This window comes from Microvirga sp. CF3016 (assembly GCF_036314085.1).
In the GTDB taxonomy this organism is placed as follows: domain Bacteria; phylum Pseudomonadota; class Alphaproteobacteria; order Rhizobiales; family Beijerinckiaceae; genus Microvirga.
The window spans coordinates 1-57,671 of the sequence record NZ_JAYGGM010000014.1 but is presented as its reverse complement, the minus strand read 5'-3'; the positions used below and the strand labels follow the sequence as shown (position 1 = coordinate 57,671).

Genomic DNA, 57,671 nt, shown 5'->3' with positions numbered 1-57,671 from the left:
TGGATTGTTAGGCCTTGTCCTGCTCGGTTTGGCTGATGATGCGGTCCATCATCGCAACCGCCTCGATTGGGCACTGGCCCGCGGCGGCCTCGGCCGACAACACCACCGCATCGGCCCCGTCATAGATCGCCGTTGCCACATCGGAAGCCTCGGCCCGGGTTGGCGTCGAGGCACCGACCATCGAGTCGCGCATCTAGGTTGCGATGATTACGGGCTTCACCGCCAGACGGCACAGGCGGATCAGTTCCTTCTGACGCCAGGCACCTCCTCCGGCTTGGCATGGCGTTGTCGGCGCATGGTTCGTTTGACCTTCCTGGCGGATCCGTCAGAGGAGGCCGATGGAGATGGCGGGCACGAGAGCGATCGCCACGAGCCCGAGGACGAGCGCACCCAGATAGAACCAGACCGTCTTCATCGCCGCGTCGGGATCGACCTTGCCGATCGAGCAGGCGATGTAGTGGCCGATGCCCACGGGAGGCGCGAACAATCCGATGTTCATGGCGACCACCACGACCATCGCGTAGTGAACGCTGTGAATGCCCAAATCCTTCGCGATGGGGAACATCAGCGGAGCCAGCAGCACGATCGCCGGTAGACCCTCGAGCAGGCAGCCGAGCAGGAGGAAGGTCACGATCGTGACCACCATAAATACGATCCAGCCTCCAGGAAGGCCTTTCATCACTTCTGCGAGATACATGGCGAAGCCGGTCTGCGTCAGCGCCCATGCGGCGGCCGAGGCCGTACCGAGGATGAGCAGGATCGCGCCTGTCATGGCCGCGGTCTCAATCAGCATGCGGTACATGTCGCGGATCCTGATGCCGCCGTAGAGCAGCATGCCGGCGATTCCTGCATACAGCACCGCGATCGTCGAGACCTCCGTGGCCGTCGCAACGCCTTCGGTCACCGCGCCACGCACGAGGAAGGGCAGGACGAGAGCGGGCGCCGCGAACACCAGTGCCTTGCCGATGAGCTTCATCGGCGCGCGGCGGACGCCTTCGAGGTTTTCGGACCGGGCCTTCCAGCGCGCCGCGACCGCCAGGATGACCAGCAGGAACAGCGCTACGATGAAGCCGCTGGCAAAAAGGGCCGCAATGGAGATGCCGGCAACGGACCCGATCACAATCAGGACGATGCTGGGAGGAACGGTGTCCGCCATGATGGCGCCCGTACCCAGAAGCGCTACCATCTCCTCCGGCTTGTTGCCGCGCCGCTTCATTTCGGGAAACAGCGCCGGGGCGACGGTCGCCATGTCCGACACCTTCGAGCCCGAGATGCCCGAGACCAGGTAGAGCGAGCCAAGCATCACGTAGGACATGCCGGCGCGCACGTGGCCCAGCATCGAGCCGAGGAAGTCGACGATGGCCTTGCCCATGCCGGTTGCGTCGAGGATGCATCCCAGGAGAACGAAGACCGGCACCGAGAGCAGGATCAAGCTCGACATGCCCTCGTCCATGCGTCCGACGATCACGGTCAGCGGCAGTTTCGTCGAGAAGAGCAGGAAGGCGAGCGCACCCGAGCCGAAGCAGAAGCCGATCGGTACCCCGATTGCAAGGCAGATGGCGATCACGCCCACCAGCAGCACGAGGATGTTTGCCTTGCCGAGCTGGGCGAAGACAGGCGTCATCAGCCATAGAACGAGCACGGCGGCGGCGACAGCGCCAATGCTGATCACCATGTCCCTGACGCTCGTCTCGCGCAGGAACTTCGCCACGAGCGCAATCAGCATCAGGACGATGCCAAGCGGGATGCCGGCAATGCGCCAGGCCATGGAAATCTCGAGGCCCGGCGAGACGATGTCGCCCTCGAAGTAGGTGTGCTCGATAGCGGAGGGCAGGAGGGCGCCGAGGAATGCTGCCATGATCACGAGGCCGACCGCCTCCAGAACCTGCCTCGCCCGCGGCCGCACGGCATTCACGAGAATGGCCAGCCGCATGTGCTCATTGCGGTCGATGGCGATCACGGAGCCGAACATCACGATCCAGAGGAACATGAAGGAGGCGATTTCGTCCGCGGCCGTGATCGGGGAACCGAGCGCGTAGCGCCAGAACACGCTGGCCAGCACAAGGCCGATCAACCCGACGATGAGGGCCGCCGAGATCGCTTCGATCGGGCGCATGAGGATGCCGAGGCTCGAGCGATGCGATACGCCGGGCTCGTCCACGCCGGCCGCCGAGGTCGGTGCATGCGAGTCAAGGGTGGTGACGTTGGGGGTGAGGGCATCGACCATAGGCTGCTCCCTTCGTGCCGAAGCGCGTTTCGCCGGGACCGCAGCCCGGGTTGGGGGCTGCGGTTCGATTACTGTGTTGGTTGGGCCTGATCCTGGTCGAACGTTTGCCCGAACCCAAGCATCGGGTGCCGATTGATCAGGCCAGCTTACCGGAGGATTCCTCAAGCAGGCTCCACGCCTCTTCACCGAACTTCCCACGCCACTCCTTGTAGAAGCCAGCCTCGGAGAGCCTGTTGCGGAACGGGGCAGGATCAACGTCGTTGAACACCATCCCGGCAGCGGCCAGATCCTTGCGCAGGCTGATGTTCTGCTGCGCGACGTCCTCGCGCTGGGCCAGGCAGGCGTTGTTGAGGATCTTTGCGACCGTCTCCTGCAAGTTCGGCGGCACCTGGCTCCACGCGCGGCGGTTGATCAGGAACCACCAGCCGTCCCACATGTGGTTGGTGACCGAGGCGTACTTCTGCACTTCGTTGAGCTTCGCGGCCGCGATGATCGCGGGAGGGTTCTCCTGGCCGTCGACGACCTTGGTCTGGAGCGCGGTATAGACCTCCGCGAAGTTCATCCCGGTCGGCGCCGCTCCGAGCGCCTTGAACAGGGACAGCCATAGCGCGCTCACGGGCACGCGGATCTTCATGCCGCGCAGGTCGTCCGGCTGCGTGATCGGCTTGGCGCTGTTCGTGATCATCCGGAAGCCGTTGTCCCAGACCTTGTCGAGCACCATGATCCCGCTTTTGGTGACCTGTCCACGGAGGTTTGCGCCGAGCTTTCCATCGAGCGCGCTCCACACGGCCGGGTAGTCCTTGAAGGCGAAGCCGACACCGGAGATCGCCGCTGCCGGGACGAGGGTCGACAGCACGTTCACGCCGGAGTTCAGGAAGCACTCCAGCGCACCGGAGCGAAGCTGGGACAGCATGTCCGAGTCGGCGCCGAGCTGGTTGTTGGGGAACAACTGAAACTCGAACTGTCCGTTCGTCTCGGTCTTCACCTGCTCGGCGGCTTTGCTGAGGTGGACGTTGAGCGGATGGGAAGCCGGTACGTTGGTGCCGATCTTGAAGGTGTATTCGGCGGCGTGGGCGTAGCGGATCGGCAGCGCCGCGGTGATGGCGGTGCCACCGACGAGGGCAGCGAAGCTGCGGCGCGTGATGCTCTTGGACATGGTTTCCTCCTGGTTTTGCCTGTGGGCTTTGGTTATCGGGTCTGATCAGCTTGAGGGTGCGGCCTTGTCGCCGCGGAACATCAGGCCGGCGGCGCGGAAGCCTCCGTCGACGTTCAGGGTGTGGCCGTGGATGTACCGGCTCTCATCGGAGCTGAGGAAGACGGCCGCGTCGGCGATCTCCTCGGGCGTTCCGTAGCGCGTCATGGGGATCAGGTAGTTGTAGGCGGCGCGCGTCGCCTGGTCGTGCGCGAACTTCGCCATCTCGGTCTCGATGGCACCGGGCGCGATGTTGTTGACGTTGATGCCGAACTCGGCAAGCTCCACGGCCATGACCTTGGTCAGGAGCTCGAGGCCCGCCTTCGCTGATCCGTACGCGGCGCGGCCGTGGCCGCCGCGCTGGCCGGAGAGCGAGGCGATGTTGATGATCTTGCCGCTTCGGTGCTTGACCATCTCGCGGGCACAGGCCTGCGCCACGAAAAAGGCACCGGTCAGGTTGATCGAGATCGTCCGGTTCCATTCCTCGGGCGTGATGTCGAGGAATGGAGTGTTCCCGCCGATACCGGCATTGTTCACGAGGATGTCGACCCGCCCGTAACGGTCGACGATGGCCTGAACCATTCCGCGGACCAAGGCCTCGTCGGCGACGTTCACCGCGAGGGCAAGTCCGTCGGAGGCGCCGAGAGCATCCAAGGCCTGCCGTGCGCCCTGCTCGTTGATGTCGGCGATGACCGGTATCGCGCCTTCCGCGACGAAGGCCTTGGCGATGGCAAGGCCGATGCCGCGCGCTCCGCCCGTCACCAGCGCGATCTTTCCCTGTAGTCTCATTTGTCCTCCTCCCGGGCGGTGCCCGTCATTCAAGTTCGTTGCGATGCCCCGTCGCGTACGGCGCAGAAGAAATCGTCCCCGCCGACCTGACCGCCCTTGAGTGCGATCTCCAACCCGTCCCGGGTGGGATCGGTGGAGTGGGCGCGGCACAGGGGGGAGCCTGGTGCCATGGGGGCGACGGCGGTGAGCGCGTCGATCCCCAGCATCGAGGCCGCGTGGCTCGAGGTGTCGCCACCGGAGATGACCGCCCGCCGCAGCTTGGCTTCGCGGACCACCGTGTCGAGGATGCGGCCGAGGCCGGAGCCGATCCGGTCGTTCACGATCTCGGCCGAGACGCCGGCGGTCGCCACCGCCTGCCGTAGGGCGGCCACGGCCGGGTCGTCCGGGCCGGCCGCGGTAAAGACCAACGGGTTGCTGCCTTCCGAGAGCGCACGCAGGGCGTCCCGGGACGCGTGCACGATCTCCTTCTCCCACGCAGGCTCGTCTACGGCCTTGGTGGCGTCGATGCGGATGCCGCTGAAACCGTGGATGATTGAATAGGCGATCTGGCTCGCCGTGACCGGTGAGACCGAGCCCGACACGCAGGCGATGCGGTCAACGCTTCCGACTGGCGACGCGGGCTTCCTATCCGGCAGCAACCCTGAGGCATGCCAATAGGCCGCCAGGGCAGCCTCGAGGCCCTGCGAGCCGACAGTAAAGACCTGTGCGGCACCGCGCTCCCAGACGAGGCGGCCCGCCTCGATCAATGTCTCCTCATCGAGCACATCCAGGGATACGACCCTCGCGCCGGAGGCGAGAGCATCGGCGAGGCGTGCATCGGCTTGCCCGCGCTTCATGGCAACGAAGTCGACGAGACCGACGGGCTTGTCTGTCTGCTTCGCGAGGTGACGGCCGAGGTCGGACTCGTCCATCGGCGTGACCGGGTGCTTGGACATCGTCGGGTGCCGGTCGAGCCGGTATCCCTTGCCCTGCGCCAGCGCGAACAGGTGCCCGAAGCTCTGGAAGCGGCCCATCCCCGGATCGCCTACGACCATCGGGATCCAGCCGTCGAACAATCCGGCCGCAATGTCGATGGCCCGCCCGATCGAGCCGATGTGGGGGGCGGAATCAAAGGTCGAGCAAACCTTGTAGTGCACGACCGGCGTGCCGAGCGAGTGCAGCAGCGTGAAGACTGGCGGCAGGTTCCGGTCCATCCAGTCGGGATCGCGCGAGCGCGCCACGCCGGCAACGCCGATGCCGCGGTAGGTGCCAAACGCCCGCAGGCGCTCCGAGGTCGGCGGAGCGAGGAACAGCACGGTATCCAGTCCGGCGAAGGCGAGCGCCTCCATCGCCGCCGAGGATCCGGTGTAATCGTCGCCGTAGAACGCCACGAGGGGGCCTTCCGGTAAAGGGCGATGCGGGCTCATGCAGCCATCTCCAGGGCACGGCCGAGCTCGGGATGCGTCCGTGCATGCTCCTCGAGCGGGATACCGGCGATCGTCGCATCCCATGCCTCGCGCAGGGCCCTCACGCCGGCCGCGGGGCCGTCCGGATGGGCCATGATGCCGCCGCCGGCCGTCACGATCAGGTCGGTGGAGTTCAGGCCCGCGTAGGTCCCGGGAACCTGCCGCGCCGACTGGCCGGAGGAGAACACCGGCATCACTGTGCACGGTTTGTCGTCGAACATCGGCGTCAGGCAGGCCTGTGCCGATGCGATCACGCTGTCATCGTCCTCGGAGAACTTGTTTTGCAGCCCGTTCACGTGCATGTGGTCCGCGCCGGCCAGCCGCCATAGCTTTTGCCAGGCGACATAGGACCAGCCGAGCAACGGATGTCGCGAGAGATAGCCCCAGCCGTTGCGGTGCGCGTGGATCGGCAATTCCGAGAACCGGCCGAGCTCGATCATGCCGGCAAGCCCGACCGAGTTGAGGCTTGCCATGATGCATGTGCCGCCGAGATCCCGGACAAGGTCGTGGCGGCGGCGCATCTGGTCGATCTCGCCGGTAAGATTGAAGGCATACATCGCCTTCTTGCCGGTCCGGTCCGCATGATCGTTGATGACGCGCATCACGGCTCGCACACGCTCATCGAACGGGCAGTTGGGGCCATCCGATTGCAGTTCGTCGTCCTTGATGAAGTCGATCCCGGCCTCACAGAGATCCTTGACCATGGCAGCCGTTGCCTCGGCGTCGAGACCCACGCTCGGCTTGATGATGGTGCCGATCAGGGGGCGGCCGTGAACGTCCGCCAGCCGGCGTGTGCCCTCGACCCCGAAGCGGGGACCGGCATAGGCTGCGCCGAAAGCGGCCGGCAGGCGGATGTCGAGCAGGCGCAGGCCGCTGACATCCTTCAGCTCGAACAGGTTGCCGGCCACGGTCGCGACAAGGTTCGGCAGGGAAGGGCCGATCGTCGCCAAGGGCCATGACAGGGTGATGAGCGCCCGAGTGATGCGCTCGCCGGACTTCGGCGGGTGTGCCGACGGGAGGGAGCGCTGCGCGACTGGCTCGTCAAGGACGACGAGCCGGGTCACCCGGGCGGCCGACCGCTCCTTGAGTTCGGGCGTTTCACCGGGAACCGTCACGAAGGTACCGCTCGACTGCTCGCCGGCGATGATCTCGGCCGCACGTTCGGGGGCGATCGGGGTCTCGAGGAGGTAGTCGGCTTCGAAGCGATCAATCAGCATGGTCGTTCCTGACGAAAAAGGGGTGAGGTGCGGGACATCGGTCGGGCTTCAGGCCGCGCGGCAACTGAGCCCGCCATCGACCGGGAGGCTGACGCCCGTGATGTAGGCGGCATCGTCCGAGGCCAGGAACAGGGCCGCCTTGGCGATATCCCAGGCCGTGCCCATCTTGCCGGTCGGGCAGGCGGCATCGCGGGCCGCCACCATGGCATCGGCATCAGGGTATTGCCCGGAAATCTGCTGGAAGATCAGTGGCGTGTTCATCAGGCCCGGCATGATCGCGTTCACGCGGATGCCGTCCCTGGCGTATTGCAGGGCCAGTCCCATGGTGAAGTTGTTCACTGCCGCCTTGGCGGCGTAGTAGGCGGTATAGGGATAGCCCGTGTACCGGATCGCGGCGATCGACGAGACGTTGACGATCGCGCCGGATTTCCGCTCCAGCATGTGCGGCAGCACGTGCTTGCAGGTGATGAAGCAGCTCTTGACGTTGAGGTCGAAAGTCCGCTGCCATGCGGCCTCGTCGAGCTCGATCGGGCCGCCCATCGTGGCGTAGCCGACATTGTTGTGGAGCACGTCGATGCGGCCATGCTCATGCACGGCGTTGGAAACGAGATCGGAAACGGCAGCCGAGTCGGTGACGTCACAGGCATAGGCCGAGGCGCGGCCGCCCTTGCGGGTGATGATGCCTGCCGTTTCCTCGGCGGCAGCCTCGTCGATGTCGACGCAGATGACGTGCGCGCCGTTGGAAGCGAACAGGGCGGCCGTAGCCTTGCCGTTGCCCCAGCCGGGCCCGACGGATCCGGCTCCGAAGACAATGGCAACCTTGTCCTTCAACCGTTCCGTCATGGCGTAACTCCCGGTTTGATAAGGTCGATTTTTCTTGATTGGGACTGACCCTAGATGCCGCGCCTGGTCTGCGACATTGCAAATCGACGCAGTATGGTGTGAGATTTCCTGACACCAAGGGATTGCCGAGACCCGTGCCATGCCACTGCCCCGCCTGCCCTTGAATGCCCTTCGCGCCTTTGAGACGACAGTTCGGTTGGGCAGCATGTCGGCCGCAGCAGCCGAACTCGGCGTCACCCATGGTGCCGTCAGCCGGCACATCCGGGAGCTGGAGGCCCAGTTCGGCCTACCGCTCCTGCTTCGGCTGCCGAAATCCGTTGCGCCGACGCCGGCGGGTTCCCAGCTTGCCGTCAACCTGGCACAGGCCTTCGAACTCATGCATCAAGGCGTGGCGCGCCTTGCCCCGGGGCCGCTGACCCTGTCGTGCTCCGCAACCATCGCGATGAACTGGCTCATTCCCCGGCTGCGGACGTTCAAGCGCGACAATCCCACGATCGAGGTCCGCCTCAACATCAACTACGGCGTGGTGGATTTCGTCCGGGAAGAGGTGAGCCTGGCGATCCGCTTAAGCACGTATCACGCACCGGAGGACGTGATCGTCAGGCCGCTGCTGCGCGAGGACGTGGGCCCTATCTGCCACCCCGACTACGCGGATCGGCTGGAACTGCACGAACCAGCAGATCTCACGCGGGCACGCATCCTGGGCACGGCGACGCGCACCGACGCCTGGTCCGAGTGGCTGACCGTGATCGGCCGATCGGACCTGAACCTCCGGGTGCACGAGACGTACGACCACCACTATCTGCTGATCCAAGCTGCCTCATACGGTCTGGGCATTGCGATGGCACCGCGCATCCTAGTGGCAGACCAGATCGAGCGAGGTCATTTGGTTGCTCCTCTTGGGTTCGTCCCGGGACCCCACGAGCTGCATCTTTGGATCGCACCGCATGTCCGCGCGCGTGAGGATGTACGGCACCTCTCAAGATGGATTCAGGATGAGATGGCGCGTCACGCGACCGCTGGGACCGGAGCCACTCTCGATACGGCAGTCGCACAAGGAGTAAGGACAGGTTCGGACGCTTGAACTAAATCGGGAAGCAGGCCAGGTTGATGCCCTGCTATGTTAATGTCGGCTAGTGGCACATCCCGGAAGTAGAGCGTACGTCCGCATTTGAGCGGAAGAACGGACATTCATGAAGGGCAGGGGATCGTCGCCGCCTGACCCACTCCGGACCTACCGCATTCGGTAGTCACACTGGAGCAACGGTCGGTACAAGCTCGCGCGCTCAGAAGCGGGCGCTGAGGCCGAGCACGGGCCCATGCTGGAGCATGTCGAACTCGTAGCGCTGCCGGCCTTCACCCTGGACATAGTCGACGTACAGCGCCCGATAGCCGATCACGCCCGAGAAGGTGATGCCCTGATACGTGCCGAACTCGAACCCGTAGGCGCCGATGGCCTGCCAGGAGAAGTCGCTGCCGACGCCGAACCCGCCTATGTCTCCGCGGAGGAGGAGTTCGTGTCCCGGCGCTACGGTGTAGCGCAGCCGTGCACCGATGACGGGATCGAGCCAGTCGACGGAGCCGGAGCGGGCAAACGCCCGGGAGCCCGCCACCTCAAGATCTCCGACCTGGACCGCGGCTGTGACGTCGAGCGAGAGGTCCGCCTCCTGATGCCAGTAGCGGGCTCCGGCGAGCACATCAAAGGCGACCGGCCCGAAGCGGGTGACCTCATAGGCGGCGCCGACTTCGGCAATGACCATCTCGATGTTGAGGCCGAGGGAGGTACTGAGGGTCCCCGACATCCCAGGGGCAAGCGCACGGCTGCGGACGTCATCACCCTCAAACCCGATCTTGGTCCAGGCCACGTTGCCCAACAGGGCGAACGGGCCGTTGCGGGCTTCGAAGTCGCCCATCAGGGCCACCAGCGTGTCGCTGTTCTCGACGATGTCAATGAAGCTTGCATCCACCTTCACAGAGCGTCCGCGCACCGTCTGTGTGCCGTCGAGCGCGGTGAGCCAGCCATAGGGCGTGAAGCGGTAAGTCCAGGATGGTGGGGTCGGCAGCGCCTCGACGATGGGAAGTGGGGCTGCCGGTACGTCGGCCGCAACTGCCGCACCGCCTGTTCCGGCGAGAATTCCGAACGACAGGATGGCGTGGCGGGGCAAGCACCGCAACCGCATATCCGTCAGCATGGTTTGACCAATCCTTTTCATCCGGACCTCCCCGCGATCCCCTTTCGGGCATCTGAACATACCCGTCTCCAGAATGCCACCACTCACCCGCAACGGCAGGACCGTCATGGGCGTCGACGCCTGCCGATCCTTACTGCGCGGCCGGGAAGACGATCTTCCAATCCCGTTTCATGTCGACGACGAGCCAGTGATCCACCGCCGCAGCATCGAGCGCCTTGTCGAGTTTGCCCATATGCGACTGGCGGTCGTAGGCGTATTCCCGCTCCGCATCGGTGTGATGCACCACGACGCCGAGCCTGCGCTTGCCCGCCTCGGTCGTCCATTGCAGCATCTCAAGGTCACCGTCCGAGTTACCGAAGGCCGCGATGGGCCGGCGGCCGATCCCCTGGTTGATACCGACCGGCTTGCCAGGACCGTCATCGACGAAGTCGACTCGAGGCAAGCGGAAAAGGATCGGTTTTCCGTCGCGGCGCTCGAATTTAGTCACGATGCGGGAGCCGACGACCTGTTCGGGCGGAATGCCGTAGCGCTGCTCGGCAAAGGACCGGATGAACTCGGCTCCCCCGCCAGACGCGATGTAGGTCTTGAACCCGTTGGCGCGCATGTAGGCCAAGACTTCGAGCATAGGCTGATACACGAGCTCGTCATAGCGGCGGCCGAAGCGGGGGTGTCTGGCGGTCGAGAGCCACTCCGTGACCGTTTGCCGGAACTCCTCCGGCGTCATGCCAGCATGGGTCGCAGCGACAATCTCGACGGCTCCCTTCTCGCCGGCTGCCGCGAGGGCCGCCATGTCGCCTTCGAGCACTGCCTTGAAGGGCTGCGTGTCCTTCCATTCCGGATGCTGAGGCTCCAGCGCCTTGACCCGGTCGAGCGCATAGGCGAACTGCACGTACATCGGCTGTTCGATCCACAGCGTGCCGTCATTGTCGAACGTGGCAACCCGCTCCGGTGGCGGAACGAAGTCGGGGGAGCCTTCCCGGGTCACGTCCGTGACGAAGGCGACGATCGCCTGTTTCGTCGGGCCGTCGTTCCACGACGGTAGTGGGTCGGTTTGGGCGACGGCCATCGGGATCCCAGTTGCGACCAGGGCCATGATGCCAAGCCAGGACAGGCGAATTCGCATGTGCGCCTCCCGTTCCAGTAGTCATTCAATGCGCTGACGCGAGTGCTGCGTCAGGAGTCGTCAGACCCGTCCTTGCACCGGTAGCCGATGAAGCATTGCGGATTGTTGGAGCTAGGCACCCACGCCGGCTCAGGGAACTGGTCGACCGTGCATTCCGTCCCGCTCCTGACGAAGCGCGCGTAGGTCGAGGGTCCGGTATCAAGGACGACGGCGCCATCCCTCATGACGAGTTGGCGGTTGGCCGCGCACGTGCGCTGGGACGTCGGTGGCCCGACCTGTGCAGTCGCAGCCGTCGCAACCAAAGTAACAGCAAGTGCTAATAGCAGGGTTCTCATCATCGTTTCCTCCCCGGTTTTCGAAGTGAATACCCCTTCAGCAGTCCGCGCAGATACCCTTCTCGACCTCGCGCTCGATCCGCCTGTTTTGCTGCTCCAACTGCCGGGTGGCCGTCGCGTCGTCCATCGAGAACTCGTTCTTCGGCGATGTCGCTGCGTCCCGCTCCAGCGTCCTTTCAGAGGGGATGATGATTTCGCGAGTGCGCGGAGCAGACTTGGAATCCTGATTCTGAGCTTGTCCTGGCATGATGGTCGCCAGACACGAGAGGGCGGCGAGAATAATGACACGTTGCATGGTCAATCCTCCTGCTTGCGAATGGCCCATCCTGTCGCAGGCGAACGGCACGGGAGCGTCGAGCCGAACCAGCCCCCAACAGATCTTCCTCCGCTCGGGTCGTAGTGCGGGGAGGACCATGTGGAGCACAGTCCTCCCCGGTCAGGTCAGTTTCCGGTGGGCATCGGTATGTTGACGCCTTCCTTCGCGAGCACCTCACGCACCGTCTGGAGCCGCTCGTAATCCGAGAGCGTGATCGGGCCGGTGTAGCCGTAGCTCTGCACCTTCCGCGGCGGATACTCGACGTAGGTCTTCATCACCTTCTTGAGTTCCTCCTCCATGACCACGCCCATCCAGGTGCGTTCGGTGAAGTTGTTCATGAAGATGTCGTAGCGCTCCTGCGGATCCTGCCAGAGGTCGAAGACCTGCGGGACCGTGGCGACGTACTTGCTCGCTCCTTTCCAACCGAGGTTGGTGTCGACCGCGAGGCCGCCGGTGGAGGCGCCGTCGTCGCCGCGCAGATTGAACAGGAACTTGTAGTTGTTGGTGCGGATCGCGCCGGGCGACAGCTCATTCTCCGTGAAATAGAACCACGACTTCCGGTCGGACTTGCCGGTCCCGAACAGCACCGGGGACATATCATGGCTGTCGAAGATGATCGGCTGGTTCTCTCGATCCCTCTCGGGCAGTTTCGTGCCTGCGACGGACGCGAACGTCGCCATCAGGTCGAGGCCGCCGAGGAGGTCGTGGTTCTTGGCGTTGGGCGCAATCTTGCCAGGCCACCACGCCATTGCCGGCACGCGGTTGCCGCCCTCGCGCAAGGTGCCCTTGGTGCCGCGTAATGGAGTGTAGCCGGCATCGGGATACACGTCCTGCCACGCCCCGTTATCCGTGGTGTAGAAGACGAGCGTGTTGTTGCCGCCGACCTGCCGGATCTTGTCCATGATACGCCCGATACGCGCGTCAAGCTCGACGACCGAATCGGCGTACTTGCTCTTGGACAGCGACTTGTGGACGTATTCCGGAGCCGGCATGTTGGGCTGGTGCACCTTCATGAAGTTGATGCTCATGAAGAACGGCTCGCGCGCCTGCGCCGCACGGTCGAGATAGTTGATCGAAGCCTTCTCGACGTACTCGTCGAAGAACGGGATCCCGATGACGCCCTTGTCGGGCGTGTTGACGTACTGGCCGTTGACCTTGAATTCCTCCCGTACCGGCTGACCGGCATTGCCCGACAACGCTCCCTTGGTCACCCGCTGGAACATCTCCCGCAGCTCCGTAGGCATGTCAGGGAACCAGGTGGGATCGGCATAGGTGTAGGCATTGAGGTGATAGAGGCCGGCATATTTCATCTCATCATAGCCCTGGGCGTTGGGCAGCGCGTAATCGGCCTCGCCCAGGTGCCACTTGCCGGTGAAGAAGGTCCGGTACCCTGCCTGCTTGAGCACCGAGCCCAGAGTCCACTCGGCCGCCGGCAGGCCGCCGCCCTGGCCTTGGAAGGCCACGGTTGTCATGCCGCTGCGGTTCGGGATCCGCCCGGTCTGCATCGCCGCCCTGCCTGGGGTGCAACTCGGCTGGGCATAGAAAGAGAAGAAGGTCATGCCTTCGTTGGCGAGGCGGTCGATGTTGGGCGTCGGCATGCCGCGTCCCTGGCCGCCGCCATACGGGCCGAGGTCGCCGTAGCCCGTGTCGTCCGAGACGATCAGCACGATGTTGGGTTTCTGCTGCGGAGCTTGCGCGAACGTCGGGACGGCCATCGACGCGCTGATCAGGGCTGTGGCCCCGAACAGGGCGGTTTTGGCGCGCATGCGCCGGACGCGGAATCTACTGTCGGTGTTCTGTGGGGACGCACGATCTCTGGTCATGAGGAACTCCTCTCCCTGATGATGCAGCGGAAGCCGACATGGCTGGTCGAGGTGTCGACCGGCTGCGGGTGGCGCGCTGCCGGTCGGTAGCGGCGGCAGTAATTGGGCGCGCACAGGTGCGAGCCGCCCTTCAGGACCCGGCGCGGTATCCGCGTTTCCGGCTGGCACGGGTCATAGCTCTGGTCCTCGCGGCCGCCGCGCGGGTTCTCGGGGATGCAGCAGGCTTTCGGTGCATCGGCAGGGTGCTTCGGCACGTAGAAGTCGGTGGTCCATTCCCAGACGTTGCCGATCATGTCGTAGAGGCCGTAGCCGTTCTGCGGGAAGGCGGTGACGGGCGAGGTGCGCTCGAAGCCGTCCTGCGCCAGGTTCTGGAACGGGAAGGCGCCCTGCCAGGTGTTCGCCATCTGGCGCCCCTCCGGCGCAAGCTCGTCACCCCAGGCGAACTCGGCCCCGTCGAGGCCGCCGCGGGCCGCAACCTCCCACTCGGCCTCGGTCGGCAGGTCCTTGCCGGCCCAATGGGCGTACGCCAGCGCATCGGCGAAGGTCACGTGCACGACGGGGTGGTTGTCGAGTCCGTGGATATTGCTCTTCGGGCCGTGGGGATGGCGCCAGTCGGCGCCCTTGAGCAGGACCCACCACTGACCCCAGTTCCGGAGATCGACCGGATGATCCGGTGGCGTGAAGACGAGCGAACCCGCATACAGCATGTGGGGCAGGGCGCCGGGATAGTCCTTGGGATCGGGCCGCCGTTCGGCGAAGGTGACATGTCCGGTGGCACGGACGAAGTCGCGGAACTGGCGGTTGGTGACCGGCGTCCGGTCGATCCGGAACCCGTCGACGGTGACCCGGTGGACGGGTGCTTCCTCGGGATAGTGACGATCCGAGCCCAAGCGGAACGTGCCGCCGGGGACGAAGATCATGTCGGCGTACGAAGGGTTCGCGAACCCGTGGGCGTGATCATGCTGGAGTGTGGCCGGCGACATGGGCGTTGCTCCCGTCTGGGCAAGCCGCAGTATCGCCCAGCGCCTGGTCATCGGGCTATCAGGGTCCATCCTGAAATCGTTGGAGGCAGACCCTGATTTGTGCCTGCCGCCGGCCATGGGGCCAGAACCCCGCCTGAATGGAGCCGGGCTGGCCAATCCGCGGGTTCGTGCCGAAGTCGGGTCGACAGCGACCCGTTTCAGGGTTTAACCTGCATTACTGGACGAGGGCCCCGTCGCGACCCCGGCCCCGTTGCGTTGCCGTTGCGGCCGGAGACCGCCGTCATGAGCAATGGCACCGTCCCGGTGATTGCGCGATCCTTCTCGGGCATGCCGCTCCGGCTGCGGGGCCGCGTCGCCCTGACCTTCATGATGATAACCGTCGCGGCGTGCCTCGTGGCCGCGGCCCTGTTGCTCTCCCGCGCGGCCGAGGAGCGGCACGCGATCGAGCACCGTGCTCAGGAGGCTGCCAAGGCGCTCTCCTTCGGGTTCGATCAGGAGGTCGCCGCAGTCAATTACCTCCTCAAGGGACTGTCCAAGTCCCCGGCGCTCCTCTCGGGCGATACCAAGGCCTTCTATGACCAGCTCAAGGCCACCCCCGTTCCGGAAGGCTCCTGGTTGGTCCTGAACGACCTCGAGCGGCAGGTCGCCAACACCTTGCGCCCGTTCGGATCACCGTTGCCACGGCACGTCGACTTCCCGAACCACCAGGAGCAGCTCGACCGGATCCGGGATCGCAGGTGGTCGGTGTCCGGCCGGATGCTGGCTCCGTTGAAGGGCCGCATCATCGTGGCGCTCAGCCTCCGGCTCGACAAACCGGACGGCCGTATGAATGGACATCTGTCGATCACTCTGACGGAGGCGCGACTGGGTGCGATCCTCGATGACCAGACACTTCCGGCCGGCTGGATGAAGGGACTCTACGACCGCAAGTTCCAGCCGATCGTCGCCGACAGGGATAGTCACAAAGGCTCCGACCTCCCGGTTCCCGCCGCCCTGGCCATCCGCCTCGCCGATGCGGATCCGAACAGCACGATCACGGGAACCGTCGAGGCCGTCGATGACCGTGGGATCCCGGTCGTCGTCACCTTCCGGCGTTCGGGTACAACGAACTGGACCAGTGTGGTCACGGTGCCGCAGGCCGAGCTCAATGCACCCGTCACGGCTGCCCTGTGGCGGATGGCCGGACCGGCGGCTCTTCTCCTGGCCGCCGGAGGGGTTGCCGCGTGGTTCACGGCCCGTCAGGTCGAGGAGCCGCTCCGGACGCTGTCCGATCAGGTCACCGGCGCGAGGAAGCAGGTCAACGAATTGTCAGGCCAGTTGCTCGCGCTCCAGGAGGAGGAGCGGCAACGCATCGCCCGCGAGCTGCACGACTCGACGGCGCAGCACCTCGTGGCCGCGAGCCTCGGGCTGTCAGGCCTCGGGGCGCAAGTCCTTCCGCCGGGCCGCAAGGCCCTGGCGGAGATCGAGGGCCTGCTCACCGAGGCGCTTCGGGAACTGCGCATCTTCACCTATCTGCTGCATCCGCCGAACCTGGCGAAGGACGGCCTCCAGGCCACGCTGCGGGATTTTGCGGAAGGCTTCGCCGGGCGGACGGGGCTCGTCGCGCGGATCCGGATTCCCGAAGAGGTCGATAACCTGCCGCCGGCCCTCCAGCGCGCGATCCTGCGGGTGGTGCAGGAGGCCTTAACCAACGTGCACCGGCACGCCGATGCCTCGCATGTGTCGGTCAAGGCTCGGATCATGCCCGGACGGCTGGTGGTCCACATCCGCGACAACGGGCATGGGATGACAGGACGTGCCCGGCCAGACGGACCAATCCGGCTCGGCGTCGGCGTCGCGGGCATGCGGGCCCGCCTGGAGCACTTCGGCGGCGACCTGCGCATTCGGACGGGCCGGAGCGGCACCGCCATCGTCGCAATGGTCCCGGTGCCCGGTGCCGACCGGGCACCGGGACCTGCCGGGCGCCTGCGGATGCCGTGGCCATCGGGCCGAGCCAAGGCAGACGGCAAGGCCCTCTCCTGAAGATTCAGGGTCTGCCTCCTCCAGTTTCAGGGTTTTACGCGGGTGGGGCAGACTGCGGAAAGGTGTATCCTGTCTTGGGACTCGGGCTAACCGGACCAGCCACAGGCACCGGGTCGCCGGAGGAAGTCTTGCCATGACGCGCATCCTGATCGCCGACGATCACGACGTGGTTCGTTCCGGCGTTCGGACGATCCTGGAAGGGCACGAAGGCTGGGAGGTGGTCGGTGAGGCGAGGGACGGGAAGGAGGCCATTGATCGGGCCCTGGCCACTCGGCCCGATGTCGTGGTCCTCGACTATGCACTGCCGCTGGTGAACGGGGTGGAGGCGGCTCGGCAGATCAGGACCCGCGTTCCTAGTGTCGAGATTCTCATATTCACCATGCACGATACAGACAGCCTAGTGCGCGATGTCCTTGAGGCGGGCGCACGAGGCTTCCTGCTCAAGTCCGACGCCAAGCAGTTCCTGATCTCGGCGGTAGAGAGCTTGGCGGCCCACAGGCCCTTCTTCACCGGCAAAGTGTCCGAGGCCCTGCTTGAGTCCTACCTGTCGAAGGGGTCTGTGGACGACGCAGCGCTCAGCTCCCGCGAGAAGGCCGTCGTGCAATTGATTGCCGAAGGCAAGACCAACAAGCAGATCGCCGACATCCTCAGTATCAGCACCAAGACCGTCGAGACCCATCGCGCCCTGGCACTGCGCAAGCTCAATCTCGACACGACCGCGGCGCTGATCCGCTACGCGATCCGGAATGGACTTGTGGAGGCATAAGTATGGGAGAGGAGATCCCCGAGCATCACCTTCGGCGTCGCCGCTCAGGGACGAACGATCGGCGGAGTCTTTGGATCCGGCCAAGCATCTGGCGGCGGAGGTCGGGACCGCTTGTCAGAGCACACTATCCTTAAGTGGGCACTCGCTTAGCCGATTTGGGCAGTATGACTGGATGGGGTTTGTTGCATCGCGTTCAATTCAACTGACGGGGAGAACGACGTGAATAGGAACGCAATCGCACTGTCATTGAGCCTTCTGTTAGGCCCAGCCCTCGCGCAAGGAGCAATCGCTCAGGGCACAGCGCCGGCCATCACTGAGGCGGAGGCGCACGCCATCGGCGTCGATGCCTACATCTACTTCTACCCGCTGATCTCGATGGACATCACGCGCAAGCAATCCACGAACATCGAACCCGGGAAAGAGTTCGCCAAAGGCCCGATGAACACGTTCGTGAATGTCCCGTCGTTTCCCCCTGCCGATCTGAAGATCGTTGTGCGGGTCAACTTCGATACGCTCTATTCCGTCGCGTGGCTCGATCTGACCAAGGAGCCGCTGGTCGTCTCCGCGCCGGACACCAGCGGACGCTACTACCTCCTGCCAATGCTCGACATGTGGACGGATGTGTTTGCATCTCCCGGATGGCGCACGACCGGAACCCATGCGGGCAATTTTCTGATCACGCCGCCCGGTTGGAGCGGGACCATCCCCGCTGAGATGACGCGCATCAGCGCGCCAACCCCTTATGTCTGGGTGATTGGCCGCACGAAGACGGATGGGCCGCCGGACTATGACGCGGTTCACAAGATCCAGGCCGGCTACAAGGTCACGATGCTGTCCGACTGGGGCAAGACGCCGAGGCCGGTCGAGGTGAAGATCGATCCGAGCATCGACATGAAGACAGCACCGAAGGTTCAGGCCGACAGCATGTCGGCGGGCCAATACTTCGCCTACGCGGCCGAGTTGCTGAAGCTTCATCCACCGCATCTCACCGATGAGCCGATCCTCGCGCAGATGAAGCGCATCGGCATCGTGCCGGGCCAGAGCTTCGATATCGAGAAGGTCCCGCCGGCCGTGAAGAAGGGCCTCGAAGGTGCGCCGGAAGCCGGGCAGAAACTCATGGAGTGGAAGCTCCCGACGCTCGCGCGTGTCGCGAACCATTGGTCGATGAACACTGATACGATGGGCGTCTATGGGAACTACTATCTCAAGCGCGCCATCGTTACGCAGCAGGGCCTCGGTGCGAACCTGCCCGAGGATGCGGTCTACCCGCTCAATCTCGGTGACGAAGCCGGCAGGCCGCTCGATGGCGCCAACAAATACACGTTGCACTTCGAGAAGGGCGCGACGCCGCCAGTGAACGCCTTCTGGTCGGTCACGCTCTATGATCCGGACGGTTTCCAGGTGGCAAACAGCCTCGACCGCTTTGCGGTCAGCAGTTGGATGCCATTCAAGTACAATCCGGACGGATCGCTCGATCTTTATTTCCAGAACGAGAGCCCAGGCAAGGACAAGGAGGCCAACTGGCTGCCGTCGCCGAAAGGCGGTTTCAACTTGACGATGCGGCTCTATAGCCCTAAGTCCGAGGTTCTCGCTGGCAGATGGAACCCGCCGCCGGTGACCAAAGTGCAGGGGCTTCCAACCCTGGTTGCGCAATGAGTCTTCAAGCAGAGCGCCGGCGCGTTCTCGGCGTCGGCGCTTCGACTGACTGACTCCATCACAGTTGCGAATGTCCGCTCCTGGCACTTCTCGGACATTGCGCATGGGTCAGCTTAAGGGCGTAAAGCAGACGTCCAAAAGGGCGGGGACTTTTCTCCCTTTTGACCCAGAAATCATTCAACGACGATCAAAGGTATCAGGAGATGTCATTTCTGCATGACATCTCCTTGTCGTCTCACCATCGTCGATGGCCTACAGCGGAGCGCGTGTATATGGGATTAAAAAGCCCCCGGTCGACCCGGGGGCTTGAAGCGTGCGGATTGTGGCGTTCGGTCAGGTCTGAAATGATCCCTCCAGCCAAGCGCGGATCGCCGCGCTCTCGTAGCAGCTGGCATGGATCTTGCCGGGATCGAAGCATGGTGCGATGCCGGCCTTGTGCAGCGACGGCTTCAGCGTCCGCATCGCCCAGCCATGCTCGCGCGCCACAGCACTCAGCGAGACGTAGCGCGCGGCGAACGCTTCGACGTCGGATTTCAGCACCACGGTCTGGGTGTTCCGCTTAACCGGATTGATCGCCTGCATGGTGCGCAGGTGCCCTCCGGCGGTCAGGGCCTTCACCACCCGGGTGGTGGTGCCCAGCGCCTTCTCAGCCTCGCGCAGGGATAGGCCGCCGTGGTCGGGCCGGCGCAGGAGGCGCTTGATCTCGTCGGGATCGACGCGCAGGGACAGATATCCCGGCACCTGCGGATCCCGCCCGACCCGGGCCAGCCCGCCCTCTAGGATCAGCCCGACGATTTCCATCGCCGAGCAGTTCGCCCGTTTTGCTGCCTGCGGAACCGACACGAGATCGGCGCCGGCTCCGTCGGTCGCGTGCGCCATGAGCCGACCGAGGAAGGCGTCGAGATCCTGGCGCGCGAAGGCATGGTCCTTGATCGTTCCGGTCCCGCCGAGGATGAAGGGGCGGATGAACCCGGCCTCGAACAGCAGTCGCTCATGCGGCCGCGGCGCGTTCAGGTAAGCGCCCGCCTGTTGCAGCGGCAAGGAGCCCGCGACGTGCTCCAGGAACGGGCGGGCCTTCTCGGCGTCGAACAGTACCCGCTCGTCGCTGAGTTCCGCGTCGAGGTCAGCGATGCGGCCCGTCGCATGCAGCAGCTTCCGGAGGCGCTTGGGATGAACCCCGTATTCGGTCGCGGCGGAATGCACCGAGTGAACCCGGCGCGTGACCTCCTGCCCGAGGACGAGTTCGCCTGGGCCGACCGGCATGGTCTCGGCCACGTGGTTCCGGACGATGTCGCGCACAGGATCGAGGGCCCTGAGGCCCGATGTCGTCAGATGGATCGGCTGACCGTTCACAACGATCCGGCAGACATAGATAAGGTCTTCGGTCACTGAGACCGTGGCACCCGAAAAGATGACAAGTCCGGATCGCTCCAGAGGTTTTATGATGTCGAGTTCCTCCGGTCCTCAAACTGTCGCCTGCTATGCCGGGTGACCCTCGCAGGTGGTGCCCTCTGTCGGCTTGCAAAAGATGAGGCTATCCTTCCGCCGGAGTGGGTTGGCAAGGTTGCTCACGTGCGGGTACTGGTCACAGGCGGCGCGATGGAGTTGAAGGCCTTGGCTGAGCGCCAACCCCGCTGGGCATCCTATGGCGGCGATCCGCTGATAAGCATGAGTCGGTGAGATGAAACTTCTTCTGGTGGGCTCAACGGGCCTCGTAGGCCGACACGTGCTCGACCTCGCGCTTGCTGACGAACGTATCGATGCCGTGATCGCTCCGGTCCGCCATGATGTGACCAGCCACTCGAAGCTCCTCGCGCCGATAGTCGATTTCGAGCATCTGCCGAACGACGAAGATTGGTGGCGGGTCGACGGTGTAATCTGCACGTTGGGAACTACGATGCGAGCTGCTGGATCGCAGGAGGCATTTCGCAGGGTCGATCATGACTACGTGCTCGCCTTTGCCAGGATCGCTCGGCAGCACGGTGCTTCAACCTTCGCCCTGAACTCCGCAATGGGTGCGAACCCGTCTTCACGCTTCTTCTATAACAGGGTGAAGGGTGAGTTGGAGCGCGATCTCGCGACTCTCGACTTTCAGTCCCTGACGTTTGTGCGGCCGGGGCTAATTGGCGGCAAGCGAGACGAAACGCGCACAGCCGAAAGGATAGCCGCGATCGTCTTGGGTGCTCTTCATCCAATCCTTCCGCGACACTTACGCATCAACCCTTCCGAGCGGATTGCTCAGGCTCTGATCGACGCAGCCATTGCGGCGCGTCCAGGAGCACACATCGTGGGCTCTGCCGAACTGACGTGAGGCCCATCACCTTGAGCACGGTTGAGATAGGAAGGTCTATTATGACACTCTTGGACCAATGAGTTGGTCAGCTTCCGTTGGTAAAAGCCGACGTTCATTCAGAGTTCGGAACGTGAAAGTTTGACCCCAAGCGGACTCTAGGCTGCCAGATGGTGTAGCCCATCTTTAGAGATGCAGAATTTCACCGGCCAAGTGAACACGATCTTGAAATTTTTGCTCATCGTGCTCGTCTACATGATCCTCCGCCTGCTCGAGGTCGACGGAGCAGCGAGGAAGATCAAGTCTCATTCATCGCGACCCTGCTCGCCATGGTCCAGTTCGAGAGCTGGCAGGCTGTCCAGGCTGTTCTCGCCTACCTGAACGAGATCGAGTTCGTCTTCGGGAGCTACAACGACCGCCGCCTCTCGGGCAGTGTCCTGGCCATGTCACCCTTCATCGTCCTGTTCTCAATGTTCCTTTGAACATTCCTGCGAGGCCTGCCAGGAACCGTCATGGGTGCTCCGACTGCGGTCACCCTCCTCACGCTCTGTGCCATGGGAACGTCGAGCCGCTAGCTAGCGCTTCTGCTCGGACGGCCGGACCAGCCGGGTTCTGTCGCGGACCGTTATCGCCGCGATCGGCTCAGTCCCGATAGCTCGAAAGCCTCACCTCAATCCGCTCCGGCGTCGCGAGGAGCAAGTTCCCGCCGCTGACCGCAAGGGTGTGGACGAGAAACGACACGCAGCCGTCCTCCACTGGTCCCATGACGGGCGAGGGGGCGGACACGATCCGGATGCCGCCGCACTGTCCGATCCAGTCGGTATGCCGGTGGCCGTGGAATACGACCAAGCGCCCGGCCAGTAGCCGGAGCTGCCGCACGAACCAAGACCCATTGACGAGTGCCGTCCCGATGCGCTCGGAAAACGCCTGCGTCGGAGTGGGATACTCCACGAGATGGTGATGGAGCGCGACGATCCAGCCGGCGCGCGGGAACTGCCTCACGGCAGCCATGAGGCCCCGCACTTGCAGGGCAGATATCATGCCCAGTGCGTTCGTAAAGGAGAAATGCGCTTCGGCATTCGAATTGAGGAGCACGACGCCAAGGCCGTCGTCCGTCGCCGGCGGGACGATCATTGGGAAAGCTTCGTCCCAGATCCGGGCCAGTCGTAGCGATTGGCGCAGCCCTCCCGTATCGGCAAAGGCTTCGATACCGTCGCGGTAGGGAGCCAGTCTTTCCGTGAGAGTGGGGCCGAAGCCTCCCGTGTTCGAGTCGAAGCAAAGAACCTTGTCGCCGTGCAAGGCCTCGATGGCGGAGAGGGTGCGCAGTTGACGAAGGCGCTTGCCGGGACTCGTCGGCAGCTCGAGCCGGGCCGGATTGGCGCGGTCGACGACGTTCACGTCATGGTTGCCGGGAAGGACCAACATGCGTTCGGCCAGACATGGGTGTGCCGCGGCGGCATCAAGGAATTCGGCCCACTCCGCCGAGCGGCCGGCATCCGTCATGTCGCCGGTGACAAGGACGAGGTCCAACGGCTGCTCCAGGTGGAGAGCCTTGAGCCGATCGAGGACGTCGTGCAGGCTCCCGTTGCCCTGAGGTCCGGTTCGGCCGCTCTCGATCCGGAAGCCGTAACGCTCCCCGACGGCATGGAGATCGGAAAGGTGTGCGACGCGCCAAGTCCGGGAATCGGATGGCATATCGGCAAAGGTCATGAGATCGGCCGGCCGCCCCAGGGCGCCATCCGCGAAGGCCCACACGAGGGCAGCGCCCATGACGTAGCATCCGATGATGACGACGGCATTCGCGAGTGCAGGGAGCATCAGTCCTTGCGGCGCCAGGATGTCTCCTGCCTCACCGATCCATCGCGTGGCGGGCCATGCGAGCCGGACCAACCAGAATGACAGGGCGCTCACCAGGATGCCGCCACCGGCGGCGGCCGCGGCGTAGAGGTGCGCCCGCCGTCGTGGCCCGGCGCCCGGGATCAGCCGCCCGGCCAGGTGCCTGAGCCCCTCCCGGAACAGGGCATAGACCGGCTGCACGGCCATCGCATTCAGGGACCAGAAGCCTTGCTCCGCCCCACGCAGCAGTGGCCTGCCGCCGACCCAGGCGAGGGCGATCAGGCCGATCGTGATCAGAAGCGACGAGATCCCTGCGAACCCTGCCGTGAACTTCTCCGATATCCTGGCGCCCCATCCCAGCAGAACGAGAGGTGCAAGTCCCAGCAGGACGGCAGGAAGACCGATGAGCATGCCCCAGGCCACAACGATTTTTGGAAGGCTGATCTCCGTCAGCAGGCGTCCGCCGATGGCAAGGAGGGATCGGCTTTTGGTGCTGGCGATATCATCCTCGGCATCCCCATGGCGAGGATCGATCAGCGGGGAGAGCCTGGGATGCGGCCCGGATGTCGGGTCGGATCCATGGTGGTCCTCAGTCGCTTTACGGGATCCGATGATCATGACGATTGCTCACGTCGGATGTTGCTGCCGAGGCCTGCCGACCTGCGAGCGTCGACGCGGAGGGCCAGGAGGCATCAGTGGAGGACCTGCGGCAGGGCGGCCCGAATGCGCTGCGGGAAATCCGGTGCGCCATCGGCCGCCTGCGCAGCCTCGTTGATGAGCGAGCGCTGCCGCAGTTCCTCGAACGGCAACGTCGAGTTCACTCGGCCGGAATGGTAGAGGTAGCCATCGAACAGCCCGTTGAGGAGGTGCCGGATATCGAACCGGCCCTGCCGCCCCGCGGCGTTGGCGTAGCGAATGATGTTGAGCGTGCAGTTGTTGCTCAGCAGATGGTACCATTCCGGGTGATCGGCCAGCCCGTTGATGCGCTCCAGGTAGACCAGCAGGAGCCGACGCGCATCCTCGGCCGAGGTATTGAGACGGTACAGATACACGGTCTCGCGGCGGTGATTGGCGCGTACCCCGACCAGGTCACGCTCGTTGCCCACCACGTAGATCAGCTCAAACTGCTTGAACATCGAGGCGAGGGGATCGAAGCCCTCGCCGACCTCCGGCCGCGTCTCGATGGAGATGCTCAGTGGCGGCGCGTTGTCGAAGATGAAGCTCAGAAAGGTATGCCCGACCAATCCCTCGCTCCAGTACGATACATAGGCATCAAGGCCTGTCAGGTGGGACAGCAGGATCTCGCGCTCCTCGTAGCGCACCGTGAAGTCATTCCGGCTGCGGTAATCGAAGTCGCGCACGCCTGTGAGGCGCACGCGGTCACCGTCGATGAAGGCTCGCGGCATGACTGCGGCTTCCGGTCGCCAAGGACGATCATGTGAGGGAGGAATGGCGATCCACCACACAACAACACCGAGGAACAGCGCGATCACGACTGCGGGCATGTGCCGTATGTGCGACAGCCAGACGCCCCAGATGGCAAAGGCCACGAAAGCGGTCGCCAGGGCCGTGCGGAGCCCGGCCCATGGCAGGTTCGAGTAGTGGATGGCCAGCGCGCCCCACGCGATGAGCACCGTCCAGAAAAGGAAGCGCAGTCCCGCCATCAAGACGCGGCGCAACGCGGCCAGAAATGCTCGGTCGGATCTCGGCAGGGGTTCCATGCTGTTACCTTCCGCTAATCCTCGGATTAGCCCAGGATGCGCTATCCGAGACGAGCCGTCACTTGGCCAGCGCATTCTTGTGGATCCTGCCGTCCTTCATGATGATGAGGAAGTTCCGGTCCGGATCCGCGACGAGGTCGAGGTTCTCCAGCGGGTTGCCGTCGACCAGCAGAAGGTCCGCCAACGCTCCCTGTTCGACGATGCCGAGCTTGCCGGGATAGGGATTGCGCAGTCCGGACAGTTGCAGCAATTCGGCATTCGTCGACGTCGCCATGACCAACGTCTCGGCCGGCGTGTACCAGCGGGTGAGGGCGGCGAGCATGGCGCCCTGCCGCTTCGCCAGAGCCTCGGAGAACAGGATGTCCGTGCCGAACGCAGTCCTGATTCCGTATTTCTTCGCCAGGGCATAGACCACGTCGGTTCCGGTGACCACCTGTCCCATCTTGGCCTGTTCCGCCGGCCCGAGCCCGCTGGCAGCCGACATGTCGAGGAAGGGCTGCGTGCTCAGCCAGACTCCCTTCTCGGCCATCAGCCGGGCCGTGGCGTCATCTATCAGATGAGCGTGCTCGATGCACTTCACGCCGGCCGCGATCGAGCGCTGGATGGATGCAGGCGTGTAGGCATGGGTGCAGACGTAGGTGCCCCAGTTCTCGGCCGCCTCGACGGCGGCGCGCAACTCGACCTCGGTGAAGGTCGAGACATCGAGCGGGGAGAACGGAGAGGCCACGCCGCCCCCTGCCGTGAGCTTGATCTGCGATGCGCCCTGCATGAGCTGCTCGCGCGCCCGCAGGCGCACCTCGTCAGGGCTGTCGGCGATCATGCTTCCGCCAAGCTGCTCGACGCGCGTGAGCATGCCGCCGATGGTCCTCGGCAGATCGGAGAGCTGGCGAAAGTCGCCGTGGCCGCTGGTGATCGTGATGACGGCGCCGGACGGATAGATGCGCGGTCCCGGGAGGAGCCCTTGGTCGATGGCGCGCTTGAGGCTGAAGGACGGTCCGCCCATGTCCCGGATGGTGGTGAACCCGCGCATCAGCGTGGCCGTGGCCTCAACTCCTGCTAGGAGGGTGGAATAGCCGATGTCGCTGGACAGAAGCGCTGCGGGAGTCGGCCGCACCATCATCGCATGCCAATGCATATCGATTAGGCCGGGCATCAACACACGGCCACCCCCGGAGAGAACCCGGACATCGGTTTCCGCCGCAACGTTGATCGGATCGGCCGAGATGCGCTCGACGATATGTCCCCTCACTAGGACATGGGAAGGAGCCGACAACGTTGGGGTCCGGCCATCGAAGATCCTGACATTTTCGAAGAGCGTTGCGGTGTTGCCGGATTGGGAAGTCGGCTGGGGCTGCGCCACCGCTGTCGCAAACCATCCGATGGTCAGGATGCCAGCCATCATGAGCAACCGGGCGGAGGTGTGCTTCAAGTCCTTGGCAGTAGTCTTTCCCGACATTGCGATCCATCCTTACTGTTGGACTCTCCTGCGGTTCGGGGGGCATGCTCCCGAACCGTTCGTGACTTCTGCGGGCCGTTTCGTGCGGGGTTCATGGCTTGCCGCAGCCACGCCGCCGTTGACCCGGCAGGCTTCATCCCGGAAAGGCGGCTCTTTCGAACCTGCGGGCCAGGAGGCGGGCCAGGAACCCCAATCCGGCACAGGCTGTCGCTCCGATAAATTCCGTGCGGATAGAGATCGGAAGCGTCACAAGACCGGCGAACGCCAGGGTCGCGAGGGCGGCCATCAGGGCAGCAACGCCAAGCAGAATCCAGCCTAGCCCATGGAGAATGGAGGCCGAGATGCTGGGACCGAACCGCATGGCATTCTCCTCGTGTCCGGCTGCCCGCGGCATGGCCCCGACGATGATCCGAGGCGGGAACCTCGAACCCGTCCCGGACGCCTGCGCGAACACCGAGGTGGCGCTCTTGCATTCGATCCGCTCACAGGACAGTTTTGAAGCTTCACCCCAGACGGCTGATCTGGCTATTGGGGAAAACCCTGAGCAGAGGCGGGGGAACACCGGAGGCGGCAGAGCGCGAACACCGGAACCGGGCCAATGCCCACTCGTCGACGGGGCGGTCAGAACCGCCAGATCAGCGGCACGAGGAAGACCGACACGACGAAGAACCACATGAGCAGAGGCAATCCCAACTTCCAGTAATCGCCGAAGGCATAGCCTCCCGGTCCCATGACCATCAGGTTCGTCGGCGTCGCGATGGGGGTTAGAAAAGCGCCTGCGGCCGCCACCGCGGTGCTCATGAGGACAGGGCGCGGCGAGATGCCCATACTCGCCGCTGCCGCCATCCCGATGGGGATTACGATCAGCGCGGTGGCGGTATTGCTGATCAACTGGCCGAGGACCGCGGTGAGCATGAAAAGGCCGGCAAGGAGGGCAATGGGGCCGGCGTCGCCAATGAGGCGGACCAAACCTTCGGCCATGAGTTGGGCAGCCCCGGTCTCCCCCATCGCGGTCGACAGCGGCATCAGGGCGCCGACGAGTATCACGGTCGTCCAGTCGATGGCGCGATAGGATTGCTCGACGGTGAGGATCCGCGACAGGACGATGGCACCGGCGGCGAAAAGCCCAGCGACGGCGGGCGGCACGAGGCCCGTTGAGAGCAGGATGACCATGCCGGCCAGAACGGCAATGGCTTGGTAGGCTCCCGGCCCAAGGGGCACCGCCTGCCGCCGCACCAGCTCGGGCGAGTTTACCACCAGCACATCCGGATCGTTGAGATGGAGATCGAGGGCCTTCCAGGTTCCCTGGAGCAGCAGGGTGTCGCCTGTGCGCAACGCGATGCTGCCACGGCCGGACTCCGGTGTTCCGACGTCGGTCTCGGATCCGGACCGCTGGATTGCCAGGACGATGAGGTCGCCGCTGTCGGTGACCATACCGGGAAACATCGTCTGCCCGATGAGCCCCGATCGCGGCGGAATCACGACCTCGGCCAGACCGGAACGACGGTTGAACAGGGTTTCCTCGCCTTGGTCCGATGCCGTGTCCTCGCGGAACGAGAGATGCATCCGCTTCGCGAGCGTGGCGGCCGCTTCCGCAGTCCCGCGCACGAGCATGTGGTCGCCGTCCCCTACGGGCCGGCGCAGTGGGGCGGCACTCTCGCCGTCCTGCATGGCAACGAGTTGCAGGCCCGGAAACGCCGAGAGTTCCACCTGCGACGGAGAAAGGCCGACAAGGGGCGAACTCGCGCGCACGCGCAGTTGGAAGACGCCGTCGGCTAGGCCGTACTGCTCCACCAGCGTTCTGGCATGACGGCTGAGATCGGCGGGCATCTTGGCACCGTTGCGTTGCGGAAGGAGTCGTTCGCCGAAGAGGATGATGATTGCCATCGTGCCGAGGAGCAGGGGGATGCCGACGAGCGCGAACTCGAAGAAGCCGAACCCGCCGACACCCGCTTCAAGTCCCGCCTCGGAGACGAGGACGTTCACTGGCGTGCCGGTCAGCGCAAGCATCGATCCGGCATGGGCGGAGAAGACGAGCGGCATCAGGAGCTGCGAGGACTTGCGCCTGAGACGGACCGCCATGACGACCACGACCGGCAGCAGGGCGGCCACTGCGCCGTTGACGCTGATCATGGCCGTCAGCACGGCTACGAGGCTCATCGTGAGAAGGAGAAGGCGTGTCCTGCTCTCCTGTCCGGCGCCCCGGATCAGGAGCTGGCCGGCCCAGGCCGTGACGCCCGTCGTCTCGAGACCAGCACTCACGACGAAGAGGCAGGCGATGAAGATCACGGCGGGATCGCCGAACCCGCCCAGTGCCTGCCCCAGCGTGAGGACCTGCGTCGCCCACAACGCCAGCGCAATTCCCATGGCTACGACGACGACCGGCAGCCTGTTCCAGATGAACAGGACGACTGCGAGAGCGATGATGGCGGCGATATATGCCAGGGGACTCACTTTCCCATCTCCTCGTGAGGCCGTCCGGAGGCAAGTCCGGGCGGTCGTATCTGGATCGGATGGCGTGGTGCGCGCACCCTAGTCCTCAATCGTGGCCAGCAGCAGGGCGAGGCGGCATCCAGTCGCGAATTCAGGCAGGTTCACGTATTCCTTGATGGTGTGGATCTCCGCCTGGCCGGCACCGATGGTGACGGTGGGGATACCGTGCTGGTCGAGCCAATTGGCATCCAGGCCGCCATTCGAGAACAGGTAGTTGGGCTTGAGGCCAAGCATGGTCATGGCCTTGGTCGCGCGCTGCACTACAGGAGCACTCTCCTCCAGGTTGAACGGAGGGTAGGATGGAGCGTGAGTGAAGGTCACTTCGGCCGATTCACCCTGATCGTCCTTCACCTCGTCTCGAGCCTTCCCAAACGCCCGCTCAAAGCCTTTTGCGATCTCCGTTGCGAAGACGGATGTCGGGCTACGGGCCTCTCCCTTGATGAAGGCATAGTCAGTGACGACATTCGTGGCATCGCCTGCGGCCTTGCCGTTCTTTCCGCCAAAGATTCCGACATTACTCGTGCCGTTGCTGTCGGCCTTCATCACCTTGCCGAACCACCCTTCGCGCTTCGCCTCGGCGAGGGCGATGGCACCGACCAGCGTCGCCGAGATTCCCTTCTCGGGCGCCACGCCCGCATGCGAGGCCTTGCCCCTGATCTCGACCTCCCAGTTCTCCTGGCCGACTGCCCCGACAATCAGATCGTTCGGATCCTGGCCGTCGACGTTGATGCACATCACTGCGCCGCCAAGGTCGGCAGGATCGAGTTCGCGCGCGCCGTGCAGGCCGCTTTCTTCGCGCACCGTGAAGAGCAGCGTGATAGGCGGGTGCGGCAGGTTATGCTTGAGGAGCGTCTCGGCAAGGATGACGAGAATGGCGCATCCGGTGCGGTTGTCCCCACCGAGGGCCGTCGTGCCGTCTCCGACGATACGATCGCCCTCACGCCTCGGCTTGGCGCCGGCGCAAAGCGGCACCGTGTCGAGATGGGTCGAGAACAAAAGCCTCGGCCCGGGCCGTGTTCCCGGCAGGTCGACGATCAGGTTTCCCGTTTCGGTCGGGATGGAGATGCGCTTGTGCGCGTCGTCGAAGCGGATCGCGGAGCCCGGGACGCCCGCCTTCCGGAGCGCGTCGGATACAGCCTCGGCAATCTTTGCTTCCTGCCCGGTCACGCCCTCGACGGAGAGAAACCGCATCAGGTGATCTTCCGCGGCGGCGACATCGAGGGGAAGCGCAGTGCTGCTCATCGTTTCGATCCGTTGCTTGTGTTTACCTTACTCCCGCAGTCGTCAGGTGATTTTCGACAGGGGTTCATAGCCCCCATGGGAGTCCGAGCATCTGCCAGATGGCGAAGAGGGTGGTCCAGAGAATGAACATCCATACGACGTAGGGAAGCATCAGAGACACGACGGTGCCGACGCCGGCGGACCGGTCGTATTTTTGTGCGAACCCGACGACGAGGGCGAAATAGGCGTTCAGGGGAGTGATCGCGTTCATCGGCGAGTCGCCGACGCGATAAGCCGCGAGCACCGCCTCCGGCTCCACCCCGAGCTTCATGAGCAAAGGTACGAAGACCGGAGCGAAAATCGCCCATTTGGCTATGGCGCCGGTCAGCAACAGGTCGATGATCGCGACGACGACGATGAAGCCGAGCAGCAGCGGCAGGGCACCGATGTTCGCGGCCTGCAAAGCGCCTGACAGGCTGAGCGCCATCACCGTGCCCATGTTGGTATAGGTGAAGTAGGCGACGAACTGGCTCAGGACGAAGAACAGGAAGATCGTGCCGCCGAGGCTCTTGATCGACTTCTCGATCGCGGCGATCACCTCGGGCAGTGTCTTCAGAGTGCCGGCGCCGATGCCATAGGCCCAGCCCGTGGTGAGGAACATCAGCATGATCAGCGCGATCAGCCCGTTCATGAAGGGCGAGTTGCCGATGAGCTCCCCGGACTCCGGGTTCCGCAGCGGCGCGCCCGAGGGAATGGTCAGCAGGCAGAAGACCGCGATCAACCCGAGCAGCCCGATGCCGGCGAAACGCAGGCCTCGCGACTCCTGCTCCGACAGCGCGGCCTCCTGCTCGGTCGTGGTCCCTTCCGCAGCCAGCTTCGGATCGTAGGTTCCCAGGCGAGGTGCGATCATGCGGTCGGTGATGAAGGCGATGATGACGGTGAGGAACAGCACCGAGGCGAACGAGAACCAGATATTCGAGGTGAGGCCGATGGAGCGGTTGGGATCGACGAGATGAGCCGCGTCATTGGTGAATTCGACGAGCACGGCATCGAGCGGCTTGATCAGCATGTTGACGGTAAAGGCGCCGGCCACGGCAGCGAAGCCAAGCGCGAGTCCGGCCAGGGGATGCCGTCCGACGGCCAGATAGGCGATACCCGCGAGCGGGATCAGGACGAGATAGCCTGCATCGGCCGCGATGCTCGCGAGGATGCCGACGAAGGACAGGATATAGGTCAACGCCCACGTGGGCGAGACGATGACGAGCTTGCGGATCAGGGCGGTGACCAGACCCGACTCCTCTGCCACTCCCGCTCCGATCATCGCGACGATCATGAGACCGACCGCGGTGAAGCTCATGAAGTTCGGGATCAGCGACGCATACATGAAGCGGATGCCGTCCGTGGTCAGCAGACTGCGGATCTGCGTGGTGGCCGTCTCGACTTGGTGCGTGTCCGGGTTGATGCGCTCGAAGGAGACGGCCGCTCCGAACAGGCTGAGCAGGGCGGAGAGCACGATGACAATGCCGATGAGGATCAGGAAAATGACCACCGGGTGGGGAACCATGTTCCCCACTCGTTCGACACCGTCGAGAAACCGCTGCATGGCGGTTTTCGGCGCGACGTCCGTGCTGCGTGTCATGTTTCGCGTGGTGCTTGCCATATCCCGCCCCCGAGCCGCTGCGTGAAGTGTTGCAGTCGTCTCCTGCCGTGGAGGCCGACCCGGCCGCTTCGATCCGGAACCCCCTGTCCCTCCCAGCCGACGGGAGATCGGCCTCCGTGGTGGGTCGGTGTCACGTCCCCGAAGCTTCTCCTTCGCGAGACACTCTGGCTATTGGGGGAAACCCTGGGACGGAGCGGAAAAACACCGGAGGCGGCGTCGGGACCGTCCCGGCGGAGCAGCGTGTTCCCCGCAATTGACTCGTCGCCTGCGGCTTGATCGAATGGCGCACCGGCGCGGCAAGGGACAGGATCCGCATGGCGAGGGCAAGGATCCTGGATGCAGGGATTGGGTTGATCGGCCTGGCCGTTGTGCTTGCCGCGATGAGCATCGCCAGTTCCGTCTTCGCGCCCGTTGCCTTCGCGTTGTTCCTGATCGCCCTGCTGTGGCCTCTCCAGAAGCAGCTCCAGGCCTGGATGCCGCGGCTCCTTGCCCTCGCGGCCAGCACCCTGGTGCTAGTTGCCACGTTCGTCGCCTTCGTGTCGCTGATCGCTTGGGGCTTCGGTCGCGTTGCCCGTTGGGTGATCGTCAACGTGGGCCGTTTCCAAGGCCTCTACGACCGAATGGCGGCATGGCTCGAGGAGCAGGGTATCGCGGTTGCGAGCCTGTGGGCCGATCACTTCAATGTCGGCTGGCTCCTGGGGCCCATGCAGAAGTTGACGAGCCAGGTGAACACGACCCTGAGCTTCTGGGTGGTCGTGCTTGTCTACGTGATCCTCGGCCTGCTCGAGGTGGACGGTACGGCCCGAAAGATCGAGGCGCTGCCCAACAGGACCGCTGTCCACGTCCTGAAAGAAGGCAGCGCGCAGACCGGGGCGAGGATCCGGCGCTACATGGCAGTGCGTACGCTCATGAGCCTGTTGACCGGCGCGCTCGTCTGGATCTTCGCGGTCGCTTTCGGGCTGCCCCTTGCGCGGGAGTGGGGCGTCATCGCTTTCGCGCTCAACTACATCCCCTTCATCGGTCCGTTCATCGCCACCCTGTTCCCAACCCTGCTCGCGATGGTGGAGTTCGAGAGCTGGCAGGCAGTCGTGGCGATCTTCGTCGGCCTCAATGTGATCCAGGCGGTGGTCGGCAGCTACGTCGAACCGCGCCTGTCCGGCACAGCGCTATCCATGTCGCCATTCGTGGTCCTGTTCTCGATCTTTCTGTGGACCTTCCTGTGGGGCCTGTCCGGAACCTTCATCGGCGTGCCGATCACGGTGGCGGTCCTCACCTTCTGCGCCCACCATCCGGACACCCGCTGGCTTGCGGTCCTGCTCGGCTCGCCGGACGACAAGGGCACAGACGTGATCGAGCCAACGCCTCGGCTTGAGAGCCGGACCGGGTAATAGGCGGGCCTCAACGGATCTACGGCTCGACCATCTTGTTCCGGATCGCGTAGCGGACTAGGTCGGCAGCCGTGTGTGCGTTGATTTTGCGCATGGCAGCGGCACGGTGGGTCTCGACCGTCTTCAAGTTGATGCCGAGCAACAGCGCCACCTCCTTGTTCGTGCGCCCCTCAGCGATGAGTTGCACAACGCCGCGCTCTCGTGACGTCAGGGCATCACCCGTTCCATGGCCATTGGCCAAGTATGCGCTCAGCAGGGCCTCCGAGACGCTTCCGGTGAAGAACGGCTGGTGCCGGGCGAGCGCCTCAACCGCGGTGATCAGGAAGCGTCGCGCGTCCGACTTGAGCAGGTAGCCCCTCGCGCCGGCCTCGAGCAACTCGCGGATCAGCGGTTCGCTCCCGTGCATCGTGAAGATGAGAACTTCAGTCTGGGGATTGAAGGCCCGGATCTGCCGGGTCGCATCGACGCCGTTCATGAGCGGGAGCTGGTAGTCGAGGATGGCGACGTTCGGCTGGGTCGTGGCCGCAAGTTCAACGGCCTGTTTGCCGTCTTCGGCCTCGGCGACGACTTCCCAACCCGGCTGGTCGCCCAGGATGGTGCGGAGCCCGGAGCGGACAACGTCATGGTCATCGGCAATCAGGATGCGGGTCATGGCCGGAGATGTCCCTGCGAGGAAGCTTCATTCATACCGGAAAGATCCGCTCATGGAACTCAGGGCAAACCCTGGGAATGGACGGGGGAATCCCCGAGGCGGCGCGATTGGCCCGGTCCGAGATCAACCGAGATCCCGCCGTTGGTTGCCGCCGCGGCAGGGTAGGCAGTGCCGCTTCGGGGAACGAATGCCCGAATCATGGTCCCGTGCGGGCCGCTCCTGATCCTCAGGGAGCCGTCGAACTGGTGCAGGCGTATGCGCATGCCGGGGATCCCGACGCCGAGCGAACCCTTGCTACCGTTCAGTCTGGCAGGCCGCGCCTTCATTCCACGCCCGTCGTCCGCGATGCACAGGATGGTTGCGTCAGACGTCTGCCGAAGGTCGACGATGACCCTTGAGGCCGCAGCATGGCGATGGACATTGGAGAGGGCCTCTTGGACGATGCGCAGCAGCGCCCGCTGGAGGTCGGTGCGGAGGTGGTCGGCACCCTCATCGATGCGGCACGAGACCTGGAGGTCCGTGCGCTCGGAGAAGCCGTCCGCGAAGGCCCGGACCGTTTCGCAGAACCCGTTCTCGTCGAGGCTCGCGGGATGGAGCAGGTAGGTGAAGAGACGGAGTTCCTTCAGAGCCTCCTCCAGCAGGAGGTCGATCTCGCCGAGGAGCCGTTGCCCATCGTGCTGCGGCAGGAGGCGCTCGACCTTCATCAGGTTGAGCCCGACCGCGACGAGGTACTGGGTGGTCGAGTCGTGGAGTTCCGCTGCGATCCGCTGGTGCTCCTCCTCCTGGAGGGTCAGCAGACGGTCCGAGAGTTCGTTGACCGTTGCGCGTGCAGCCATCACCTCCGTCACGTCCTCATGGGACACGATCACGTGGGCCTCGTCTCCAGCCTCGAAACGGGATGCGCGCACGCTGAACCAGCGCCCTGGCTCGTTGGCAGGCCACTGGTAGAGCGCTTGGAAGCCGGGACGGCGGCCGTCGATCACGGCACCCATCTCTGTGAAGTTGTGGTCCCCTGTCGTGCCGATGTCGTGATAGCTGGTCCCGATGCCATGCCCCGGATCGGGATGCCCGATCTCCTCGACGAAGCGACGCCAGGCCCGGTTCACCGCAATGATCCGGCCGTGCCCGTCGAGGATGGCGACGTGCATCGGGAGCGCATCGAGGGATGCCTGAAGCAGTTCTCTTTCTCGGCTCATGGCCAGGTGCGCGGCGTGCCGCTCGGTGACGTCGCTGAAGAAGACGCTGGCGCCCTCGGGCGAGGGGTAAGCCCGGAAGTCGATGTAGCGATGCGGACGCAGGCTCGAGGGGATCTCGCCCTGGAAGACCCTGCGGTACTTGATCGCCTGCTCCACCGCCCTGAGGCAATCCGTGTGGGGCCCGACGAGATCGGGATAGGATCGCCCGACGATCTCGTCCTGAGACCGGCCGCACCAGCGCAGGGTTGCCTGGTTGGTGCCGGTGATCCGGTACGAGCGATCGAGGGTGAAGTAGCAGTCGCTCACGCTCGCGAGGATCGCGTTCAGGCGTGCGTTGGTGGCCAGGAGTTCGCTTCGCGTCGATGCCGCCGAATGCCTGAGGGCCTCGACCGGACCGATGTTCCGGAGCAGGACCAGGACCGATCCGGCACCAATCATGATCAGGATGAGCGAGGCCAGCGAGAACTGGTAGACGGCCGTGAGGAGTGGTGCATTCGCCACGGCCGCGGGAGTGACCGACAGGGCCGTGTATCCCGTTCTCGGCGAGCGCTGGAACGCACCCAGGACGGGGCCCCGTCCGTCGAGGGCATTGAAATGACCGTTGAATCCTGAACCCGGAACCATCCTGATGAGGTCCGCCTGGGGAGGGGCGTCGTTTCCGGGCCCGCGGGCGGCGATCCACTTAAGGTCGCGATCGAACAGCATGGTGCCCCATCCGCTCGCGTCGGCCGCCTCCGCGACAGCCCGGTCGAAGTGCTGCGTCGGCACCAGGAGGGTCAGGATACGGCTCATCTGCCCGTCAGGGCCGTCGAGCCGAAGGCTGATGGCGACGCCTGGGTTCACGGCAGGCCTGCCGTTGATGCGGCCGGACAGGCTCAACCCGGTCGCACGAATAACCTCAAGCCGTTCGCGGACGCCCGGGATATCATCGATCCGGGGCAGGGCGGAACCGAAGGGAAACTTCGTGTTGAGCAACTGCCTGTCCAAGTCCCAAAGGATGAACCATGATCCGTCTGGGCGTGGCGTCGCCTCGAGCTGTCGGTGGAAGTCCTCGAGGTTGGCGGACCGGAGTAACGGCGAACCGGATAGACCTTTGAGGAGGTAACCCATGGCCTCCGCCTCGCGTTCGACGGCGTTGGCTGCGGCAGCGGCGGCGGACAGGCCGCGGTGGGCGATTGCGTGCCGCTCCTCATAGGCATGCCAGAAGAGCGTGGCGGCGGCGATCACCAGGGAGAGACCGATCGTTGCCGCCGCGACTAGGAGGATCCGCTTGCGAACACCGACGAGGTTGCCCGTTGCGGGTACCTGTGTGCCGATTCGGATCGCAGAGAGCATGGCCCCCTCCCGTGTCAGAGGCTGTTCGGCCTGCCATCCCCGGAGGGCGATGGAGGGCTTGGGCAAGGGCTATCCCTGGTGTCTGGGACGCCGATGCAACCAGTCACATGCCAGGCCAACCTCTGGACAGGCCTTGGCAATCCCGAACCTGCCGTATGGGCAGAGAATTGCACAGGTTCACCCATTCGCCAACGGTCGGGCGGGAAAGTCGTCCCATTGAAGGACGTCGGCACGGAGCCGGCGGGACCTTTGGTCCTTGCCGGGGTGGTCAGAAGGTCCGGTGCCCTCAGCGGCAGTACAGGTTGCCGAAGCGGTCGCGATAGGTGCCGTAGGGGCAGGCAGGACCGCGCGGAGCCGTCGAAGCGCCGACGATGGCACCGCCGGCAGCGCCAACGGCCGCACCGGCCAAAGCGCCGCTTGCACGGCCAGTCGCTGCGCCGCCGATAGCAGCACCGGCAAGTCCCCCAACGATCGCGCCACCACCCGCTCGTTCCCCCGGGGTGTTGCAGGCGGCCGTCGACAGCGTGAGCGCACCCGCAGCGATGAGCGTCATGATCGTTTTCATTGGACGTTCCTCTCATGGCATCGGAAATTGGCCCGGCATCCTGCCAAGGTATCGCAGAGCTTCCCCGATCACGGCACGACTGGCTATTCGGGGAAACCTTGGGTTCCGGCGGTGGAACGCCCGATCCTGGCGGAGACGGTGAGACGGGCCGTCACCGTAGCGAAGCGCATCAGGTGGCATCACGGTGCAGAAATTTTTTGCGCAGGACCCAGGTCAATTCCCGCACGGACCCAGGGTTATCACCGATGGACGTGCCGCAGGCCACCGGTACTCTCACAGTTCGTAATGGCCGATCGTTGCGCTCGGGAGGACATCCATGGCTGAACTGGTGGTCGTCGGATTCGACAATCCGCATGACGCCGATCGCGTCCTGACGGAACTGACCCGCCTGAAGAAGGAATACCTGATCGACTTGGAGGATGCTGTCGTTGCCATCCGGGACACCGATGGAAGCGTCCGGATCAAGCAGAGCGTAAACCTAGTGAGCCTCGGGGCCGCCTCCGGCGGACTGTCCGGCGCGATCTGGGGCAGCCTGATCGGTCTCCTGTTCCTCAATCCGATTGCTGGATTCGCCATCGGCGGGGCTGTCGGCGCAGGATCGGGCGCCCTGTCCGGGAGCATGATCGACTACGGCATCGACGACGGCTTCATCCGGTCAATCGGCGATACGCTCAAGCCGGACACATCAGCCCTGTTCCTGCTGGTCCGGAAATCGCAGCCCGAGAAGGTGCTGGCCGAGCTGTCCGGGTTCAAGGGGCACGTGATCCGTTCCTCGCTGTCCCCTGAGCAGGAGGCCAAGCTCCAGGCCGCACTCTCAAAAGCGCATGCTCCGAGCCCGAGCGAGGGCGTGGAGGCCGCAGGCGCGATGGCCCCCCAGCCGTCCTGAAATTGGAAGTGACATAGGAAGGGAGATCGCATGCTGTCACGACGCTCGCTCCTGAACTGGCTACTCGGCGCGGCAGTGACCGTCTCGGTCGGCGTGCCGGTAGCGACGGAGGTGCAGGCCCAACCTGCTCCTGAGCGGCGCCCTCCAGTCCCCCGGAGGCGCTACGAGCGGCGGTCGAGGTCCCGGCCCGGCTTCGTTTGGGTGCCAGGCCGCTGGGTGTGGAGCGCACGCCGTCGGCGATGGGTCTGGGTGTCCGGCCACTGGGAGCGCCGCAGACGCCGATGGTAGGCGATCGGATGCAGCTGGTCAGGACAGGTTCCGGAGGATGAACGGCTGGCACGGTCGTGTAGGGCGACAGGGCCGGGGATGGCCCATGCCGCTTCAACATGCGTCCGGCGACGTTGAGGCGGCGCAAGCCACGTACCCTGAACGTTTTCGCTGCGGAGCAGGGAGGACAACGTGATGACTGTCCATGATACCGGCTCGATATCCGCGACCGGCGGCTCGACTGCCCCGCCTGCGTGGGCCCGTACCCTTCTTGGGATCGTCCTCGTCGGCGCAGGGGTCGTCGTTCTGGCAGACTTGGCTCTGGTGGCGGTCATCAGCGCGATGTTTATTGGGTACGTCGCCGTCGCTGTCGGGGCGTTCGAGATCCTTCATGCCCTCTGGACGAAGAGAGCAGGAGGACTCCCATGGAGAGCGCTCCTAGGTGTGCTTTACCTCGCAGTCGGCATCGTTCTGCTGAGACAACCCGCATCCGGCACCCTGATCCTGACCTACGTGCTCGGCCTGGTGCTTCTGCTGTCCGGCCTCGTCCGCATCCGGCTGGGCGTGGGTTCCTGGAAGGAGAATGGCTGGGTCATGCTCCTGTCGGGGCTGTTTGGCGCGCTGGCGGGACTCGCGATCCTGACAGGCTTTCCGAGGACGACGCTTTGGGTCCTTGCACTTCTTCTCGGCGTCGACCTCTTGGCTCATGGTGCGGCCTGGCTGTCCTACGTATGGCTCCCTTCACCGTCTCATGATGGAAAGACACAGCGAACATGAACCACGCCCGGAATATCCTGCTTGCCCTTGGCCAGTGGCTCAGCTTGCCACGGGGCGTCTGACCGATGGGTCTGCGCCGAGCAAGGTCGCACGGCGCGTTCATGCGCGTCCGAATGGCCGAGTCCAAGCCTGAATAGGGACTGCATTGGCGTCATCATCGTGGGAGCGTCCACGCCCGCCCCAACCGATCCGGAGGAACAGACATGTCGGTGCCATGCAAATTTGAGCGCAGCCTGCTGAGCCATGAGGAATACGAAACGATCCATGTCACGCATCATCCAGCGATCCACGGGGTCGGCCGTGACGGATTGCACGATATGAAGGACCGCTTGCGGCAGATGCGGGACCGGGAGCGGACCCTGGCCCGACAGAAGCGGCGCGAGGTGCGGGGAAAGGTCGATCCGCGCGGCGGAAGCTTTCCCGGGACGGCCGAGAGGCCGTTGCAGCGAAAGCAGGTGTTTGCGGGAGCTCTCAAGCGCGTCAACCGGGAGATCGGCCGGCTCCGTAAGCTGGAAGCCCGCGCGGCGCTGACGGAGTCCGCCCGCCGTGCGCTTGCCCTGAGGCGTGCGGGGGAGGCACGGCATCATCCGCCGGCGGGCGACACCGCCCGCCTGGGCATGCACCCCGCGCCCAACGAACGGGCAGACACGAGAATCCAGCCGGGCACCGTCGGCAGTGTCTCGCAGGCGACCAAAACCGCCCAGGCGATCCGTGACTCCAAGGCCTAGGGCCACGTCAGCGACCGTGACCTGTGGGCGTCCCCAGATCAAGGGGACGTCCTGGGCTGCTCCGGGCCACCCTCATTGGATGCGATGGCGCAGAACCGGTTGCCGCATCAGCTCCCGTTCGGTGGCCAGCGCAGCGCGCAGGCCGGCACAACGCTCCCTGGCTGCGGCCAGCCGGGTCACGGACTCCTCATACCGTGCCAGGGCAGCCTCCTCCTCGCGGAAGAGATCCTCAAGCGGACGGAACGAGCCGATGCGGAAGGCATCGTCGAGCACCCTGTCGAGCCTCTCCCGCACATCCATCAGGACCTCCCGCGCTTGCGTGCAGCGGCGTCGGGCGCCGTCGAGATCGGCTGCGGCCTCGGCCAGGACGCCCAAGGTGACGAGGGTCGTGAGGCTCTCGTGAAAGCCGGGCCACCCCATGTCGGCCCTCCCTTCGAACGGTTCGCTACCCGTATTCTCTCTCGGCGGGAAGGGACAGGCCATCGGGTCATGCCCGCAGACGGTGGCCGGAAATCCCCGACCATTCCCGAAAAAGAAACTGACATGCAAGGATGTCCTTCCAAACGGGGACGGTGCCGCCGTCCTCCACCGAAGCAGTGCTTCGGAGACAGCCGAAGCACTGCTCAGGGTATGTCCGTGCCGGAGTCGGGGTTTTCCCCGATGGCCGCGATGACGGAGCCACGGCATAGTCTCCCCGGCTCCAAGATCGACGCGGGTATCGTTGTGGGAGAGGCTTCATGCGGATTCGATACGTTCTGACCGGCGTGGTCCTGGCGCTTGCCGTCGGCGGATGCGTTTCGATAGGCGACGAGACCCCAGCCGCCGGCAGCGGGGCGATTGCCCCTGCCGCGTTCGAGCGGGAGCGCTTGGTTGGACGGTGGGGCGTGGCGTCGTTCCATGATGAGAAGGACCGACGGCGCACCGAGGCCGAGGCAAGGGCACAATGCAGCCAAGCCTACGCGATCTCGAAGGGGCCGACGGACGGGGTGATGATGCATGTCGCCGACGACCCGAAGCGCTACGAGCTGCGGCTCAAGGGCGACGCCGGCGGCCGGACGTATCTCGGCTTCGAAGCGCCTCCGGGCCATCCGCAGGATCGCGAGATCCTCTCCTCCACCAATGACCTGATGACCATGCGCTTCATCGATCCGGACGCGAACCGGCGCTACGGCACCTTCGTGTACGTGCGCTGCCGTGCCTGACGATCGAGGCCGCCTGTCCATCCTGGAGATAATCATGACGCCGACAACACGACCGCCGACATTGGGAGGGGTAAGGATTCTGGCGGGGATTGCCGCCCTGGCAAGTTGCTGGCTCATGGCCTGCCTTCCCAGTTCCGCCACGGCTCAGACACGCCCGTCGGCCGCCGCGCAGGAAACCCTCGACGTCGGCGATGAGCCGGGCCGCATCTCGACGGAAGAGGCGGTGATCCGCGACGGGCCATTTGCGCGCCAGGTCGTGTTCTTCCGCTCCAGCGAGCCTCCCGGGACGCTCGTCGTCCACACCTCGGAGCGGTTCGTCTATCTTGTCCAGGGCAACAACCGTGCGCTGCGCTACGGCATCGGCGTGGGCCGCGAAGGCTTCCAGTGGTCCGGACTTGTGCGGGTCAGCCGCAAGGCCGAGTGGCCTGACTGGCGGCCCCCGCCTGAGATGCTCACCCGGCAGCCCTACCTCCCGCGCTTTATGGCCGGCGGTCCGGGCAATCCCATGGGGGCCCGCGCCCTCTATCTCGGCTCGACGGTGTTCCGCATCCACGGCACAAACCAACCCGAGACCATCGGCCACGCGATCTCGTCCGGCTGCTTCCGCCTCGCGAACGGCGACATCATCGACCTCTATGCCCGCGTGCCGCTCGGCACCAAGGTAGTCGTTCGTCACGGCGCCAGCCTCTGATCGTTTGGAACATCAATCCGTTCACCGATTACGGAGATCTCCCGTCATGTGGAACGTTGCCAGAGCCTGCATTTCTTCTTTCGCCCCAGGCATGATTGTCGCCCTGCTGCTCGCCTCTGCCTTACCGGCCGCGGCGGGAACGCTCGAGACGGTAAGGCAGCGCGGCACGGTGCAATGCGGGGTCAGCGAAGGCCTTTACGGCTTCTCCGAACGGAACGGCACGGGCGAGTGGTCGGGCTTCGACGTGGATTTCTGCCGTGCTGTGGCCGGCGCCGTCCTCAACGATCCCGCGAAGGTGACGTTCGTACCCCTGTCGGCAGGGGAACGGTTCGAGTCCCTGCGCGCGGGGCGCATCGATCTCCTGTCCCGGAACTCGACCTGGACTCTGGAACGGGAAGCCAGACTCGGCCTTGCCTTCGCGGGCGTGACCTACCATGACGGCCAGGGCTTCATGGTCATGCGGGACCTCAACGTGACGTCTGCCCTCGAGCTCGACCAGGCCAGGATCTGCGTCGAGGCAGGGACGACGAGCCAGCTCAACGTCGCCGACTTCTTCTCCGCCAATTCACTGACGTTCGAGGAGCGCGCCTTCCCGACGGCCGCGGCCGCGCTCGAGGCGTTCCAAGCCGGACAGTGCAACGTCCTGACAAGGGACCAATCCGCTCTCTACGCGGAGCGTCTCAAGCTCGCACGTCCGGCCGATGCCGTCGTGCTGCCCGACATCATCTCGAAGGAGCCGCTGGGACCAGTCACCCGGGCGGACGACTTCGCTTGGTTCAACGTGGTCAAATGGGTGAACTTCGCCCTCGTCAACGCCGAGGAACTCGGGATCACGTCAGGGAACGCGAGCGAGGCGGGGGGCTCCCGCAAGCCCGACGTGCGGCGCTTCGCAGGTGCAGAGGGCGGGCTGGGCCGGCTACTCGGGCTTGATGACGCGTGGGCAGTCCGGGCAGTCCGGGCGGGCGGGAACTACGCCGAGATCTACGAGCGAAATGTCGGGGTCAACTCGCGCCTCGGCATCCCGCGCGGACTGAACCAGCTCTGGAGCATGGGCGGCATCCTCTACGCTCCCCCGCTCCGGTGAATTCGTGAAGACCCACCCGCGCGGGCTTTGGATGGGAGGGCAAGGTCGGTGCGTCTTGTAAGGAAGATAACCCCCTTGTCACGGCAGATGGTCAGGTACCGGCCGCGTTCACTTTTGTGGTGCGTGGGGAGCTTCGGCTCGGTAGGCGCGCCTGCGGCTACAACTCGGATTGGATGGCTTTGAGCAGCCGGAAGCGCATCGCGCCGCCGTTGCTTGTAAGCGCGATCACGAAGCGTACACGCCCATGCTTCGAAGTGTCGGCATAGCCCGCCAAGGTGCTGACACCGGAAAAGGTGCCTGTCTTGAAGTGGGCGCCGTCGCCGCTCCGGAGCAGGGCAGCATGAGGCTCGAAGAGGCGCAGCAACCGGGCAAGGCCGCGGGCCGTGAAGCGGTTGCCGCGGCTGATGCCCGAGCCTTCCTCGAGTTGGATGGACTCGGCGAGGCCGTGCCTGACGAGCATCTCGTTCGCAACCTGGAGCGACTTCTCGAGGCTGACGGGCCCGCCCAGGCGATGCCCGCCGATCTCCAGGAAGACCTGGTTAGCGATGTAGTTGTTCGAGCTTAGGAGCAACCCGGCAAGGATCTCCGAAAGAGGGCGTGATTGGCGGTGAACGTAGACCGGCTCCAGACCCTCAGGTACGGCTCCCGTCGAGATCTTGCCCTTGACGCTGCCGCCGGCCCGCTCGATGAATGCGGCAATCAGCTCGCCGGCATAGTGCAGGCCCACTGTGGGGCTCTGGGTCAGGCTGATGCGACCACGACCCTGGGCGCCCCGCGCCAGGAACTGGCTGATAGCCAGCGGCGTGATCGGGGTCTGCTCCTCGGCGGAGCGGACCGTCTTGCCCTTGCGCACGGCGTGGATCGTGTTGAAGTTCACCGCGAGCGCGGAGTTCAGCGCGTCATAGGCCTCGTCGGTGTCCTCGATGCCCGGGATGCGGATGTCGGAGGGGTAGTAGCTTGCGTCCAGCAGGATGCCGTTGAGCGGCTGCTTACCAGTTGCGGCGACCAGCGCCGGCGCGAGCTGAGCCAGCTCTTCGGAGATCAGAAAGGGATCGCCACCACCGCGAATGTAGAGCACCCGGCTGCTGTCCAGGTAGAAGCGCGTCTTGAAGCGGTAGTCGGCGCCAAGGACTTCCATCGCCAGCCAGGCGGTCACAATCTTGGCGACGGAGGCAGGCACGAAGGGTTTGTCGGCGTTCTGAGCAACCAGGTCGTTGCCGTTTTCATCCATCACGAGCACCAGCCCCGACGGAGCGAGCGCTGCGACCGTCTCCCTGGCACCGGCCAGGACTCGGGCGGGCATCAGGAACAGGATGCAGGCAAGGGCGAGTAGTTGAAGCCACATGAGGACGCCAGCCCGTGCCCTCCTGTTCGTCCCTTTAAGTAATTGGCTCAACATAGCGTTATGATCTCATTAACCTATATGGAAGGTCTGGGATCGCCCGCTTTAGCGGATGTGCATTGCGAGGGCGGTCGGCTGAGAATGAGGCTGACGTCGGTCGTCTCGGTAGGCAGGTCCTCGTGAAAACACAGATGTGATTGAGGCTCACTTCGTCAACCTAGCGCCTCAAAAGCACACTGGCCTTTCAATCCCGTCCCTCTCCGAGGGGCTTCGCGGTGCCGATAGACGGGTCAGTAAGGCGTCCCATCCTTGTGCATGTCCCCAGCCTCCGTGCTGTAGCGCAGGTCAATGTCCGGATACTCGGCGACATCCTCATCGGGACGGCGTGAGCCTACCTCCAGGATCAGGGCAGGCTGATCGGAGCGGTTTTGGAGGTGGTGACCGTTCGGATCCCCGGCCTTGAAGCCGGCGCAGTCGCCGGCGCGCAGGATCTCCTCGCCGCCTTCAGTGACGAGAACGACTTCGCCTGCCAAGACCCACACGAACTCGTCCTCGGCCGAATGCCAGTGTCGCTGCGACGACCATGCGCTTGGCGGCAAGTGCAGCAGGTTGACCCCAAACTGGGTCAGCCCGGCAGCATCACCCAAGGCCGTCCGAACTCGGTCGCGGCACGGCACATCGTACGGTGCCGGGTAGTCGGACCCCTCGCTTCGGGCCGCGGTCATCACATCGATCTTTGCCATCGTCGAGCCTCCGGTCGTTGCCACCACTCTCAGGATCAGCTCCGGAGATCAGGGTCTGTTGCGGAGACAGTACCCCGTGGAATTGAGAACTGTGAACCAGGAAAGGGCAGGGGTGGCGCCGAGCTGAGGCACAAGGAACGTCCGCTCAACGAAAGAACACCGGACTTCCTGAAAGGCAGGGAAATGACGCCACCTGACCCGAAGCGGCCCTTCCCGGCACCACGATAGTGTCCCGCATGCATCTTCGCAGGAAATGCCCGACACTCTGCCAGCTCGCGATTGAGTCGGACGATCGAGACGCACCCTTCCGCTGGCAGTCGCAATCATGTCCCGATGCATGCTATGGCCAAACCCCTCGATGGCGCCATCTACATCCTTTCTGTTTGCGCTGTTCAGGGCCGGGGAAATTAGAGCGTGGGCCAATCCTTGATCATATCGAGAGGCGGATGGTGGAAGGCTGCCTGTTCACATCTCCCGTCCGTGCGCTCGCGCCTGCTCCTCCTTACCCTCGTGCTGCTGTTGCCGGCGCTCGCGGCAGGCGGCCTGGTGGTCTATGCCGGCTATCGCCACGACCGGCAGTCGGTCGAAAAACATCTTCAGGAGACGGCTCGGGCGCTGTCACTCGTGATCGACCGCCAGTTCGGACAGGCCGAGGCCTTGCTCTGGGCGCTGTCGACCTCGCCGCAGCTTCTCGAGAAGGATTACGCCGCGTTCGACGCTCGAGCGCGAGCCGCGATCCGGATCCCGGGAGCCTGGATCACCGTGGCGGATGATCGGGGACAAGTCGTCAACACGCTGCTCCCGCCAGGGAGCCCGCTGCCGCTCATCAACAACAGAGACCATCGAAAAGGCCTGACCGTCGGGACGGTGCGGGTCAGCAACCTGTTCACGGGTTTTGTGGCGAAGCAGCCGGCCGTTGGAATCGACACACTCGTAACCACGGACGATGGCTCCGAGCTCTACGTCAGCATGATCATGCGGGCCGATACAGTCACCCGGATCCTGGCAGACCAAGGTCTGCCTCCGACTTGGATCGGTGCGATTGTCGACCGCAATGGAACTGTCGTGGCCCGGAGCCGGGATGCCGAGCAGTTCGTGGGCAGGCCGGCCACGCCCGAGAACGTGGAGCGGGTTCGGGCCGAGGTGCGGCAGGGCGTCTCCGAGAGCGTCTCCCTGGACGGGGTGCCAACGCTGCTTGCGCTCGCCCGCTCGCCGGGCTCAGGATGGTCGACCATCGTGGCCGTCCCGCGGTCGGAGATCACGGCGCCCGCGTGGCGATCCGCCCTGTATCTCGCCCTGGCGGGAGGACTGCTGCTCACGCTTGGCGTCGTCATGGCCTGGCAGGTCGGGCGCAGCATCGCCGGACCCATGAAAGGTTTGACCAGCCTAGCGCAGGGCGTCGGCCGCGGAGAGCCGATCACGGCGCCGGCAACCGGGTTAGTGGAGATCGACAGGGTCGGCGATGCGCTCGCCTTGGCTTCAACGCAGCTTCGGGAAGCCGACCGCCGGCAGAAGCTGCTGATCGACGAGTTGAACCACCGGGTGAAGAATACGCTGGCGACCGTGCAGTCCCTCTCCTGGCAGGTGATCCGGCCAGGCGTGTCGCCGCAAGTGGCGCAGGAGCGTTTCCAGCAGCGCCTGCTGGCGCTCTCGCGCACGCACAATCTCCTGAACGAGACCCTGTGGGAGGGAGCCTCGCTCAGGACGATCCTGGAAGCCGAGTTCAAGCCCTATGCGACAGACTCCACCCGCGTCCATCTCGACGGACCAGCGGTCGATCTTCCGGCACGGCTGGCGGTGGTGCTGGGCATGGCCTTCCACGAGCTTGCGACCAATGCCGTCAAGTACGGTGCCCTGTCGACTGCGTCGGGCCGGGTGCAGGTGGACTGGAAAGTCGAGGAGCGCCGCGAGGGGGCGATCCTGGCTATCGACTGGTGCGAGTTGGAGGGACCCGCACTCGAGACCGAGCCCAGGCCTGGCTTTGGCTCGCGCTTGCTGCGGCAGACAATCACCCGGGAACTGGCCGGTCAGCTCGATCTGCGGTTCGAACGGGAAGGCGTCTGCTGCACAATGAAAATCTCAATAGGGGCGGCCACCCACCAGGCGGCCTGACACCAGCTCTACAACATTCGGCCTCTGTATGCGGAATGTCTTCATCTGGCACTTTCCGGAAGCACACCGAACGTCCGTGATGCGGTGAATACCGGACTTCTAGGGCAACGGCCGATTGCGCGAACAGTATGTCTCGAAAGCCCGGCGCCCCGCCTCCTGCTGTGTGAGCCTGTGGCTTTTCATGCCTATTTCATGCCTATTCGCTGCCATGTCCCTTACTGGGCATTGGTATGGAATGACCCTTCTGATGATAGTGAGTCAAATCGCCGATCAGGATAGCGGCGAGCCCGTCGATCTCTCGAACAACTCGGTCGATCTGTCGATACTCATCGCCGCCGGTCGGGATGTCGGCCAGCGTTCGCGTGAGGAGATGGCGGGTCGGCCGCAGGGATTCCAAGAGCCTGTCGGCGACGTCCGGTGTCATGAGACGCCGGGACTTTCTCGAATGACCGTGGTGCATGGATCGCCTCGCTGTTCTCATCTGCTTTAGCCAATAGCGGTGCCAAGCCACTCGATCATCATGATCCGGTGGTTTCACGGTGGCTGGAGCTGCCCCGGGTCGGCGTCACCCCCGTCCGCCCGCGGACGTACCCGAAGGACAGGGCCGCGGCGAGACGTTCGATCCGTTGCTCCTGGATGTGCTGCTCGACGAGTAGGGCCTTGATGGCGGACCGTGGATCACCACCGCAGGCCTCGATCACGGCCGTGACATCAGCTTCCATCTGGTCCATATCGCACGTGGGCTGAATCCGGTCAGTCATCGTCACCTCCCTTGAGAGCCGCGACGTTACTGATTCGACGCTCCAATCTCCAGCGGAATGTTCTTTTTTTGTTCTTAGGCTGTGGAATGCGGGGAACCGCTCACGATCGTTGCTCGTGTCAGAGACAGCCAGACGTGATTCACTGCCACGGTACGCGGCCAGCTTGGCACGTATCCTAGTATTCGGAATTTCGAGAAGTGCGGCGCTTGATCCCTGCGGCGCGCTGCTCGCACGAACTCTATGACAAAGGGCCAAGGCAACACGAACAGTTTCGTGTCCGTAATCCCGCGCGAGAACACCATCAAGGAATGACCCGGCATGTCTTCCGGACAGAAGCTGGTCGAATTCGAGTAGGCAAGGTCATCTCCGTAGTTGTTCTGAGTTGACAGGTCAGCAGTGGATTGGCTGAGTGACGGCTGTCGGGGGTTGTCATGCGTCTTGCTTCCATTGTCGCTAGCGTTGCGATTTGTGCGTTCGGTCCATCGGCCTTGGCGGATTCCTTCACGCTCTCGGGTGATGCTCGCTGGGTTGCTTTGGCGAGCCGGCAGAGCCTTGATGAAGCCATCGGTGTCGCCCACGCCTACCGCTGGCGCTTTCCGACCGTGAGGGTCATGCAGGCGACGAACGGGTGGTACGCCATCGTCGCTGGACCTGAGCGGATCCCGAACCCGCGGGCTTACAAGGAGGCCTTGGTCCGGGCGGGCGAGATCCCAGGCGATACGGTCATCACCAAGGGCCAGGGATACGTTGCCGAGGTCTGGAAGCCCTCGACCTTCAAGCCTCTTATCCAGGCAAAGTACGATGGCTCGAAACAGGTCAGTCTGCGCTCTGGCGAACTGGTTCTCAACGTCTCGAGCCTTGCGAGCGGGAAGGAGAGCGGGCGCTTCCCGGTCCTCTCCGGCTACGCGAACGGCCGTCTTGCCTTCACGGCGCGCCTTGAGGAGAGCTCGAACGAGGTGCCGAACGCCGAGGTTACCGTCGTGCGTCTGGATCCAACCAATCCCGAGCCGCAGGTGGTCTTTTCGTCCTTCTGGGGCGGCGCGCATTGCTGCACTGTGACCAAGATCGCCACGAAGGTTGGAACGGAATGGCGCGTTGTCCCGGGCAAGACCATCGACGGGGACGGCGGCTACACCTTCGATGACATTGACGGCGATGGGGCAGCCGAACTGCTCAGCGTCGATCAGACCTTTCTCTACACCTTCGCGCCGTATGCAGGATCCTGGGCGCCCGAGAGCATTTCGAAGCTCTCCGGTGACCGTCTCGTCGACGTGACGGCGCATCCAAGCTTCCGGACCTACATGCGCCAGGAGCTCTACCGGATGGAGTATCTCGCCAGCCGGGAGCCAAACCTGTGGCGCTCGAACGGGTTCCTTGCAGCCTGGGTGGCGACAAAAACCATCGTGGGCGAGTTCGACGATGCCTGGAACCGGATGCTGCCGCTGTACGACCGAGGCACCGATTGGCCCCTGACCGAATGCACGGTCGCGAAGGTGGGCGGGTCCTGTCCGGACGGGATGGAGCGCACCATCGAGTTTCCCGTGGCTCTGCGCAAGCACCTCGAGGAGGAGGGTTATATCCCGAAGAGCGCCCCGGCTCCTCGGCCGGAAAGTGTCGCGGTCGCGCGGCCCACGCCTGTCGCGCCGAGCCCGACCCCCAAGGAGGAGAAGCGTGCGTCCTCGGGGACAGGCTTCTTCGTCAGCCGGGAGGGACATGTCGTCACGAACAACCACGTGATCGAGGGTTGCACTTCCGTCCAGATCAAGCCTTCCAACGGCTCGCCCCTTCCAGCGAGAATCCTGGCCCGTGACACGACCAATGATCTGGCACTGCTGAAGGCCGACCAACCGACGGATAAGTTCGCGACTGTCCGAGCAGGCGTTCGTCTCGGGGAAGCAGTCGCGGCCTTCGGTTTCCCGCTCAACAGCGTCCTGGCGAGCTCCGGCAACTTCACCCTCGGCAACGTGACCGCACTGGCTGGCATCGGGGACGATAGCCGCTTTCTCCAGATCTCAACTCCGGTTCAGCCGGGGAACAGCGGTGGGCCGCTGCTGGACGAGAGTGGCAATGTCGTCGGCGTGGTGCCATCCAAGCTCAACGCTCTCAAGACGGTGGTCGCCATTGGAGACGTCCCCCAGAACGTGAACTTCGCGATCAAGGCAGGGGCGCTGGCCACGTTCCTGGAGAGCACCCGGGTCGAGGTTCTGCCTGCCTCTAGCGTGTCACGCCTCTCGCCGCCCGATCTGGCTGACGTGGCCAGCAGCATCAGCGTGTTCGTCAGATGTGACTGAGAGGCTAGCCCATCGATCGTTTTAGAAGGCGAACACATTCGGGCACCGAGTTGACCGAGGTGTGCGGCAACACGAAAACTCTCGTGACCTCCGACTGGTGATGCAGCGCAAGAGGTCCTCGGCGGCACTGTTCATCAGGTCAACGATGGTCTGCAAAGGAATGACGATCCGAAGGCGGTATTCCTTGGCCGGGATGTCAGGAAATGATGGTATCGTCCCCAAACCAGGCTGAAATAGCCCGGTTTGGGGGAAGGGCGGAGCTGTTAAGCAAATCGGGCCGCCATATGGCTGCTTTGGGCAATTAAATCGTGCGAGCTACACTCTCGTTCAATGAGCAGGTTTTGGAACGCATCCGTCAAGGAAGTGGGAGACATGAACCTGTCGAAGCTGCCCCTGAAGCCTCTGACGACGTCGAATGATGTGGCGAGGTCCCGATCCTCGAGGAACGTGCTATAAGCCTCGCTCTCGATGGACGAGATCGCTGCCGTCGCCGCCTTCAGGAAACGCCGGCCGAGAAAATCGTCAAGGAGGCGTCGCAACATCGAGATTTGCTGTCCTTGGGGGAGTACTTGAGAAAGGGAGCGGGGATGAGACAGCGGCGTCATTCGAAGGCCGTGATACGCTAGGCGTTCAGGTCGTCGACTAGGTGATATGAGCCTGAGCCACCTTCTGAGTTGACCCGGCTGAACTCTTCCAGCACCCGGGACCTCGTGAGCCAAGTGTCAAAATCCAGATGCCCTGCGGCATCGAACATGTCCAGGACGGAGCAACAGAGCCGCTTCAGCGCTTCGTAGTAATCCGCTCTCAACTCTTCGATGGTGACGGTGAGATCCGTGGCGATGCGCTGGCTTGAGGTGGGGACCGGACTGACCAAGCTGTAACCATTGCCGTACATCAGGTGGCGTCCATCCATTCCATGCGAATCGACATAGAGGAGAATTCGGTCGGCGCCCTCAACGCATCTTGACGTCAGAGTGGCATGGGCCAGAAGCGCGTGCATTCTCATGATCAACTGCGTCGTGGTGATGAACGGGTTCTTCGGTCGGAGCCGCAGTGCCTGGTAGTCTTCCCGATAGCTCTTGCTGATCGTAAAGACGCCGGCCCTGTACACCCGCCAGTAGTCGAGGCTCCCGAAGAAGACCGTTCGCTCGCCGTTCCGCATCCCTTCCACCCCGGGATAGTCCCTGTCGTCGATCATCCAGACCCGGCTGCGCGGCGCGACATCAGGGCTGTCCAAGAGGATGAAATCGTGCCAGCCATGATGGGCATATCGGTCCATCTGGCCGCTGACCTGGCGCAGCAGGGCCATCGGTCGGTCCAGGTGGATCAGCCCGCCGCTGGCCGCGAGCAGGCCATAGCCCATAGCCATGTGGTTTTGGGAAATGCCGAGCACCATTGCTTTCTCTGCCGGGTCGAAGCCCTCTGAGAACTGCATATTTTCAATCTGCGCGATGAAGTCTTTCCTGGTGTCCTCCGTCAGCCTCTTCAGCAGGATCAGTGACGGGTTCTCGCCCATCGCGGGCGTAGCTGGAGGATTCGCATGCCCGGGGAAGGAGCCTCCCGTCTGAATGAGAGGCAGGAGCGCATCCAGGACTGTCTGGGTGATGGCCTTGGACATCGCGTCGATCTGCTGCTGCGAGATTTCCTGCTGGAGCCGCTCCCGGATATCCGCGCGGTTCTGGATGCAGCGTTCGGAAATCTCGTGCCAGTGTTCCATCTTACGGATTGGGACGCTCTGGGGGCCGACGTCCCGGATATAGATGGTCGCCTGCCTGAGCGACTGAGAGTTCTCGGTGCTTTCCGGTGCGTTCCGCGTGGAGTAGATTGGCATGCCCTTGTGGGATGGGATCTCGACCACGGGGTACGTGACCCCGTTTTCGTGGACATGCATGTGCACCAGGCACTGGAACTCGGGCTCCAGGTACCGTTTGATGATCCCTGAAATGGCATCCTGATTGTAACGCTCAGCGGGAAAGTCCGGGTCTTGCTCCTGTGGCCGGCACTGCTTGTCGACACCAAAGATAAGAAAGCCTCCGCCGTGGTTGGCGATGGCCGCTAGGTGCATGGCGATATCGGCGCGTGCTGACTTCGAGACCCAGATGTCCATCCATTGCTTGAATTCGATGCCGAGGTTCTCATTCCCTCCGGCCAAGAGTCCCTTGAAGTCGATCATTGGCGATTCGCCCCAGAGGATTGGGCATCCTTGAGGTCCGTAGGGCTCGTCCCAATCAGTCCCTGAAGACGTGGGCCGGGCCTGGAGGTCGTTGGATGCGCGTTTGGTTGTTTCCGCCAGCCGCAAGGTGCGAAGCCTGTTGTATCGCTCAAGCCAGTCTGCGAAGAGATCTCGCTAGGGTTGAGTGCCTGCGCAGACGGATAGACCTCGGCGTCACGTTCTCGGGCCATTGAAGAAAAGGCCGGATTTCCGGCCTTTTCGCTTGTCAAATCGGGGTGCGGCATCTTCTGGCCAGTTTTGCGGACACACACTGGGTCAAATTGGCCAACCCTAAAGAGCGTCCATAATAATATCGTTACCATCTCTACTCTTTACGAACACCCCGTCGTGCTGCCGCACGTGTCGCACTTCAAGCACGTCCCGTTTCGCACCAGCGTGAAGTTGGCGCATTCGGGGCAGGCTTCGCCGACATAGCCCTTCATCTTGGCCTCGGCGCGCCGGTCGGCGACGGACGGGGCCGCGAAGGCGAGCTTGGACATTTCCGCTTCGCCGACCTTCTCCTCCGCCTGCACGGCGGGTTGGGCGAGTTCGCCCTTGAGGGCGTTCGCGCCGATCGTCAGACCGGGCGAGCGCTGGCTGATGCCTCCGGCGCTGCCGCCGCCGCCCGGGATGAGCATGAGGCGGTCGGAATTGCCGCGCACGAAGCCGCGGGACACGATGGCCGTGGCCGGCGCGGGCTCCGGGGCCTTCGACTGGGCTTCGCCCGACCCGATGGTGGTGGGGCCGGCTTCCGACGGATCCACGTGGGCGAGGTCGTTGCGGCCGAGATAGGACACGGCGAGCTCGCGGAACACGTAGTCGAGGATCGAGGTCGCGGACTTGATGCGTTCGTTGCCCTGGACGAAGCCCGCCGGTTCGAAGCGCGTGAAGGTGAAGGCCTCCACGTATTCCTCCAGCGGCACGCCGTATTGCAGGCCGAGCGAGATCGCGATGGCGAAGTTGTTCATCATGGCCCGGAAGGCGGCGCCTTCCTTGTGCATGTCGATGAAGATCTCGCCGAGGCGTCCGTCGTCGTACTCGCCGGTGCGCAGGTACACCTTGTGGCCGCCGACCACGGCCTTCTGGGTGTAGCCCTTGCGGCGGTCGGGCATCTTCTCGCGGTCGCGCAGGGCCACCACGCGCTCGACGATCTTCTCGACGATCTTCTCCGACACGTGGGCGGCTTTTGCTGCGGCCGGCATGGCGGCGAGAGCTTCGGCGGCGTCCTCCGCGTCCTCGTCCTCATCGGCGATGAGGGCGGAGTTGAGCGGCTGCGAGAGCTTGGAGCCGTCGCGGTAGAGGGCGTTGGCCTTCAGCGCCAGCTTCCAGGACAGCATGTAGGCGTTCTTGCAATCCTCGACGGTGGCGTCGTTGGGCATGTTGATGGTCTTGGAGATCGCCCCCGAGATGAAGGGCTGCGCGGCCGCCATCATGCGGATATGGCTCTCCACCGAGAGATAGCGCTTGCCGATCTTGCCGCACGGATTGGCGCAGTCGAACACCGGGTAGTGCTCCACTTTGAGGAAGGGAGCTCCCTCGAGAGTCATCGCTCCGCAGATGTGGATGTTCGCGGCCTCGATGTCGGCCTTCGAGAAGCCGAGGAACGACAGCAGGTCGAAGGACGGATCGTTGAGCTTCTCCGCCGGGACTTTGAGCGTGCCGGTGAGGAAGTCCTCGCCGAGCGTCCAGCGGTTGAACACGAACTTGATGTCGAAGGCCGATTTCAGGCCCTTCTCCACCGCGTCGATCTTGTCGTCCGTGAAGCTCTTGGTGCGCAGCGAGCCGGGGTTGATGGCAGGCGCTTGGCGCATGGAGCCGTGGCCGACCGCATAGGCCTCGATCTCGGCGATCTCATGCTCGCGGTAGCCGAGCGCGCGGAGCGCATCGGGCACGGCCCGGTTGATGATCTTGAAGTAGCCGCCGCCGGCGAGCTTCTTGAACTTCACGAGCGCGAAGTCGGGCTCGATGCCGGTGGTGTCGCAATCCATCACGAGGCCGATGGTGCCCGTGGGGGCGATCACGGTGGATTGCGCGTTGCGGTAGCCGTTCTTCTCACCGAGCTGGAGGGCCTTGTCCCAGGCGGACTTGGCATGGGCGACGAGGTCCTGGTCGGGGCAGGAGGCGTGATCGAGCGGGACCGGGTTGACGGCCAAGCCCTCATAGCCCTGAGCCTCGCCATGAGCCGCGCGGCGATGGTTGCGGATCACGCGCAGCATATGCTTCGCGTTGGCCTTGTAGTTCGGGAAGGGACCGAGCTCACCGGCCATCTCGGCGGATGTCGCATAGGACACGCCAGTCATGATCGCCGTGATCGCGCCGCCGAGCGCACGGCCCGCGTCGGAATCGTAAGGAAGGCCCATGGTCATGAGCAGGCCGCCGATATTCGCGAAGCCGAGGCCGAGCGTGCGGTACTCGTAGGAGAGCTGCGCGATTTCCTTCGACGGGAACTGCGCCATCATCACGGAGATTTCGAGGACCACCGTCCAGAGGCGGCAGGCATGCTCGAAGGATTCCGCATCGAACTTGTGGTTCTGGCGGTCGAAGAACTGGAGCAGGTTGGCGGAGGCGAGATTGCACGCCGTGTCGTCCAGGAACATGTATTCCGAGCACGGGTTCGACGCCCGGATGCGGCCACCGGCGGGGCTGGTGTGCCAGTCGTTCATGGTGGTGTTGAAGTGCAGGCCGGGATCGGCGGACGCCCAGGCGGCGTGGCCGATCTGCTCCCACAGGTCGCGGGCCTTGAGGGTCTTCACCACCTTGCCGTCCTTGCGGGCGGTGAGGTGCCAGTCGGCATCGTTCTCGACGGCGCGCAGGAAGTCGTCGGTGAGCGAGACGGAGTTGTTGGAGTTCTGGCCGGAGACGGTGAGGTACGCTTCCGAATCCCAGTCGGTGTCGTAGACCGGGAAGTCGATATCCGTGTAGCCCTGCTTGGCGAACTGGATGACCCGCTTGATGTAGTTGTCCGGAATCTGCACCCGGCGGGCCAGCTTGATCTCCTTCTTCAGAGCCGGGTTCTTCTCCGGATCGAAGCAGGCATCTCCTTGAGCCTCGCAGTTGATGCAGGCCTTCATGATGGCCTTCAAGTGCTTGGCGGCGAGCTTGGAGCCGGTGACGAGGGCCGCGACCTTCTGCTCCTCCTTCACCTTCCAGTCGATGTAGGATTCGATGTCCGGATGATCGACGTCGACCACCACCATCTTGGCCGCGCGCCGCGTGGTGCCGCCCGACTTGATGGCGCCGGCTGCCCGGTCGCCGATCTTGAGGAAGCTCATGAGGCCCGACGAGCGGCCGCCGCCGGAGAGCTTCTCGCCCTCGCCGCGCAGCTTGGAGAAGTTGGAGCCGGTGCCGGAGCCGTACTTGAACAGGCGCGCCTCGCGGACCCACAGATCCATGATGCCGCCGTCGTTCACCAGGTCGTCCTCGACGCCCTGGATGAAGCAGGCATGGGGCTGCGGGTGCTCGTAGGAGGACTTGGACTTGGTGAGCTTGCCAGTCTTGTAGTCCACGTAATAGTGGCCCTGGCTCGGGCCATCGATGCCGTAGGCCCAGTGCAGGCCGGTGTTGAACCATTGCGGGGAGTTCGGCGCCACCATCTGGTTGGCGAGCATGAAGCGCAGCTCGTCATAGAAGGCCTGGGCGTCTTCCTCGGACGAGAAATAGCCGCCTTTCCAGCCCCAATAAGTCCAGCAGCCGGCAAGGCGGTCGAAGACTTGCTTGGAGGAAATCTCGGAGCCGAGGCGCTGGTCCTCGGGCAGCTGGCTGAGGGCCGCCTCGTCGGGCACGGAGCGCCACAGCCAGGACGGGACGTCGTTCTCCTCGACCTTCTTCAGGCGGGCTGGAACGCCGGCCTTGCGGAAATACTTCTGGGCCAGCACGTCCGAGGCCACCTGGCTCCAGGTCTCGGGAACCTCGATGTTCTCGAGCTTGAAGACCACCGAGCCATCCGGATTGCGGATCTCGCTCGTGGCGAGCCGGAAGGCGAGGGAGGAATAAGGCGATTGGCCAGACTTCGTATAACGCCGCTCGATCCGCATGGTCACATTCCTAAGTATCGGGGACAAACGTCCCCGTGGCCGCGATTTGCCCCGCAGCTCATCAGCCCACAATTATTGTTCGACGCCCCAACGATCCGTTCTTTCGGATCGCCACACGCAACACGCCCGAGTTACGGCCTCGTCCAGACGTCACGGGTCACGCGGCAACACGGTTGCCACGCGGCTCTGACGCTCACTCTGGGGAGTTTCAACCGGCCTTTTCGGGTCGGTCACCGGTCTCTGGTCGGTACCCCGGCAAGCTAGTCGTGTTGCGAGCCTTACGTCAAGAACTTGTGTCGCGGCTCACGGTTCCAACTATATATAGTGTGGAGAGTGTTAAGAATGTGGAAAACTGGCTAAGCCACAGAGACTCCTCCGAGAATCCGTTCCGGGAATCCGCAATGGCCAAGCTTCGCCGGCTCAGAGTCGTTTCAAATTGAGCCCGGATGTTGTGCCGGCGCATCAATCGGGGCCGGGGAGGGGGAGAGTTGCTCACGGCCCAGAAAAGCGCCGGATTCCCATGCATTCAGGCGAAAGCCGACTTGGTGTCACCTCGGCCGAATCGAGCTGACCGATTCTGGTCTCGGTGATTGGGTCTGAGTCGCGACCATGGCCGAGAAGGCGCCCATCGGGGTGCAACCCTCGCACAGAAAAACCCTTGCACAGGAGCCGACGGGTTCTTGGCCTTTCGAACCCGAGTCAGCTTTCAGATGCAGCCGCCAGAAATCCCCCGATCTCAACCGCACAGGTTACAACCCAGCATACAATCGGGACGAATTGCACCTCTTGCGAGTGGCTAGGAATATTGTAACGATATATCAGTGGGGGCGCTGAAAGGGCTGTAGTAGGTTCGTGGAGCGCAGTCGCCACTGCAACAAGCAGACCAGGAAAAATCAATGGCAATGAATCTTCAGACGGCAATGGAAATGCTGGAGGACATGGTCCTGAACGGCACGCCCGCGATTGCCACCGTGTCCATCGGCTACGTGCCGACGCCCGGAAACGTAGGCTCGGGCAGCGACACGTCCGGCGGCTCGCAAGACGACGAGATCAGCGACGAAGAGTTCCAGCAGATCAACGCCCAGATTGCGGCGCAGTTGTTCGAGAACATCAACGCGTTGATCGCCCAAGGTGGAGCGGAGGACGGCTACACCCAGGAGATCGCGGATCTTGTCTTCGACACCCTTTTCGGCGGGCTCACGGGCAGCGGCACGGGCGGGAGCGGATCGGGCGGGACCGATGGCGGCACGCCACAATATACAGATGCTGACATATTCGGCCCTAAGACGGGTGGGCCAACTCATAAAACCTGGAAGCCTCCTGCGGACTGGGTTCTCGCCAACCGCAAGGTGCTGTCGATGGAGCCGGGAACAGTGATTGAGTCCGAAGCTGGCGAAATTCTTATCGACAAGAACTCTGATGGCTATTGGACGCTCGAGAGCGAGGCCGACCCCCGCACTTATTATCTCGTTCGCGGGAATAACGGATGGTTATACTGGGCGCTGCCGGACAAGAACGGCAAAATTCCGGATCCCGGCTACAAGATTACGCTGACGGTTCAGAACGCCGATGGCAGCAGTAACACGGTGGATTTCGTCTCCGGATCGAGCGAAGACGACGTTATCGTCGGCAGCGGCTTCCTGGATGGTGACAACGGCGACGACACGATCACCGGAGGGGCGCAAGCGGACGTCCTGAAGGGCGGCGTCGGCCACGACGTCCTGAACGGCGGCGCCGGTGACGATCTATTGTACGGCGGCGCGGGCGTGAACCGGCTCGTCGGCGGCGAGGGCTTCGAT

The 57,671-nt window shown here is 64.1% G+C and carries 45 protein-coding genes and 2 pseudogenes (1 of these 47 running past the window's edge); 17 read left to right on the top strand and 30 right to left on the bottom strand.

Translation table 11 applies throughout. The annotated features are described in order from the left end of the window. From VB672_RS19505 to VB672_RS19475, 7 genes and pseudogenes are all read right to left on the bottom strand, one after another. A pseudogene (locus VB672_RS19505) lies at positions 1-256 on the bottom strand (pyruvate kinase); its annotated part reaches 386 nt to the left of the window's first position; the annotation flags it as partial. 69 nt (positions 257-325) lie between these two features. Then, positions 326-2,227: a TRAP transporter large permease gene (locus VB672_RS19500; RefSeq protein WP_329785871.1), complete on the bottom strand. Its 1,902-nt coding sequence runs from the start codon at positions 2,225-2,227 to the stop codon at positions 326-328. Positions 2,228-2,363: 136 nt separating this feature from the next. Beyond that, positions 2,364-3,383 (bottom strand): TRAP transporter substrate-binding protein, encoded by a 1,020-nt coding sequence (locus VB672_RS19495; protein ID WP_329785870.1) that lies wholly within the window; start codon positions 3,381-3,383, stop codon positions 2,364-2,366. A 45-nt stretch (positions 3,384-3,428) separates the two neighbouring features. Continuing rightward, complete coding sequence (locus tag VB672_RS19490) at positions 3,429-4,208, bottom strand: SDR family NAD(P)-dependent oxidoreductase (protein WP_329785869.1); 780 nt, start codon at positions 4,206-4,208, stop codon at positions 3,429-3,431. A 29-nt stretch (positions 4,209-4,237) separates the two neighbouring features. Next, complete coding sequence (locus tag VB672_RS19485; RefSeq protein ID WP_329785868.1) at positions 4,238-5,614, bottom strand: four-carbon acid sugar kinase family protein; 1,377 nt, start codon at positions 5,612-5,614, stop codon at positions 4,238-4,240. After that, positions 5,611-6,870: a ribulose-bisphosphate carboxylase large subunit family protein gene (locus VB672_RS19480; RefSeq protein WP_329785867.1), complete on the bottom strand. Its 1,260-nt coding sequence runs from the start codon at positions 6,868-6,870 to the stop codon at positions 5,611-5,613. The genes VB672_RS19485 and VB672_RS19480 overlap by 4 nt, the downstream gene beginning before the upstream one ends. A gap of 48 nt (positions 6,871-6,918) precedes the next feature. After that, positions 6,919-7,713, bottom strand: a complete 795-nt coding sequence (locus VB672_RS19475) for an SDR family NAD(P)-dependent oxidoreductase (RefSeq protein WP_329785866.1) — start codon at positions 7,711-7,713, stop codon at positions 6,919-6,921. 139 nt (positions 7,714-7,852) lie between these two features. Here VB672_RS19475 and VB672_RS19470 point away from each other — a divergent pair, with 139 nt between their 5' ends. Continuing rightward, the gene (locus VB672_RS19470; RefSeq protein ID WP_329785865.1) at positions 7,853-8,797 is read left to right on the top strand and encodes a LysR substrate-binding domain-containing protein; all 945 of its coding nucleotides are present in this window, start codon (positions 7,853-7,855) and stop codon (positions 8,795-8,797) included. A 202-nt stretch (positions 8,798-8,999) separates the two neighbouring features. On the opposite strand, the gene VB672_RS19465 is transcribed toward VB672_RS19470, so the two are convergent. From VB672_RS19465 to VB672_RS19445, 5 genes are all read right to left on the bottom strand, one after another. After that, positions 9,000-9,878, bottom strand: coding sequence for a hypothetical protein (locus tag VB672_RS19465; protein ID WP_329785864.1), 879 nt, complete (start codon positions 9,876-9,878; stop codon positions 9,000-9,002). A gap of 157 nt (positions 9,879-10,035) precedes the next feature. After that, positions 10,036-11,028: an HAD family hydrolase gene (locus VB672_RS19460; protein ID WP_329785863.1), complete on the bottom strand. Its 993-nt coding sequence runs from the start codon at positions 11,026-11,028 to the stop codon at positions 10,036-10,038. 372 nt (positions 11,029-11,400) lie between these two features. After that, positions 11,401-11,658, bottom strand: a complete 258-nt coding sequence (locus VB672_RS19455) for a hypothetical protein (protein ID WP_329785862.1) — start codon at positions 11,656-11,658, stop codon at positions 11,401-11,403. A gap of 146 nt (positions 11,659-11,804) precedes the next feature. Then, positions 11,805-13,502: an arylsulfatase gene (locus VB672_RS19450; protein WP_442932121.1), complete on the bottom strand. Its 1,698-nt coding sequence runs from the start codon at positions 13,500-13,502 to the stop codon at positions 11,805-11,807. Next, positions 13,499-14,422, bottom strand: coding sequence for a formylglycine-generating enzyme family protein (locus VB672_RS19445; RefSeq protein ID WP_329785943.1), 924 nt, complete (start codon positions 14,420-14,422; stop codon positions 13,499-13,501). Before VB672_RS19445 ends, VB672_RS19450 begins: the two co-directional genes overlap by 4 nt. Before the next feature lie 345 nt (positions 14,423-14,767). Between VB672_RS19445 and VB672_RS19440 the strand changes: the two genes are divergently transcribed. The 3 genes from VB672_RS19440 to VB672_RS19430 all read left to right on the top strand — a co-directional run bounded on the left by VB672_RS19440 (position 14,768) and on the right by VB672_RS19430 (position 18,929). After that, positions 14,768-16,507, top strand: coding sequence for a sensor histidine kinase (locus tag VB672_RS19440; RefSeq protein ID WP_329785861.1), 1,740 nt, complete (start codon positions 14,768-14,770; stop codon positions 16,505-16,507). A 133-nt stretch (positions 16,508-16,640) separates the two neighbouring features. Next, positions 16,641-17,273 (top strand): response regulator transcription factor, encoded by a 633-nt coding sequence (locus tag VB672_RS19435; protein WP_329785860.1) that lies wholly within the window; start codon positions 16,641-16,643, stop codon positions 17,271-17,273. 219 nt (positions 17,274-17,492) lie between these two features. Further along, positions 17,493-18,929 (top strand): DUF1254 domain-containing protein, encoded by a 1,437-nt coding sequence (locus VB672_RS19430; protein ID WP_329785859.1) that lies wholly within the window; start codon positions 17,493-17,495, stop codon positions 18,927-18,929. A gap of 333 nt (positions 18,930-19,262) precedes the next feature. Here VB672_RS19430 and VB672_RS19425 read toward each other — a convergent pair whose 3' ends face one another. Next, positions 19,263-20,318, bottom strand: coding sequence for a hypothetical protein (locus VB672_RS19425; protein WP_329785858.1), 1,056 nt, complete (start codon positions 20,316-20,318; stop codon positions 19,263-19,265). Positions 20,319-20,610: 292 nt separating this feature from the next. Here VB672_RS19425 and VB672_RS19420 point away from each other — a divergent pair, with 292 nt between their 5' ends. Together VB672_RS19420 and VB672_RS19415 are read left to right on the top strand one after the other, a co-directional pair. Next, positions 20,611-21,240, top strand: coding sequence for an NAD-dependent dehydratase (locus tag VB672_RS19420; protein ID WP_329785857.1), 630 nt, complete (start codon positions 20,611-20,613; stop codon positions 21,238-21,240). 308 nt (positions 21,241-21,548) lie between these two features. Continuing rightward, positions 21,549-21,701 carry a hypothetical protein gene (locus tag VB672_RS19415; protein ID WP_329785856.1) on the top strand — a complete coding sequence of 51 codons (153 nt, stop codon included), beginning with the start codon at positions 21,549-21,551 and terminating at the stop codon, positions 21,699-21,701. A gap of 160 nt (positions 21,702-21,861) precedes the next feature. Here VB672_RS19415 and VB672_RS19410 read toward each other — a convergent pair whose 3' ends face one another. From VB672_RS19410 to VB672_RS19380, 7 genes are all read right to left on the bottom strand, one after another. After that, positions 21,862-23,673, bottom strand: coding sequence for a metallophosphoesterase family protein (locus VB672_RS19410; protein WP_329785855.1), 1,812 nt, complete (start codon positions 23,671-23,673; stop codon positions 21,862-21,864). Between the two features lie 74 nt (positions 23,674-23,747). Beyond that, a complete protein-coding gene (locus tag VB672_RS19405; protein ID WP_329785854.1) occupies positions 23,748-24,776 on the bottom strand; it encodes an Lnb N-terminal periplasmic domain-containing protein in 1,029 nt (342 codons plus the stop codon). Between the two features lie 58 nt (positions 24,777-24,834). After that, positions 24,835-26,232 (bottom strand): metal-dependent hydrolase family protein, encoded by a 1,398-nt coding sequence (locus tag VB672_RS19400; RefSeq protein ID WP_329785853.1) that lies wholly within the window; start codon positions 26,230-26,232, stop codon positions 24,835-24,837. A 133-nt stretch (positions 26,233-26,365) separates the two neighbouring features. Beyond that, the gene (locus VB672_RS19395) at positions 26,366-26,593 is read right to left on the bottom strand and encodes a hypothetical protein (RefSeq protein WP_329785852.1); all 228 of its coding nucleotides are present in this window, start codon (positions 26,591-26,593) and stop codon (positions 26,366-26,368) included. A gap of 260 nt (positions 26,594-26,853) precedes the next feature. Continuing rightward, positions 26,854-28,686: an SLC13 family permease gene (locus VB672_RS19390; RefSeq protein WP_329785851.1), complete on the bottom strand. Its 1,833-nt coding sequence runs from the start codon at positions 28,684-28,686 to the stop codon at positions 26,854-26,856. 78 nt (positions 28,687-28,764) lie between these two features. Continuing rightward, the gene (locus tag VB672_RS19385; RefSeq protein WP_329785850.1) at positions 28,765-29,967 is read right to left on the bottom strand and encodes a M20/M25/M40 family metallo-hydrolase; all 1,203 of its coding nucleotides are present in this window, start codon (positions 29,965-29,967) and stop codon (positions 28,765-28,767) included. A gap of 64 nt (positions 29,968-30,031) precedes the next feature. After that, a complete protein-coding gene (locus VB672_RS19380) occupies positions 30,032-31,585 on the bottom strand; it encodes an AbgT family transporter (RefSeq protein WP_329785849.1) in 1,554 nt (517 codons plus the stop codon). 329 nt (positions 31,586-31,914) lie between these two features. Here VB672_RS19380 and VB672_RS19375 point away from each other — a divergent pair, with 329 nt between their 5' ends. After that, on the top strand, positions 31,915-32,994 hold the full coding sequence (locus tag VB672_RS19375) for an AI-2E family transporter (protein WP_442932129.1): 1,080 nt from the start codon (positions 31,915-31,917) through the stop codon (positions 32,992-32,994). 19 nt (positions 32,995-33,013) lie between these two features. Here the strand turns inward: VB672_RS19375 and VB672_RS19370 are convergent, their stop codons facing one another. From VB672_RS19370 to VB672_RS19360, 3 genes are all read right to left on the bottom strand, one after another. Next, entirely contained in the window at positions 33,014-33,646 is a 633-nt protein-coding gene (locus tag VB672_RS19370) for a response regulator transcription factor (protein ID WP_329785847.1), read from the bottom strand. A gap of 59 nt (positions 33,647-33,705) precedes the next feature. After that, the gene (locus VB672_RS19365; protein WP_329785846.1) at positions 33,706-36,177 is read right to left on the bottom strand and encodes a PAS domain-containing sensor histidine kinase; all 2,472 of its coding nucleotides are present in this window, start codon (positions 36,175-36,177) and stop codon (positions 33,706-33,708) included. Between the two features lie 286 nt (positions 36,178-36,463). Then, complete coding sequence (locus VB672_RS19360) at positions 36,464-36,742, bottom strand: glycine zipper domain-containing protein (RefSeq protein ID WP_329785845.1); 279 nt, start codon at positions 36,740-36,742, stop codon at positions 36,464-36,466. A 316-nt stretch (positions 36,743-37,058) separates the two neighbouring features. Between VB672_RS19360 and VB672_RS19355 the strand changes: the two genes are divergently transcribed. The 4 genes from VB672_RS19355 to VB672_RS19340 all read left to right on the top strand — a co-directional run bounded on the left by VB672_RS19355 (position 37,059) and on the right by VB672_RS19340 (position 39,400). Continuing rightward, positions 37,059-37,628: a DUF1269 domain-containing protein gene (locus VB672_RS19355; protein WP_329785844.1), complete on the top strand. Its 570-nt coding sequence runs from the start codon at positions 37,059-37,061 to the stop codon at positions 37,626-37,628. A 30-nt stretch (positions 37,629-37,658) separates the two neighbouring features. Continuing rightward, positions 37,659-37,916: a hypothetical protein gene (locus VB672_RS19350; protein ID WP_329785843.1), complete on the top strand. Its 258-nt coding sequence runs from the start codon at positions 37,659-37,661 to the stop codon at positions 37,914-37,916. A 174-nt stretch (positions 37,917-38,090) separates the two neighbouring features. After that, positions 38,091-38,672, top strand: a complete 582-nt coding sequence (locus VB672_RS19345; protein WP_329785842.1) for a DUF308 domain-containing protein — start codon at positions 38,091-38,093, stop codon at positions 38,670-38,672. 203 nt (positions 38,673-38,875) lie between these two features. Further along, entirely contained in the window at positions 38,876-39,400 is a 525-nt protein-coding gene (locus tag VB672_RS19340) for a hypothetical protein (RefSeq protein WP_329785841.1), read from the top strand. Between the two features lie 72 nt (positions 39,401-39,472). Here the strand turns inward: VB672_RS19340 and VB672_RS19335 are convergent, their stop codons facing one another. Continuing rightward, entirely contained in the window at positions 39,473-39,820 is a 348-nt protein-coding gene (locus tag VB672_RS19335; protein ID WP_329785840.1) for a hypothetical protein, read from the bottom strand. Between the two features lie 317 nt (positions 39,821-40,137). Here VB672_RS19335 and VB672_RS19330 point away from each other — a divergent pair, with 317 nt between their 5' ends. The 3 genes from VB672_RS19330 to VB672_RS19320 all read left to right on the top strand — a co-directional run bounded on the left by VB672_RS19330 (position 40,138) and on the right by VB672_RS19320 (position 42,377). Further along, positions 40,138-40,602 (top strand): hypothetical protein, encoded by a 465-nt coding sequence (locus VB672_RS19330; protein ID WP_329785839.1) that lies wholly within the window; start codon positions 40,138-40,140, stop codon positions 40,600-40,602. 115 nt (positions 40,603-40,717) lie between these two features. Next, entirely contained in the window at positions 40,718-41,293 is a 576-nt protein-coding gene (locus tag VB672_RS19325) for a L,D-transpeptidase (protein ID WP_329785942.1), read from the top strand. 46 nt (positions 41,294-41,339) lie between these two features. Continuing rightward, the gene (locus VB672_RS19320) at positions 41,340-42,377 is read left to right on the top strand and encodes an amino acid ABC transporter substrate-binding protein (protein WP_442932119.1); all 1,038 of its coding nucleotides are present in this window, start codon (positions 41,340-41,342) and stop codon (positions 42,375-42,377) included. A 157-nt stretch (positions 42,378-42,534) separates the two neighbouring features. Here the strand turns inward: VB672_RS19320 and VB672_RS19315 are convergent, their stop codons facing one another. Continuing rightward, positions 42,535-43,722, bottom strand: a complete 1,188-nt coding sequence (locus VB672_RS19315) for a D-alanyl-D-alanine carboxypeptidase/D-alanyl-D-alanine-endopeptidase (protein ID WP_329785838.1) — start codon at positions 43,720-43,722, stop codon at positions 42,535-42,537. 287 nt (positions 43,723-44,009) lie between these two features. Beyond that, on the bottom strand, positions 44,010-44,462 hold the full coding sequence (locus VB672_RS19310; RefSeq protein ID WP_329785837.1) for a cupin domain-containing protein: 453 nt from the start codon (positions 44,460-44,462) through the stop codon (positions 44,010-44,012). Positions 44,463-44,876: 414 nt separating this feature from the next. On the opposite strand from VB672_RS19310, the gene VB672_RS19305 reads away from it, so the two are divergent. Then, complete coding sequence (locus VB672_RS19305) at positions 44,877-46,574, top strand: sensor histidine kinase (protein WP_329785836.1); 1,698 nt, start codon at positions 44,877-44,879, stop codon at positions 46,572-46,574. A 196-nt stretch (positions 46,575-46,770) separates the two neighbouring features. Here the strand turns inward: VB672_RS19305 and VB672_RS19300 are convergent, their stop codons facing one another. Further along, positions 46,771-46,998: a hypothetical protein gene (locus VB672_RS19300; protein WP_329785835.1), complete on the bottom strand. Its 228-nt coding sequence runs from the start codon at positions 46,996-46,998 to the stop codon at positions 46,771-46,773. 94 nt (positions 46,999-47,092) lie between these two features. Then, on the bottom strand, positions 47,093-47,335 hold the full coding sequence (locus VB672_RS19295) for a hypothetical protein (protein ID WP_329785834.1): 243 nt from the start codon (positions 47,333-47,335) through the stop codon (positions 47,093-47,095). A 431-nt stretch (positions 47,336-47,766) separates the two neighbouring features. Here VB672_RS19295 and VB672_RS19290 point away from each other — a divergent pair, with 431 nt between their 5' ends. After that, the gene (locus VB672_RS19290) at positions 47,767-49,626 is read left to right on the top strand and encodes a S1C family serine protease (RefSeq protein WP_329785833.1); all 1,860 of its coding nucleotides are present in this window, start codon (positions 47,767-47,769) and stop codon (positions 49,624-49,626) included. 622 nt (positions 49,627-50,248) lie between these two features. Here the strand turns inward: VB672_RS19290 and VB672_RS19285 are convergent. Then, positions 50,249-51,799 carry an AlbA family DNA-binding domain-containing protein gene (locus VB672_RS19285; protein WP_329785832.1) on the bottom strand — a complete coding sequence of 517 codons (1,551 nt, stop codon included), beginning with the start codon at positions 51,797-51,799 and terminating at the stop codon, positions 50,249-50,251. 371 nt (positions 51,800-52,170) lie between these two features. Next, positions 52,171-55,872 carry a vitamin B12-dependent ribonucleotide reductase gene (locus VB672_RS19280; protein ID WP_329785831.1) on the bottom strand — a complete coding sequence of 1,234 codons (3,702 nt, stop codon included), beginning with the start codon at positions 55,870-55,872 and terminating at the stop codon, positions 52,171-52,173. Positions 55,873-56,768: 896 nt separating this feature from the next. On the opposite strand from VB672_RS19280, the pseudogene VB672_RS19275 reads away from it, so the two are divergent. Continuing rightward, positions 56,769-57,671, top strand: a pseudogene (locus VB672_RS19275) (hypothetical protein); the annotation flags it as partial.

Bases quoted from the DNA above. Each gene is read 5' to 3' on its own strand.
- VB672_RS19485 (WP_329785868.1), bottom strand. From the start codon at position 5,614: ATGAGCCCGCATCGCCCTTTACCGGAAGGCCCCCTCGTGGCGTTCTAC.
- VB672_RS19290 (WP_329785833.1), top strand. From the start codon at position 47,767: ATGCGTCTTGCTTCCATTGTCGCTAGCGTTGCGATTTGTGCGTTCGGT.
- VB672_RS19445 (WP_329785943.1), bottom strand. From the start codon at position 14,422: ATGATCTTCGTCCCCGGCGGCACGTTCCGCTTGGGCTCGGATCGTCAC.
- VB672_RS19440 (WP_329785861.1), top strand. From the start codon at position 14,768: ATGAGCAATGGCACCGTCCCGGTGATTGCGCGATCCTTCTCGGGCATG.
- VB672_RS19280 (WP_329785831.1), bottom strand. From the start codon at position 55,872: ATGCGGATCGAGCGGCGTTATACGAAGTCTGGCCAATCGCCTTATTCC.
- VB672_RS19470 (WP_329785865.1), top strand. From the start codon at position 7,853: ATGCCACTGCCCCGCCTGCCCTTGAATGCCCTTCGCGCCTTTGAGACG.
- VB672_RS19405 (WP_329785854.1), bottom strand. From the start codon at position 24,776: ATGGAACCCCTGCCGAGATCCGACCGAGCATTTCTGGCCGCGTTGCGC.
- VB672_RS19320 (WP_442932119.1), top strand. From the start codon at position 41,340: ATGTGGAACGTTGCCAGAGCCTGCATTTCTTCTTTCGCCCCAGGCATG.
- VB672_RS19365 (WP_329785846.1), bottom strand. From the start codon at position 36,177: ATGCTCTCTGCGATCCGAATCGGCACACAGGTACCCGCAACGGGCAAC.
- VB672_RS19450 (WP_442932121.1), bottom strand. From the start codon at position 13,502: ATGACCAGAGATCGTGCGTCCCCACAGAACACCGACAGTAGATTCCGC.
- VB672_RS19475 (WP_329785866.1), bottom strand. From the start codon at position 7,713: ATGACGGAACGGTTGAAGGACAAGGTTGCCATTGTCTTCGGAGCCGGA.
- VB672_RS19340 (WP_329785841.1), top strand. From the start codon at position 38,876: ATGTCGGTGCCATGCAAATTTGAGCGCAGCCTGCTGAGCCATGAGGAA.
- VB672_RS19480 (WP_329785867.1), bottom strand. From the start codon at position 6,870: ATGCTGATTGATCGCTTCGAAGCCGACTACCTCCTCGAGACCCCGATC.
- VB672_RS19435 (WP_329785860.1), top strand. From the start codon at position 16,641: ATGACGCGCATCCTGATCGCCGACGATCACGACGTGGTTCGTTCCGGC.
- VB672_RS19460 (WP_329785863.1), bottom strand. From the start codon at position 11,028: ATGCGAATTCGCCTGTCCTGGCTTGGCATCATGGCCCTGGTCGCAACT.
- VB672_RS19495 (WP_329785870.1), bottom strand. From the start codon at position 3,383: ATGTCCAAGAGCATCACGCGCCGCAGCTTCGCTGCCCTCGTCGGTGGC.
- VB672_RS19330 (WP_329785839.1), top strand. From the start codon at position 40,138: ATGCGGATTCGATACGTTCTGACCGGCGTGGTCCTGGCGCTTGCCGTC.
- VB672_RS19415 (WP_329785856.1), top strand. From the start codon at position 21,549: ATGGTCCAGTTCGAGAGCTGGCAGGCTGTCCAGGCTGTTCTCGCCTAC.
- VB672_RS19380 (WP_329785849.1), bottom strand. From the start codon at position 31,585: ATGACACGCAGCACGGACGTCGCGCCGAAAACCGCCATGCAGCGGTTT.
- VB672_RS19315 (WP_329785838.1), bottom strand. From the start codon at position 43,722: ATGTGGCTTCAACTACTCGCCCTTGCCTGCATCCTGTTCCTGATGCCC.
- VB672_RS19400 (WP_329785853.1), bottom strand. From the start codon at position 26,232: ATGTCGGGAAAGACTACTGCCAAGGACTTGAAGCACACCTCCGCCCGG.
- VB672_RS19310 (WP_329785837.1), bottom strand. From the start codon at position 44,462: ATGGCAAAGATCGATGTGATGACCGCGGCCCGAAGCGAGGGGTCCGAC.
- VB672_RS19325 (WP_329785942.1), top strand. From the start codon at position 40,718: ATGGCCTGCCTTCCCAGTTCCGCCACGGCTCAGACACGCCCGTCGGCC.
- VB672_RS19300 (WP_329785835.1), bottom strand. From the start codon at position 46,998: ATGACACCGGACGTCGCCGACAGGCTCTTGGAATCCCTGCGGCCGACC.
- VB672_RS19395 (WP_329785852.1), bottom strand. From the start codon at position 26,593: ATGCGGTTCGGTCCCAGCATCTCGGCCTCCATTCTCCATGGGCTAGGC.
- VB672_RS19490 (WP_329785869.1), bottom strand. From the start codon at position 4,208: ATGAGACTACAGGGAAAGATCGCGCTGGTGACGGGCGGAGCGCGCGGC.
- VB672_RS19350 (WP_329785843.1), top strand. From the start codon at position 37,659: ATGCTGTCACGACGCTCGCTCCTGAACTGGCTACTCGGCGCGGCAGTG.
- VB672_RS19500 (WP_329785871.1), bottom strand. From the start codon at position 2,227: ATGGTCGATGCCCTCACCCCCAACGTCACCACCCTTGACTCGCATGCA.
- VB672_RS19335 (WP_329785840.1), bottom strand. From the start codon at position 39,820: ATGGGGTGGCCCGGCTTTCACGAGAGCCTCACGACCCTCGTCACCTTG.
- VB672_RS19455 (WP_329785862.1), bottom strand. From the start codon at position 11,658: ATGCAACGTGTCATTATTCTCGCCGCCCTCTCGTGTCTGGCGACCATC.
- VB672_RS19385 (WP_329785850.1), bottom strand. From the start codon at position 29,967: ATGAGCAGCACTGCGCTTCCCCTCGATGTCGCCGCCGCGGAAGATCAC.
- VB672_RS19345 (WP_329785842.1), top strand. From the start codon at position 38,091: ATGACTGTCCATGATACCGGCTCGATATCCGCGACCGGCGGCTCGACT.
- VB672_RS19410 (WP_329785855.1), bottom strand. From the start codon at position 23,673: ATGATCATCGGATCCCGTAAAGCGACTGAGGACCACCATGGATCCGAC.
- VB672_RS19295 (WP_329785834.1), bottom strand. From the start codon at position 47,335: ATGACTGACCGGATTCAGCCCACGTGCGATATGGACCAGATGGAAGCT.
- VB672_RS19355 (WP_329785844.1), top strand. From the start codon at position 37,059: ATGGCTGAACTGGTGGTCGTCGGATTCGACAATCCGCATGACGCCGAT.
- VB672_RS19370 (WP_329785847.1), bottom strand. From the start codon at position 33,646: ATGACCCGCATCCTGATTGCCGATGACCATGACGTTGTCCGCTCCGGG.
- VB672_RS19420 (WP_329785857.1), top strand. From the start codon at position 20,611: ATGAAACTTCTTCTGGTGGGCTCAACGGGCCTCGTAGGCCGACACGTG.
- VB672_RS19285 (WP_329785832.1), bottom strand. From the start codon at position 51,799: ATGATCGACTTCAAGGGACTCTTGGCCGGAGGGAATGAGAACCTCGGC.
- VB672_RS19360 (WP_329785845.1), bottom strand. From the start codon at position 36,742: ATGAAAACGATCATGACGCTCATCGCTGCGGGTGCGCTCACGCTGTCG.